The following is a 57,200-nucleotide window of genomic DNA, read 5'->3' on the forward strand; positions in this document are numbered from 1 at the left end:
TTCGACTGGATTGGCACCGATCGCGAGTACGCCGGCCTGCCGTTGCCGGGCATTGCCGGCGACGCGCAGATCGACAATGCGGCGGGCGTCATTGCACTGGTCGAAGCGCTGCAGGCACGGCTGCCAGTGCCGGAGTCTGCCCTGCGCAGTGCCTTGCCGCAGCTGCGGGTGCCGGGCCGCCTGACCCAGCGCGGCGATCTGCTGCTGGACGTCGCACATAACGCCGAGGCTGCACAGGTGCTGGCGCAGGCGATCGAACGACTGTACGACGAGACGGGTGTCGTACTCGTGCTGGGGATGCTCGACGACAAGCCGCATGCTGCATTTGTTGCGGCTCTAGCCACTCGACTCAATGCCGTGGTGTTCGTGGACCTGCCGCCGCCGCGTGGGTTGAAGGCCGAGGACCTGCAGGCGCGCGTCCAAGCCAGCCTGACGGCGGACATGCCGCAGCGATGCTGCGACAATATGCGCGATGCCTTGAACCAGGCCCGGAGTTTCGCTGGCGGGGCGGGGCACATCGTTGTCACCGGATCATTTCTGACCGTGGCTGAAGCCTTGAGCACTGTGGATGGATGAAACCCTGCGGCGGCGCCTGGTTGGCGCTGCGTTCCTGCTGATCGTGGCATTCGTGTTGGCGTCACTGCTGCCGCGCCGCCCGGAAGGGCCCGCTGCCGTGGATGCCGATGTGGTCACGATCAATCTGCGCGAACCCGAGGTTATTTACGATCAGGCGACCGTGATTGGCACGCCAGCGGAAGACACTGCTGCGCCGACGACCGACGAGACCGAATCCGATGACGCTGCGCCCGAGTTGGCCGATCCAAGCACCGTAGCGGTCGCGCCCGGCCCATCCGCACCACAGCCCACCGCGCGACCGACGCCCAAGCCGAGTCCGAAGCCGACCGCGTTGCCGACGCCTGCGCCCAAACCAACGCCCAAGCCAACTCCCAAGCCGGTACCCAGTCCGGTGCCCTCGGCGCCTCCGATGCAAACGCCGTCTGCGGCGGCAACGCCACAGCAGTGGTGGGTGCAGCTCGGCTCATTCTCGGATATCGAGAACGCGCGCCAGGTGGAGACGAAGCTCAAAACCCTGGGGCAGGCGGTTGTGATTGCCCCGATCGCGACCACTAAAGGCACGCTGTACCGTGTGCGCAGCGGCCCGTTTTCCAGCTCTGGCGCTGCCGAGACGGCCCATCGCGCGGTTGTCACGGCAGGCTACAAGGACGCTCGTATCATCACGCCCTGAGGGGTGTGCGCGTATCGAACATCACAGCGTGATGGAACAGATCGCAACAACCTATGCGGCGCGTTGTCATGCAGTGGTAAAATGCCGCCGCTCGCCGCGGACGATTTCACCCATGCACAGGCTCTCCGGATTTGCCCCATGACCTGGGTTGATTACAGCATTGCGCTGGCCTTTGTTGTCTCGGTGCTGGTCGGCATCTGGCGCGGCTTCACGCGAGAAATTCTCAGTCTGGCGACGTGGATTGTCGCTGTCGGCGTGACCTGGCTGTTCGGACAGTCCGTCGCCGAGTACCTGAAACCCTGGCTCGCCGATGGGGCGCTGCGTGATGCCGCAGGCGCTGCACTGACCTTTATCGCGACCTTGTTTGTCGGCGCCATCCTGACCCATTTCATTGTCATTGCCGTGCGCGACAGCCGCTTTTCACCGGCGGATCGCACCATGGGTGGTGGTCTCGGCATTGTGCGCGGGGTCATCCTGGTTTCGCTGTTTGTCGTTGTGTCCGGACGCATGGGCGCGTCGCAGGACCCATGGTGGCAGCAGTCGATGCTGATTCAGCAGTTCACGCCGCTCGCCCGCGGATTCGAAACCATCATCCCGCCGCGTTGGCTGGAGTGGATCGAACCCGGCGCAACACCGACCAACCCCACTTAACTCCAGGCCAAGCTCATGTGCGGAATCGCCGGCATCGTCTCCCAGAGCACAGTCGTCAACTCGGACCTGTTCGACGCGCTTACCATGCTGCAGCACCGCGGCCAGGACGCGGCGGGCATCATTACCAATGAAGGCCACCATCTCTACCTGCGCAAGGAGAATGGACTGGTCCGCGACGTGTTCAACTCCGATGACCACATGGTCAAGCTGCGCGGCAACATGGGTGTGGCGCACGTGCGCTATCCGACCGCCGGCTGCTCGACTTCGGCGGAGGCGCAGCCGTTCTACACCAATACGCCGTTCGGCATCTCGCTGTCTCACAACGGCAACCTGACCAATTCTGAGGAGCTCAAGCAGGAGCTGTTCCTGCAGGACCGTCGGCATCTGAATACCGAGTCCGATTCCGAAGTGCTGCTGAACGTGTTCGCGCATGAGCTTCTGCAGCGCGGCGTACTGCGGCTGACGCCGGAGGACATCTTTTCGGCAGTGTCCGGCGTGCATCTGCGCTGCCGCGGCGCCTATGCCTGCGTTGCAATGATCACCGGGTACGGCATCGTCGGTTTCCGCGATCCCTATGGCATCCGTCCCGCGGTCTATGGCGTGCGTGAAACGGCCAACGGCCTCGATCACATGATCGCGTCTGAATCCGTTGCACTGGACGCACTGGGATTCGAACTGCTGGGCGACATCGCGCCGGGCGAGGCCGTGCTGATTACGCTTGACGGCAAGCTGCACAAGCGCCAGTGCGCGGCCAATCCGATCTACTCGCCGTGCATCTTCGAGCACGTCTACCTGGCGCGTCCCGACTCGGTGATCGACGACATCTACGTGTACAAGGCACGCCTGCGCATGGGCGTGAAGCTTGCCGAAAAGATCCTGCGTGAATGGCCGGATCACGACATCGATGTCGTCATTCCGATTCCCGACACTTCGCGCGTTGCGGGTGCCGAGCTCGCCGCGCGTCTGAACGTGCATTACCGCGAAGGCTTCATCAAGAACCGCTATATCGGTCGCACCTTCATCATGCCGGGACAGGCACAGCGCAAGAAATCCGTGCGCCAGAAGCTCAACCCGGTCGGCGTCGAATTCCGCGGGAAGAACGTGTTGCTGGTGGACGATTCCATTGTCCGTGGCACGACGTCGCAGGAGATTGTCGAGATGGCTCGCGAAGCCGGCGCGCGCAAGGTCTACTTTGCCTCGGCGGCACCGCCGGTGCGCTTCCCCAATGTTTACGGCATCGACATGCCCACCAGCACCGAACTGGTCGCGCATGGCCGTACGGTCGAGCAACTGGAAAAGCTGCTGGGTGCCGATCGCCTGATCTACCAGGATCTCGGCGATCTGATCGACGCGGTGCGCCAGGGCAATCCGGCGATCACCCGGTTTGATTGCTCGGTGTTCACCGGTGAATACATCACCCAGGACATCACACCGGAGTATCTGAATCAGCTCGAACTGTTCCGGTCTGACTCGGCAAAGGCGGCGCGCAGCCGCTCGCGTACGATGATCGAGCTGCCCAACGCCTCCTGATCGGTCGCGTTGCGCCCGGGCGCGGCAGGCTTGAGCGCAGTGCGGTTTCGACGTATCGTTGCACGGCGCCGATTTGAACCAGCTTGCGGGCGCGTAATAAATGCAGCTAAACGGTGTGAAAGCCCGTTGAGCATGCACATGCTGGCGGGCTTTTGACGTTATAGGCGGGAGTTTCACGTGAACGAGTTGTTCGACCCGGACTGGGGCTTTTCCACACTGGGCATCCGCGCGGCCGAGCCGCGCACCGAAAATGGCGAGCATTCGGCCAGCGTCTCGCTGACATCCAGCTACGTCTTCGGTAGCGCCGCCGAGGCTGCCGCGGTATTCCAGGGCAAGGCCCCCGGATACATCTATTCGCGTTTCACCAATCCGACGGTCGAGGCCTTCGAACGCCGGCTGGCCGCGATGGAGGGCGGTGAATCCTGCGTCGCCACCGCCAGCGGCATGGCGGCGATCCTGACGCTGTGCCTGTCGGTCCTGAACATGGGCGATCACATCGTCGCCTCGCGCGGACTGTTCGGTTCAACGATCAATCTGTTCAACAACATTCTTGAGCGCTTTGGCCTCAGCGTCAGCTACGTCGACATGACCGATGTCGCCGCCTGGGACGCTGCGATGCAGGACAACACGCGTCTGCTGTTTGTCGAAACGCCGTCGAATCCGCTGGTCGAGCTGGCGGACATCGCCGCGATCGCCGAAGTGGCGCATCGGCGCGGCGCGCTGCTATGCGTCGACAACTGCTTCCTGACTCCGGTGCTGCAGCAGCCGCTGAAGCTTGGCGCGGACTTCGTGATCCATTCGGCAACCAAGTATCTGGACGGACAGGGACGCTGCGTCGGCGGCGCCATCGTCGGCGACGCCCAGCGTGTCGGCAAGGATGTGTTTGGTTTCATGCGCACTGCCGGACCCTGCATGAGTCCGTTCAATGCCTGGGTGTTCCTCAAAGGGCTGGAAACCTTGTCGGTGCGGATGAAAGCGCATTGCGAAAATTCCCGCGCACTGGCTGAGTGGCTGGAGGAACAGCCGGCTATCACGCGCGTTTTCTATCCGGGACTCAGCAGCCATCCGCAGCACGTGCTGGCACAGCGACAGCAGAGCGGCTATGGCGCCATCGTCAGTTTTGAACTGGACGGCGGTCGCGATGCGGCCTGGAAGCTGATCGACAGCACGCGGATGATCTCGATCACCGCGAACCTCGGCGATACGCGTACAACCATCACGCACCCGGCAACAACCACGCACGGCCGCATCACCGCGGAGGCACGCGCTGCCGCGGGCATTACCGAAGGGCTGGTCCGGATTGCTGTTGGCCTGGAGGACATCGCCGACATCCAGGCCGATCTCGCACGCGGTCTGGTCTAGGCGACTTGCGTGAGTGACTGGCGCGCTGCGGCTTTTGCCGCGCTGATCGAGCCTGATCCCGCGCGCAAGTGCCAGCGGGTTGCCGACCTCACGGTTGATGCCGGGCCCGCGCCATCGCTCGCATTTGAATGGACACGGGTGCCGGGTCGACCCGAGCAGCCGCTGCTGGTGAGTCCGCGTGATGTGCCGACCCGGGGCCTCGGCAGCGTCGCGGGCCGCGCCGCACTGGCGCATGCGGTGGCACATATCGAATTCAACGCAATCAATCTGGCGCTGGACGCCGCCTGCCGTTTCGACGGCCTGCCGCTGCCGTTCTACCGTGACTGGATCAGCGTCGCACAGGACGAGGCGCGGCACTTCCAGATGGTGCAACAGCGGCTCGATGCGCTGGGCAGCCATTACGGCGCGTTGACCGCGCACAACGGATTGTGGGAAGCGGCAGAGAAGACGGCACATGACGTCTTGGTACGCATGGCGCTGGTGCCGCGCGTGCTAGAGGCGCGCGGACTCGATGTCACTCCGGGCATGATCGGCCGACTGCGTGAGGTCGGCGATCTGGATACTGTCGCCGTGCTCGATGTCATCCTCGCGGAAGAACTGCGCCATGTGGCGATAGGCACGCACTGGTTCCGCTATCTGTGCGAACAGCGCGGCTTGTCCTCGACGGAGACGTTCAAGGGGCTGCTTGCCGAACACAACATCCACCTGCGCCCGCCGTTGAATCTGCCTGCGCGTTACGCCGCGGGTTTCGTCGAAGGTGAACTCGGGTAGTGCGCCCGCGGCGTCAGGTGCGTGTTTGTCGTATTCGGGGTTAGCCGATGACGATCAGAACATCGGATCGATGCGCATGCCCTCACGTTTGTGCAGCGCCACTTCGGTTGCGCGGGCCACTTCGCCAGGACGGCGCATGGCCGGGCCAGCGGCTTCGACCAGCACGTACTGCCGGCCCTGGTAGTGCATGAAGGTCTGCCCTGGCGCTGGCTCCATGGCAACGCCCAGCAGGTAGTGCCCGGGAATATGCACCCCGATGATGGGCGCATCGGTCAGGTTCTGCAGGATCGCTGCCAATAGCGCGGACTTGGTATCGCAATCGCCGTAGCCTTGCTCCAGCGCCCGCGGCGGTGGGTAAAAGCCGAGAATCTTGCGACCATCTTCCTGCGACGAGGGTTGCTGGTAGCGCAATCCGGTCTGAACCAGCGCAACGGCAGCCTCGAGCGTCCATTGTGTGTCCTGTCCGCGCTCCCGTGCCAGTTGGCGCAACGCTGCGGCAACCGGTTGCACCCGCGTGCGGTTGCGTTGCACGACCTTGGGCACGTCGACGTACAGATGCATCGAGCGCTTCTCGTCAAAGCGCATGCGCAGCGCGTGCTCGCTGTAATAACGATCGATCTGGTCTGACAGCTGCGCCTGAGCACACTGCGCGTCGGACTTGCAGCGCTGGGCCAGCGCATCGATTTCCGCGCGTGAGATACCGAATTCGCGAACCGATTTGCGCCCGGCATCGGCATCGAGCGAGAAGTCGATGCTGAGGGCTTCGCCGCCGAAACTGTTGAACTGCGCCGTGACCCGCGGTGAGGCGGCGGCAAATGTCGATGCACTCTCGTGCTGTACGGCATAGTGCGCAGTCCGCGTCGCCGGCATCATTGCGTTGTCTTCATCGACGCCGCCGGATGCAGTGACCAGCGGTGTGCGCGCCAGCAGGAACAACATGAAAGCGAAGCGGGCTGCTATGCGACAGCGGCTGCCGGTCCGGAGAGGCCGGGGTGTGGTGTCAGTGCGAGTGGTCGAAGTCGTGTTCATGGCGGTCTGCCCGGAACAGAGGCAATCCGCGTACGACATGGCTGACGCAATGTAAGGGTTTGTCCGTCAGCAGGCTGACCGACGACCCGATCGGCCGGCTCTGAAATCTACGCTCCTGAGGGCTCAAACCCGACGGCCGCCAGTACGACTTATCCACAGACGCTGAGATAAAAATACCCCGCAACATCCGTGACTTCAGGCCACCTGTTGCGAACCAGGGTGATGGGTGGGCGGCGGCCGGGGTCCTGTCGCCGGCTGGGCTCGGGCTTGCACCGTATCCGTCAGTCCCTGCGCAACGAATTCGCTACAAACGGTCGGGGCAAACGGATCAACGGTTTTTCAGGTTGACGACACCCTGCATGCACGGCGCGAAGATCGGCGCCAATGCGCGTCACAATCCGTCAAAAAGTGACGTAACTTGGCAAGACGACGGATCACTGGCGGACGCCTTTCTGGCGACCTCACTCGTGGCGCAGGGCGTCAATCGGATTCAGGCTGGCCGCCTTGCGTGCGGGAAAGTAGCCGAACACGATGCCCACGATCGCGGCGAACAGAAATGCGACCAGGACGATGCCAAGGTTGAGGACAAACGGCACACCCAGCAACGCGGCCAATGCCACGGAGGCCGCGAGGGCGATGACGATCCCGAGGATGCCTCCAAGCGATGACAGCACGACCGCCTCGACCAGAAACTGCAGCAATACATCGCGCTCCAGTGCGCCGATAGCCAGACGGATGCCGATCTCACGCGTGCGCTCCGTCACTGACACCAGCATGATGTTCATGATGCCGATGCCGCCCACCAGAAGGCTGACTGCGGCAACGGCCCCGAGCAGTCCGGTCAATACGCGCGTGGTGCCGGAGAGCATGTCGGCGATTTCCTTCATGTCCATCACGCTGAAGTCGTCTTCCTCGCCGGACGACAGGTGCCGGCGTTCGCGCATCAGCCGGCGCACGTCCTGCTGGATGCGTGCGCTCGCGCTGCCGTCGCGCATGCCGATCTGAATGATCGCGACATTGTCGTTGCCGGAAATGCGGCGCTGGAACGTGCGCAGCGGCAGTACCACGAGATCGTCCTGATCCGTGCCCATGCTCGACTGGCCTTTGGATTCGAGCACGCCGATGACTTCGCATGACAGCGTTGCAACCCGGAGGCGTTGTCCGATCGGGCTCGCGCTGCCGAACAACTTGCTGCGCACGGTTTGCCCGATGACGCAGACGGTCACTCCGGAGCGAGCCTCACCGGCACTGAACAGGCGCCCCTCGGCGGTCGACCACTGGCGCAGCGGAAAGTACTGCTCGGTGCTGCCGGTCACCATGCTGGTCCAGTTCTCATTGCCGGCAACGACCTTCGCTGCAGTGGTCGCCGTTGGTGCAACGCCGGCAATGCCGCTGATGTCACGCGCAATTGCGTCGGCATCGTCGACCTTGAACGCTGCCGCGCCGGACAGCTGTCCCGGACCAATGCGCTTGCCAGGCGTGACCATCAACAGGTTGCTGCCGAGACTGGAGATCTGCAGGGTGACCTTCGCCGTCGCACCGTTGCCCAGCGTCACCATGATAATGACCGCGGCGACACCGATGACGATGCCCAGCACTGTCAGGAACGAGCGCAGCACATTGCGACGGATTGCACGTGCCGCCAGCGAGAACGCATTCCACAGCATCAGGTCGTGACTCCGCTGGGGCGATCCGACGCGACATGACCGTCGACGAAGCGCACGGTGCGCTGCGCATAGTCGGCGATGTCGTTTTCGTGAGTCACCATGACAATGGTGATGCCCTGGTCGCGATTGAATCCGGTCAACAGATCCATGATTTCCTGGCTGCGGGCGCTATCCAGATTGCCGGTGGGTTCATCGGCCAGCAGCACGGACGGCTGGGTCACGATTGCACGCGCAATCGCCACGCGTTGCTGCTGGCCGCCGGACAACTCGCCCGGTGTGTGGTGTTCCCAGCCTTTCAGGCCAACGCTGTGCAGCGCACGGCGCGCCAGCGCACGGCGCTCCTCCGCGGGCGTGCCCCGATAGATCAGAGGCAGTTCGACGTTTTCCTGCGCCGAGGTGCGTGCCAGCAGATTGAAACCCTGGAACACGAAGCCCAGATAATTGCGTCGCAGCAACGCGCGCTGGCGCCGGCTCAGGTCGCCGACGTCGACCCCACGGAACAGATACTGCCCGGCACTGGGGGTGTCGAGACAGCCGAGTATGTTCATGCAGGTGCTCTTGCCGGACCCGCTCGGTCCCATCACTGCGACGAACTCGCCGGTGTCGATGCTCAGATCGACCCGGTCCAGTGCGCGCACTTCGGCGCTGCCGCTGCCGTAGGTCTTGCAGACCTGGTGCAGCCGGATCAAGGCAGGCGATGTGACGTCCGTAGTCACGGTGTCGCCGCAGTTTCGGTGATGACTTCGGCGTCAGCAGGCAAGGCGTCATTGAGCAGAACCGAGTCGACGCCATCCGAGGCGCCAATCTGTACCGACACTGCTGCGGGAACGCCATCGCGCAGCACCCAGACCCGACGCGGCCCGCTGTCGTCCGGCGTCGTCGGTGTTGTGCTGGCCTGCGGTGGCCGAGGAATGAGACCTCCAACCAGACCGCGCGAGCTGCCGGCAGTGGCCTGTGCTGCCGGAGCAAAGCGCAGCGCCGCGTTCGGCACCAGCAGCGCGTCGCTGACCTGCTGCGTGACCACCGTAACCGTCGCGGTCATGCCTGGGCGCAGTGCCAGATCGGAATTGTCGACATCGAGAATCGCCTTGTAGGTCACCACGCCTTCGACCGTTTCCGAGCCATAACGCAGCTGCGTAATCCGCGCTGGAAAGCTACGGTCGGGATACGCATCCACGGTGAACGTGGCCTGCTGGCCCTCGCGCACCTGACCGACATCGGCTTCGTCGATATCGGCCTCCATTTGCATCTGCGTCAGATCTTCCGCCAGGACGAACAGCACCGGTGACTGGAATGACGCCGCAACGGTCTGTCCGGGGTCGACCGCGCGCTGCAGCACGACGCCGTCGATCGGCGAGCGTATGACGGCCTTCGCCAGTTCGGTGCGGATTGCATTCAGCGCGGCGTCGGTCTGCTGCACTGTCGCAGCGGCGCTCGCCAGATTCGCCTGCGCCCGATCCGAAGCGGCCTGCGCCGCATCAACGGCCTGCTGCGATACGTAGGCGTCGCCAGCGGCCTCTCTCAAGGCATGTAACCGCCGCAAGTCGGTGTCGGCCTCGCGCTGGCTGGCGCGCGCCTGCAGTACGTTGGCCTTTGCCGCAGTCAGTCCGGCCTCGGACTGCCGGACTTGCGCCTCCAGCTTGCTCGGATCCAGTCGCGCGAGAATCTGCCCGACCTTGACGTGATCGTTGTAGTCGACCTCGACCGTGGCAACCGTCCCTGAGACCTCGATGCCGACGTCAACCGTATGCGTCGGTGCCAGCGTGCCTGTGGCGGCGACGGTCACCGTCAGATCACCGCGCCGGATCTTGGCCATGGTGTAGGGCGACACCTCGGGTGAACGCAGCGTCGACCATGCGATCGCGCCAATCGCCAACAGTACGCCGACCAGCAACAGCCATAGCAACCAGCGCCGCCATCGGCGGTCGTGGGGTGCAGTCTTGCCGATGCCGAGCGTTGCCGCGATATCTTCCGGGCGCGCTCTACCATCCATCGTCATGCGGAATCCTCTATATGGCTTTCAATCTCTGACGCGGTATTCGTGTCGGCAGTTCAGCGCGATGCAACACACTGAGGATGATCGCCGGAATCGGAGCGAACTCGACAGATGAGTGTGTAACGCTGTGTGAAACCGGGACGTGAGGCGCGTCAGCTCGGAGTTCAGACTAAGGCCTGAGCATTGCGGGAGCATTGATCGCGATCAAGCACCGGTGGATGTGCTGCGCAGCAGCGGCGGCGTTCATACGTGCATGCGACGCAGATGGCCATGCTCGGCGACCAGATACTCCATGAGGTCGGCATGCCAGTCCGCCAGTACGATGCGCTCCACTTCGCGCCCATCCACCGAGAGCCGGTGATCCGCCGGGCGATGGGTGTGCCCATGAATGATCCGGCTCACCCCGTAGTGGCGGAACGCAGCTTCGACGGCGAGCGGATTGACGTCCATGATCTCGACCGATTTGGTCTGCTTGGCGTCGGCGCTCTGGCCGCGCAAGCCACCGGCGATACGCAGACGGCGCGACTGCGGCAGCTTCAGAAACACCCATTGCGCAAATCGATTGCGTGAAAAGCGACGCCAGCGCTGGTAGGCGTGGTCGTCTGTGCACCATAGATCACCGTGCGACAGCAGCGTCGGGACACCGTCGACATCGACGACGGTCGGGTCTGTCAGCAACTGCACACCGCTAGCGCGCTCGAAGGCTCGGCCATACAAGAAGTCGCGATTGCCGTGCATGGCGTAGATCGCGACACCTGCGCTGTTCAATGCGCGCAGGGCGTCGATCACCGGGGCGTGATCGCGCAGACCGACATCGTCGCCGATCCAGTATTCGAAGATATCGCCCAGCAGGTAAACCGCGTGGGTTGCGCGCGCCGGGCCGTCGAGTAAACGAATCAGGCCGTCGCGTAGCGGCGACGGCCCGTTCGGAAGATGCAGATCGGAGACGAACAGCGTGCGCTGCGTCATGTTCGTCTCCGCAAGGCCTTAGCGCTTGAGCACAACCTTGAGTGCATCCAGGCACAGCTGCACGTGCCGCTCGGTGCAGCTCTGGCCCATCAGTCCGATACGCCAGACTTTGCCGGCGAATTCACCGAGGCCTGCGCCGATCTCCAACCCGAACTCGTTGAGCAGACGACTGCGCAGGGCGGCCTCGTCATCGACGCCTTCGGGAATCATCACGGCGTTGAGTTCCGGGATGCGCTCGTCAGCCGGTACCAGCATCTTCAGCCCCATCGCTTCGAGTCCGGCGACCAGCTGCAGATGTACGCGGCGGTGCCGCGCCCACACATTTTCAAGGCCTTCTTCCTCGATCATGCGCAGCGCTTCGTGCAGGCCATACAGCGCATTTACCGGCGCGGTGTGGTGATAGGCACGCTTGGTGCCGCCGCTCCAGTAGCCGGTGATCAGGTTCACATCCATGAACCAGCTTTGCACCGGCGTCTTGCGCTGCTTGGCGACGTCGAGCGCGCGCGCCGAAAACGTCACCGGCGACAGGCCGGGCGGGGCGGACAGACACTTCTGTGTACCGCTATAGACTGCGTCGAGCTGCCAGCCGTCGACTTCCAGCGGCACGCCGGCCAGCGAAGTCACGGCATCAACGATAGTCATCACCCCGTGCTCGCGCGCGATTCGCGCCAGCGTCTCGGCATCCGAGAGCGCACCGGTAGAGGTTTCCGCGTGCACGAAGGCCAGGGCCTTGGCTTCGGGATGAGCCTCCAGCGCCGCCTTGACCTTGGCCGGATCAACGGCACGACCCCAGGGGTCGTTCACAACGACAACCTTGGCGCCATAGCGCTGCGCAACCTGCTTCATGCGTCCGCCGAACACGCCGTTCTCGCAGACGATCACGGTATCGCCGGGTTCCAGCAGATTGACGAAACACACTTCCATGCCGACCGAGCCCGGTCCGGACACTGGCATCGTCAGCTCATTCTGCGTGCGGAACACGCGACGCAGCTGCTGCTTGATCGTATCCATCAGCGCGACGAAGACCGGATCCAGATGGCCGATCGTCGGCTGTGCCATTGCGGCCAGCACGCGCGGATGCACGTCTGACGGGCCCGGGCCCATCAGCACGCGCTTCGGCATCGTGAAGGTCGCCGCAGCGTCGACCGCTGCAGCAGCCATGAATTGGTTCTGCTGCGTCACTGCGCGGTCTCCACCAGCGTCGCCTTTTCGATCACCACCTGGGTCACCGGCACGTCCTGACCAAACGGAGGAATCGGGCCGGTCGGGGTTTCAGCGATCTTGTCGACCACATCCATGCCTTCGACGACCTTGCCGAACACGGCGTAACCCATGCCACGCTGAGGTGCGTAGTTCAGGAAATCGTTGTCGGCGTGGTTGATGAAGAACTGCGAGGTCGCCGAATGCGGATCGTTGGTGCGCGCCATGGCAATGGTGCCGCGCTCGTTCTTCAGACCGTTCTTGGCTTCGTTTTCGATCGGCGCACGCGTCTTGCGCTGGGCATAGGTCATGTCATAGCCGCCGCCCTGGATCATGAAGCCGCGGATCACGCGATGGAACACCAGACCGTCGTAATGGCCATCCTTGACGTACTGAACGAAATTGGCGGTCGACTTCGGTGCCTTCTCGGCATCGAGTTCCAGCGTGATATCGCCCATCGAGGTCTTCATCAGCACGCGCACAGGCGCAGCGGCATTGGCAGTGGTCATCATCAGTCCTAGCAGGAGGGTGGAAAACAGTTTCTTGTACATGGTCATTGCGGGGTCTTTGCGACAGTCTTGGCGGCGGTAATCGAGAGAACTCAGATCAGGCGGCGAGGGCGGCGTGGTCCTGTGCATCGTCGACGTCGGCCAGCGCATCTTCGAGCAACTCCATGGTGCCGGCGCCGTAATGCACGCCCTCGGACAAGGTCCGTCGGAATGCACGACCGCCGGGCTGGCCACGGAACAAGCCGAGAATGTGCCGGGTGATGTGATGCATCAGCGCGCCGGCCGCGAGCTCTCGCTCGACGTAGGGCATCAGACGCCGCACGACCTCGTGGCGGCTCGGCACCGGCGTGGCGTCGCCAAACAGCTGTAGATCGACCTCAGCCAGCAGATAAGGGTTGTCGTAGACCTCGCGTCCGATCATCACGCCGTCGACATGCTTCAGATGTTCGGCGCTTTGCTCCAGCGTCTTGATGCCGCCGTTGATGACGATGGTCAATGCCGGGAAGTCCTGCTTCAGTCGGTAGACCAGATCGTACTGCAGTGGTGGAATCTCGCGGTTTTCCTTCGGCGACAGTCCCTTCAGCCAGGCTTTGCGCGCATGCACGATGAACACTTCGCAGCCGGCCGCGGCAACGGTTTCAACGAAGTGATGCATGAATTTGTAGTCTTCGGAATCGTCGACGCCGATGCGATGCTTGACCGTCACCGGCAGCTTTGTCGCCGACTTCATCGCGCGTACCGAAGCCGCCACGTGATCCGGCTCGCGCATCAGGCAGGCACCGAAGCGACCTTCCTGGACGCGGTCCGACGGACAGCCGCAGTTCAGATTGATCTCGTCGTAACCCCACTGCTCGCCGAGCTCGGTGCTGGTGATCAGCTCGTCGATATCGGAGCCGCCCAGCTGCAACGCCACCGGGTGCTCGATCGGATTGAAGCGCAACAGACGCTTGCGCGATCCGTGCACCAGCGCCGGCGTCGTGATCATTTCCGTGTACAGCCGCGTGTGGCGCGAGATCTGGCGCAGGAAAAACCGGCAATGCAGGTCAGTCCACTCCATCATCGGAGCCACGCTGAATCGCCACGGCGAGACGGCAGTTTCGAGGGGCGTTTCTGGAATTTGAATGGCACTCATCCTTCAATTTTGACATAGGCACGCCCGGAAGCGACGACCGACGCTCCGGTGCCCGCGGCCGCTTGGGCCAATTCGCGGCCTCGAAAAGCCCACCTGGCTCCGTGACCGGCAGCCATTTCCTCCGAATCAAAGGTGCAGACAGGGTACACCAGGGGGCATGCAATTAGCCGACGATGCGTTGTATATACCAGTACACCCCCAGCAGCAGGATGGGCAGCGCCAGCGCCGGACCGCGCAATCTCGGCACCTGAGCCAGCAGCCACCAGAGTGGCAACACGAACAGCAGCTGCCCGATTTCGACCCCCAGATTGAAACCGAACAGCGGTAGCGCTGGCACCGGTTCGCCACGGCTGAGCTGGGCCAGCACGCCGGCGAAACCGAATCCGTGGAACAGACCGAACAAAGTGGTCTGCAGACTCTCCGGTCTGGATTTTGGCGCGGCGGCGACGCCAGCGGTCAGCAGCACCGTCGCAGGCACCAGCGCGAACGGCAAGGTGCCGGCGAGCCAGCCCGCAGCTGCGAGTAGCAGCGCGATCGCGCCGGCATGGAGTGCCGCGCGTGGATGGCCGCTGACCAGACGTTCGACCGCGGTGCAGACAATGGTCAGTGCAATGAAGGCCTCGACCATGGCCGACGACGGCTGCACCCAGCCCAGCGTTGCCAGACCCAGCGTCAGGCTGTGCCCCAGCGTGAAGCCGGTGATGCGCCAGGCCAGCTGGCGTAGCGTTGCCGCCCCCAGCAGCACGACCACCAGATACGCCAGATGATCCCAGCCGGACAGAATGTGCTGACCGCCGAGCACGACATAGCCGGAAACCGACGGGGGACCCACATCGGGATCGGCCGACCACTGCGCCCGCGGTTGTGCAGCGCTCAATGCGTAGGGGCCAAGCACGTGTGCGCCCGCATGCAGCTGCATCAGGTGCAAGTGTCCGGGAATGCGATCGAGTAGAAACTGCGAGTCCAGCGTGTCCGCGCGGGTGTCGCACTGCCATGCCAGCGACACGTGCACGGCATCGCCACCGATGCGGGCTGACTGTGACGTCAGCGCGCAAGGGCGGCCGGCCGCGCCGGGGGCGAGTCCGTCCCGCGCCGCTGACGCAATGGCGTCGGCCGTGGCGGGATCGTGCGGATCCAGGCCCAGCGGATTGAGCTCGCGCAGCGGCAGACGCAGTTCGGCCTGCAGGACGGTGTCCTGCACCGTCCAGTCCGAATAGGAGACCGAGCGGTTATGCGCCGCCGCCAGCGCCGGCAGCGCACACAACAGCAGCGCGACCCCGCCGCGCCCGAGGCTCCGCCGGGGCCACGTCTCAGTCCCGCTGCGCATCGGCGGCCATGCGGATCGGAATCTCCGTACGCAGGCTCTGCAGCAGGCGCGCCAGAGCCTGATCGGCCTCGCGACGCGACAGCGCGCCGCGTACCGCTTCGGCGACGTCCTCGTAGCGGGGTCGGTCAATGCGGCGCTCAAGCACCATCGCGTAACAGGTCGCACCTGCAGCGTTGACGGGGCCAATCAGCTGATCGACGGACGCGGTGGTCAGCGCCTGCGCCAGGCTGCCGCCGACCCGCTGCGCCAGTTGCGGCGGCGCCAACGGGGCTGCCGGCAGATCTAGTCTCCGCATCGACGGCGGCGACACGCCGCTGCGCAACGCGGCGCTGATGTCATCCTGGGACGGCGGCGCCTGTCCCGGCTTGAGCTGCAACACCACCACACGCAGTCGCGCCGCACCGGCAAAGTCCTCCGGGTGCTGTTCGAACAACGCGCGTGCCTCGGCTTCATCCGGCGGCCGGCCCTGGGTGCCGGCTTCAACCAGGGCTGCGATCACAGTCTTTCGCAGGCCGGGGTCGTTGCGCACGAAGTCGCTGTCCAGCGCGTGCTGCAACAGCAGTTCCTCGTCGATCAAATGCTCGAGCACGCGCTCGCGATCGTCCGGCTCCAGCACGCGCCCGCGATCGGACTCCACCGCTGCGACGGCGCGCAGCCAGTCCGCGCGTGCGATCGGGCGTTCGCCAACCAGCGCGACGGCATCCACCGGCAATCCACCGGGGCGCCAACCGTCGTGCAGCAGAACTGCTGCGGCGATACCGCCGCCGACAAGGACCGCGAGCCAGGCCTGGGGGACTGAGTCGTGCATGACACGGGTCATGAATTCGGCTCTCGATGACAAAGTTGATAGAGTGTAAACCAGTGACTTTGGCAGTCACTTGGGGCGAGAGTCGGAACACAGAATCGTGCGGTTTGACGCGCGGCGGAGGAGCGATGAACAGAGTTTTGCGGTGGGGCGTGGGGACCGTTGTGATTGCTTCGGGACTGGTGGCCCTAGCGCTCTGGGATCGCCAGGTTGCGCCGGAAACACCCGGCATCGTGGCGACCGCACGCGTCGCGACCGACAGTCTGGACGCACGGAACCGCCAGAACGGCGGCATCGAAAATGGCGGCGACGACGACCAGATCCTGTTCGGCGACCTGCATGTGCATACGACTTTCTCGATGGATGCGTTTGTCTGGGCGCTGCCGCTGATGCAGGGCCCCGGCGCGCGGCCGCCGGCCGATGCCTGCGACTACGCGCGCTACTGCGCGTCGCTGGATTTCTATGCGCATACCGATCACGCCGAGAGCCTGACGCCACGCCACTGGTCCATGATCAAGGACACCGTCCGCGCCTGTAACGAAGCGGCCGGTCCGGCCGACAATCCGGACGTCGTCGCGTTCCTGGGCTGGGAATGGACGCAGATGGGCAACACGCCGGAGACGCACTACGGCCACAAGAACGTGATCCTGCGCGATACCGCCGAAGACGCCGTGCCGACGCGCCCGATCGTTGCGGGCGGGGTACCGTTTCGGGCCATGCGCCATGATCCGCAGCCACCGATCGAGCGCGCGCTGGGACCGTATGTGGCGGACTTCGCCAACCGCAAACGCCAGTTCCTGCAGCAGGACAAGCGCAAGGAACTGGTCGAAGTGCCCGTATGCCCGGAAGGCGTGAACACCCGCGATCTGCCGACCCAGTGCATCGAGGTGGCCAACGAACCCAAGGATCTGTTCCGCAAGCTCGACGAATGGGGCTATCCGGCGCTGGTGATTCCGCACGGCACCGCCTGGGGCTACTACACGCCGCCCGGCTCCAACTGGACCAAACAGCTGACACGAGAGCAGCACGATCCCAAGCGGCAGACCCTGATCGAGGTGTATTCCGGGCACGGTAACTCGGAGTCCTACCGCGACTGGCGCGCGATCGCCTATGACGCCGAAGGCGGCATGGTCTGCCCCGACGCGACGGACGACTATCTGCCGTGCTGCAAGCGCGCCGGACAGATCATCCGCTCGCGCTGCGATGACCCGGCGTCCGCGGACTGCGCCGCCAAGGTCACCGAGGTCGAGCAGGCCTATCTGAAAGCGGGACGCGGCGGGCAGTTGACCGTCGCCGACGTCAAGCCCGAAGACTGGCTCAACTGCGGTCAATGCACCGACTGCTTCCTGCCGCCGCTGAATCACCGCCCGGGCAATTCGGTGCAGGCAATCATGGCGCTGAACAATCCGGCGGAACGGGATGACGATGGCCGCGATCTGCGCTTCCGCTTCGGCTTCATCGGCTCCAGCGACAATCACGCCGCCGAGCCGGGTACCGGCTTCAAGCAGGCTGGCCGTCACAGCAGCACCGAGTCGCGCGGCGCGGCGAACCAGATCGTGCAGCAGCGTTTTGTCGATCGCGCCAAGCCCACCGGCAATCCACAACAACCGCGACATTTCGAGCTCGGCGATCCGAACTCGCCCTTCAACTTCCTGCAGGTCAACGAGACCGAGCGACTGTCCTCGTTCCTGTACACCGGCGGACTCGCTGCAGTGCATACCCATGGGCGCAGCCGCGAGCAGATCTGGGATGCGCTGCAGCGCAAGGAGGTCTACGGCACTTCGGGACCGCGCATGCTGCTGTGGTTCGATCTGATCGACAACGCCGGCCAGCGCCATCCGATGGGCTCGGAACTCGAAGGCAGCGACGTACCGCATTTCCGTGTGCGCGCACTCGGCGCGTTCGAGCAGAAGCCGGGATGTCCCGCCTGGACCGAGGCGGCGATCGGTGTGGAGCGGGTCGAACAGCTGTGCGGCGGCGAATGCTTCAATCCGGGCGACACGCGCACCCCGATCGAGCGCATCGAAGTCGTGCGCATCCGGCGCCAGACCGATCTGCATGACGATCCCGGCCCGCTGATCGAGGATCCCTGGAAAGTCATGCGTTGCAGCGACGAGGGGAATGGCTGCAGTGTCGAATTCGACGATCCGGACTATCCCGGCACCGACATTTCGGGGCAAAAACCCAGAGAAACCTTGTACTACGTCCGTGCAATCCATCGTGCCGAGCCCACCATCAACGGCGCGCAGCTGCGCTGCGACTACGACGAGCAGGGTCGTTGCGTCGCGGTGAAGCCCTGTTACGGCGACGCGCGCACGCCGCTGGACGACCAGTGTCTGGCCGAAGTCGAACACCGTGCCTGGTCCAGCCCGATTTTCCTGATGCCGCCTGGCTGAGTGTCCGTCGAGTCTGTGGCCCGGTATCCTTGCTGACTCACATTCAGCTTGGCCACCGGGACCACAGACTCATGACTGATACGCCGCTGCAGATTGTTGTTTTTGGCGCCACCAGTTTCGTCGGCCAGATCCTGAGCCGCTATCTGTTCAACCGCTACGGCAACAACGGTGAGCTGCGCTGGGCCATTGCCGGTCGTTCGCACGCCAAGCTGGCGCAATTGCGCTCTTCGCTGGGTGCCGGAGCGGAATCGCTGCCGATCATCGTCGCCGACGCCGCCGACGAATCTGCGCTGGAAGCGATGTGCGCCAGCACGCGCGTGGTTGTTTCCACGGTTGGCCCCTATGCGCTGTACGGCTCGCCACTGGTCGGCGTCTGCGCGCACAGCGGCACCGACTATTGCGATCTGACCGGCGAGGTGCAATGGATCCGGCGCATGATCGATGCCCATGAAGCCACCGCCCGCGCCAGCGGCGCGCGCATCGTGCATTGCTGCGGCTTCGACTCGGTGCCCTCCGACATGGGCGTGCATTTTCTGCAACGCGAATCGATGCGAGTGCATGGCCAGCCGTGCACACGGGTGAAACTTCGGATCAAGGCGATGCGTGGCGGCGCCTCCGGTGGCACCGTCGCCAGTCTGATGAACGTGGTCCGCGAGATTTCCGCCGACCCGGAAGTCCGCAAGCTGATGGTCGATCCTTTCGCGGTCTGTCCGGACCGGGGCAAGGGACGCCCGAAGCAGCCTGAGGTCCGTTTCTCCGAATTCGATCCAGATTGCGGCAGCTGGCTCGGTCCATTTGTGATGGCGGGGATCAACACCCGCATCGTCCACCGCAGCAACGCGCTGTCCGGTGACGCCTATGGCCATGACTTTGTCTACGACGAGGCGATGATGACCGGCCCGGGCTCCAAGGGACGCATGGCGGCGGCCGGTATCGCGCTGGGTTTGGGCGGATTCGTCGCAGCTGCCATGTTGCCGCCGGCACGCTGGGTGCTGGAACGTTATGTCGTGCCGAAGCCTGGTGAGGGCCCGAGTCCCGAGGCGCAGGCCAATGGGTTCTACGATTTCCGTTTCTACGGTCACACCGCCGATGGCCAGACCGTCAAGGTCAAGGTCACCGGCGACCGCGATCCGGGCTATGGCTCGACCGCCAAGATCCTCGGCGAAGCGGCGGCATGCCTGGCTCGGGACATCTCCAAGCAGGACTGTGTGGGCGGAATCTGGACCCCGGCGACAGCCATGGGTGATCGTCTGATTGAGCGTTTGCGCGCGCATGCAGGGCTCACCTTCACGGTGCTCGACTGAGTCCACAGCAACGCCGCACGAAACCTAAAACGGGAAGCATTGAATGGCCGCAGGCACACTGCTGACGCTGCTGGACGACATCGCGACCTTGCTCGACGATGTCAGTGTGATGACCAAGGTCGCGGCCAAGAAAACCGCGGGGGTTCTGGGCGACGATCTGGCGCTGAACGCGCAACAGGTTGCCGGGGTCAAGGCCGATCGCGAACTGCCGGTGGTCTGGGCGGTAGCCAAGGGATCACTGCGCAACAAGTTGATCCTCGTGCCCAGTGCGCTGCTGATCAGTGCCGTCGCACCGTGGGCGATCACGCCGTTGCTGATGCTGGGTGGCGCATTCCTGTGTTTCGAGGGCTTCGAGAAAATCGCGCATCGCTGGCTGCATCCGCAGGATGAGGCTCAAAACGAGCACAACGAACATCTGCGGGCCCTGGCCGATCCGCAGATCGATCTGGTTGCCTACGAACGCGACAAGATCCGCGGGGCAGTGCGCACAGATTTCATTCTCTCGGCGGAGATCGTCGTCATCACGCTGGGCACCGTTGCGGACGCCGCGTTTGGCTCACGTGTGGCGGTGCTGTCGGGGGTCGCGGTCATCATGACGATTGGCGTCTACGGACTGGTCGCCGGCATCGTCAAGCTCGACGACGCCGGGCTGTATCTGAGCCAGCGTGCGGGCCAGCTGACGCAACGTATCGGTCGCGCGCTGCTGGGGCTGGCGCCGAGACTGATGCAGGCACTGTCGGTGGCCGGAACGGCCGCGATGTTCCTGGTGGGCGGCGGCATCCTCGCGCATGGCGTGCCGCTGCTGCATCACGCCGTGGAGGCGCTCACGCACAGCTTGCACGGCATCCCGACCGTCGGTGGCATGCTCGCCGCGGTGGCGCCGACCTTGTTGAATGCACTGCTGGGCGTCGCCGCCGGGGCGCTGGTGACACTGCTGGTGCTGGGTGGGGAACGCCTGCGCGCTGCCCGCCGCACTTCGGCCTCGGCGGACACGTAGATTCTCTCCAGCCCGCCGTCAGCTGGTGGGCGGGCTGGAGATGATCAGACCTGCGAGAGCGTGCGCAGCACTCAGGGCTTCAACACGCTAACTTGCGCGGGTGTGCCATCCAGCGGCAGTTCGATCAGGGTGCCGTCCTGCGCCAGCACCACGCCCTTGCTGCGGATCTCGGCCACGCCTCGCAGAAACGCCATTTCGGCAATCCGGTTCGGTGGCGGCGGGGTCAGGTGATACATCAGCAACAGCGGCACGCCGGCTTCGTTGGCGACTTCTGCGGCTTCAACCGGGCTGGTGTGATAGCTCGGAATGTCCGCCATGACCTTGGCATAGCGGGTGCGGCCCAGATCGGCGGCGGCCGCCTGAATCTGTCCCACCATCTGCTGGTTCTGCGCTTCATGTGCCAGCAGGTCGGCGCCCTTGGCGGCGCGGATCAGGTTGGCGTCCTTGATGGTGTCACCGCTGATCACCAGTGAGCGACCTTTGTAGTCGAAGCGATAGCCGACCGCCGGAGAGATCGGCGTGTGCGTGACCGGAAACACGCTGACCTTGAGGTCGCCGTCGACGAATGCCTCGGTCATGCTGCCGTCCGCAGACAGGCTCAAGGTATGCGCCTGCATCAAGCCATCGTCCGGCGACAGCATCTCGGCGCCGTGGTGTGCCACGCGATAGCCGCGATCCAGTGCGTAGGCCTGCTGGAATCCGTCAACCACCTGCTCGACGCCGGTCGGTCCGTAGACCTGCAGCGGCGCGCCACGGCCGGCAACCCAGGTCTGCAGGTTGAATTCGCCCAGTTCGCCGATGTGATCGGAATGAAAGTGGGTCAGGAACACGCCGCCGATACGATCGCCCGGAATACGCAGCAGCGCCAGCCGGTTCCAGGAGCCGGGGCCGGTATCGACGACATAGAACTTGCCGCCGGCGATCACCGTTAGACACGGGCGGGCGCGATCCGGATCCGGAAACGGCGATGAACTGCCGCAGACCAGCAGGCGCAAGGCGTCGTCAGCGAACAGCGGCTGCCGGTCTGTGGTCGACAGACGCGAACGGATGACCTTGTCGATCAGAACGTCCTGCACTGGCGGGATCTGCAACACGCCGATGCTGAGCACAATCAGCAACGCCAATGCGAAAAACGCCTTGATACCCGTCTGCATAACATTCTCTCGGATTCTTGATATTGACACAGTGTAAACAATAGTCATCTAATGGCGTCAAGCACGAAGTGGGGGAACTTCGACATGCGCCTACAAAAATTCATCGACGCGCTGAGCCGCCTGCAGCACCGTCACGCGCCATTATTGTTTCTTGCGCTCGGCGCTGCGCTGTTTGCCGCAGATATCCTGCACCGCTCGACACCGCCGCTGGTCGCGCCGGATGCCGCCGCAGGGCAGGGTGCAACGCGCTGGCTTGAGGATGAAGTGCTGTACCGGGAAGCCCTTGCGCGTGGACTCGATGACGGCGACCTGATTGTACGGCGACGCCTGGCGCAGAAGATGCGCCTGCTGCTGGAGACTGGGGTCGATGTCGCCGAGCCGGATGCGAACACACTCCAACACTGGATCGACACGCACGCCGAGCGCTATGGCGGCGTTACGCAGCTGTCGATGGACCATGTTTTCCTGTCCCGCGCACGACATGACACTGAGCTCGAGCAGGACGCAGAGCGTGTTGCTGCACGCCTGCGTGCAGACAACGACGTGGGTGACTTTGCCGCGCTCAGCGATCCGCACCCGGCGTCGACCCGTATCGACAACGCCAGCAGTCACGATACCGAGCGTCTGTTCGGCAAGGCGCTGGCGCAGCAGCTTGCGCAGCTGCCGGAGGGTGGCTGGCAAGGACCGCTGTCGTCGCCGTTGGGCCTGCATCTCGTCCGTATCCGCTCACGCCAGCTGCAGACGCCGGACTACGCTGCGGTTCAGGCGCGCGCGCAGCGCGACTATCTGATCGAACAACGTCGTTTGCACACGCAGGACGCGCTGAAAGCCCTGATGACGCGGTATGGCGTCGCTGACGCCGGTGCGTCGTCATGATCGAGTCGTCACGGCGCCGAAAATTCCCTCATGGCTTCGTTGCGGCCGGACTGTTGCTGACTCTGCTCAGCACTGCGGCTGCGGGCCATGCGATGAACAGCGCCCAGTGGCGTCTGGTTCAACGCGACACGCAGACCTGGGACAGCCGCTTGCGCCTGCCGGAGGACTTCGAAGGACGCCTGCTGTCGCTGCATCCGCAGTGGCCGGCGGACTGCGAGCGCCGCGGTGAACCACATCTGCAGCCTGCCGATGAAGGTACGCTGATGTCATGGACGCTGGACTGCCCGCAAGGACTGCAGGGTGCCCTGGGCCTGAGCGGCTTCAGCGTGCAGCTGCCGGACGCGATCCTGCTGGTCGAACCCTTGCATGGCGCGCCGCGCTACGCAGTGCTGTCGGCGACGCGCCCACAGTGGCGCATGGACACACCGCCCGAAGCACCGCCGGTGCCGCACTATCTGGGGCTCGGCGTCGAGCACATCCTGCTCGGCCCCGATCATCTGCTGTTCGTGCTGGGGCTTTGGGCGCTGTGGCGCCGCGGCGGGCGCAGTGTGCGTGCGCTGGTCGGCACCCTGACCGCGTTTACCGCGGCGCACTCGATCACGCTGGCCGGAGCTGCCCTCGGTCATTGGTCGCTGCCGTCGGGGGCCGTCGAAGCCAGCATCGCAGCGTCGATCCTGCTGCTGGCAATTGATCTGGCGTTCCACCCGCCGACCGCAGGCGCAGCTGCACCCAGCGGCGTGTCACGCCATCTGTCCGTGTTTGCGTTCGGCTTCGGCTTGCTGCACGGCTTCGGCTTCGCCGGCGCGCTGGCGCAGATCGGTCTGCCCGAGCATGCGCAGGTCTGGGCGCTGGCCGCATTCAATCTCGGCGTCGAGGCGGGCCAGCTGCTGTTCGTGCTGGCGTTGATGCTGCTGGCGCACGCGCTGCGCCCGTTGCAGCGCTGGGCGCCGGTGGCGCTGTGTCTCTACGGCAGCGTCGCCGCGTACTGGTTGATCCAGCGCAGTGCGACGGTTTTTACATAAGAACGATTCGGGGGAGCGGTATGAGTGTTCGTATACAGATTGCCACACCGCTGGCTGCACTGATGCTGGCAGCCTGCGGTGCGTCGACGACGCCGGAGAATCTGCCCACAGCGCCGGGGCAGCCGGGAAGCGTTGCCGGGGATTGCGGACCCCTGGTCGCCGGGCAGAAGCAGGCGCTGTTCGGCGATCTGCACGTGCATACCAGCGATTCCTTCGATACCTACTTCTTCAACTCCATCAACGGTCCACGCGACGCGATCCGCTTCGCCAAGGGCGAGCCTGCGGGCTATCCGGCAGGCGATGACGATCCGAATACGCCCGACCACTACGAGCAGCTCGACCGCCCGCTGGACTTCGTCGCCATCACCGACCACGCCGAATTTCTCGGCGCGTTCAAGACTCTGTGCGAACTGAACGGTACCGTGCCGGCCGGCACCAATCCCGCCTGCGAGATCATCGGCAATAGCATCCGCGGTGACATTCGCGCCTTTGTCGAAGGCCGCACGACGCCGTTCCAGATCGCGCTGCAGGCACTGCTGGCGGAGAGCCCGACCGATCGCCCGGCCTGGGCCGAGCAGCAGCGCATCACCGACGAGGAATACCAGCCGTGCACCTTCAGCACCCTGCATGGTTACGAGTACAGCTCCAACAAGCGCGGCCAGATGCTGCACCGGAATGTGATCTTCCGTGGTGACGCCGATCAGGTGCCGGACGTCGTCTACGGATCGGCTACCGCGCTGACCGGCATTGACGACCGCAATGCCAATGACGAGTGGATGCTGTTCGATCATCTGCAGGACAACTGCGGCGGCATGCCGGACTGTCGCGTGCTGACGATTCCGCACAGCGCCAATCTGTCGGACGGTCGCTTCTTCATGCCACGCGATTTCGCTACCGGGCTGCCGCCGGGCCGCGATGGCGTCGCACTGACGCAGGCCGACGCAGAACTGCGTCGAGGCTATGACCGCGTGCTGGAGATCTATCAGCACAAGGGCGCGTCCGAATGCGCCGCCGGTCTTGAAGGCAACTACCTTGAAGGCGAGGAGACGCACTGCGACTTCGAGCTGACCAAGAACGTCTGCGCAGGGCAGCCCGACGATCCGCCCGGCTGCGCGCGTTATTGCACCGGAGACCCGGCACACGACCCGAGCTTCTGCTCACTGCGGCAGGCGCCGACCTACCTGACGCGGATCTGCGAAACCGTCGGTCCGGACGGCGCCTCAGGCCCCGCCGACAACTGCACTGCACCGCTGGACTATTTCCGCAACGCCATGGCGGAGGGGTTCACGCTGCGCGCGCTCCTCGGCGTCAATCCGTATCGGCAAGGCATCATCGCCTCGACCGACACCCATAACGGCACGCCCGGCATGGTGCGCGAACGTCGCTATCCGGGACACGGTGGCGTGCTCGAGGACGAGCCCAAGGATCACCTCGGTCAGTGGGACTGCGACAACAGCAACCGCGCGATCAATCCGGAAGACCCGGCCGATCCCGACAACTGCACCAACCGCGTGTTTCTCGATCGCGCACGCGGCTTCGGCTCCGGCGGACTGGCCGGAGTCTGGACCGCGGAAAACACGCGCGAGCAGATCTGGGATGCGGTCTATCGCGGCGAAACATTCGGCACATCCGGACCGCGCATCCGCATCCGCATGCAATCGAGCTGGACGCCGCCGCCGGACGACATCTGCGCACGGCTGGCCCAGGGTGGCGACAGCGTCACCTCCACCGATGGCGCCATCATGGGCGGCGATCTGCCGCAGCCTCCGGCAGGGGCCACCGCACCGTACCTCACCGTGTGGGCGATACAAGATCCCGGTGGCGACCAACCCGGACTACCGCTTCAGGGCCTGGACGTCATCAAGGGCACGCTCAACGCCAGTGGCGAACCCAAGGTGCACGTCTACGAAAACGTGGCAAAGACGCCGCATCCGGTCGAGCAACCGGCCGCTGACTGTTCGGTGGCACCGGGCAATCATCCTGAGCAGTTCTGCGTGACCTGGCAGGATCCGGATTTCCACGCTGACCGCGACGCTTACTGGTATGCCCGCGTGCGCGAGATTCCGAGTTGCCGCTGGAGCACTTATCTCTGCGTCAGCTCCGGGGTCGACTGTGCCGCTCTGAGCCCGGCCAACGGCATCTTTCCGGACGACACCGGCTGGCATGGCTATGAAGGCTGCTGCCGCATTGAGGGCGAGCCGGGCTCGTTCCACGGCAGCAACATCTTCTCCACGCTCGAAGAACGTGCATGGGCGTCGCCGGTGTGGTTCGAACATCCCTGAGCTGCGTTTCCGCGCGGCGCACACCACAAACCTTTTCATTCATTTTTATCGAGCGATTCATGATCAATAATTTCACCGACAAGCTGTGCGTGATCACCGGCGGCTCCAGCGGCATCGGCCTGGCCATCGCCGAGGCCCTGGCCGGTGAGCGCGCGCGCCTGCTGTTGGTTGCGCGCGACAGCGCCGCACTGCAGACCGCGGCCGAACATCTGCGCAAGCTTGGCGCTGCCGAAGTGCAGACGCTCAGTGCCGATGTCAGCCGCGACGACGACATGGCGCGGCTGGGTCCGGCGATTGCTCAGATGGGCGAGGCTGCCGATCTGCTGGTGCAGAGTGCTGGCATCGTCAGCGGTGGACTGGTGCATGAGGTGCCGCTGGACGAATGGCGCCGCCTGCACGACATCAATGTGCTGGGCGTGGTGCGCGGGATCGATGCGGTGCTGCCCGCCATGCTCGCGCGTGCGCAGCGCAGCGGCGAGGGCGGACACATCGTCAACATCGCTTCGGCCGCCGGTCTGCTGGGTTTCCCGGGGCTGGCCGCCTACGGCGCCACAAAGGCTGCGGTGGTCGGTCTGACCGAAAGCCTGCGCGGCGAAATCGCCAGCAGCGGAATCGGCGTCACCGCTGTGTGCCCCGGTTTCGTCCGCACGCCGATTGCCAGCAAGCTGCAACTGTTCGGCCGCATGAACAATCCACGCACGCAGCGCGGCGTGCAGCAGTGGTTCGAACGCAACAAGCTCGATGCCAATGTGGTCGCGCGGCGTACGCTCAACGCGATTCGCAAAAACCGCCGGCTGGTTGTTGTCGGTCGCGACGCCGAATCCGGCTACTGGACCAAGCGCGTCGCACCCGGCGTGCTCGAGCGCTTTCTGTCAAAAATGACGGCGTCGATGGGCCGGCGTGCGGCATCACCAAACTGACGCGTGCTGGAGCTTGGGGTAAGCCCGCGGCAAACCCCAAGACCCCGCATCCGCTCAAACGGATTGCGTCAGCCGGTCCACCATCCACAAACGATCCTGACCCCAGGTCGTGAAGTCACCGAGACGGAAGCTGGGCACGCCCCAGAGGCCGGCCGCGAACAGGGCCTCGCGATTCGCTTCGGCGCGCGTGGTGTCGATGCCCTGCGCCAGCGTCTGCTGCGCGGCCGTCCAATCGAGTCCGCTGCGTTCGATCACGCTGCGCAACACGTCGTCGCGGCGGGCATCCAGACCTTCGGCCCAGACGCTCTGGCCGGCAATGGCGCAGTAGCGCAGCTGGGTGTCGGCATCGGCGGTGTAGGGGAAGACCGTCAGCAGACGCAGCACGCCGTCGCCGACCGGATCGTGGATGCGGCCGAACGGAATCTGCTGGACATCGGCGCAGCGCTTGACGTCACGCACGATGTACAGACGCTTGTTGCGCGGCACCGGCAGTCCGCGCATGACCATCGGCAGCACCGGACGCACCTGCAGCGTTTGCAGCTGACCACGCGCGCGTCGGCGCAACAATTCAACGGCCGCCAGATACGAGTAGGGGCTGCGGAAGCTGAACCAGAATTCCAGTGGGGTGCCGATCGGCGCCGGCGGCTCGGGCAGTTGCTGCGGATCGAGCGGCGACAGTGGCGCGGCATTGCGCAATGCACCTGCAGCGATCAGGCGTGTATAGAGAATGTCGAGCCGGTCCAGCGCCCAGAACCACTCGCCGTGGTACTGCCACATCGCCGGAAGATAGTGTCCCAGCTTGCGTCGACGCTCTGCGTTGGCTTTGAGCAGCGCGGCCAGCGAATCACGATGCAGTGCGGGGCCTGTCAAACCTGCGTTCGACGCGATCGCAGTCATCGCATCGAGTTCGGCTTGGAGAAATGCCTCGGCGTTGCTGCCTGCAGCCGCCAGATGCGCCGCGACCGCATCGTGCCGTGTCGGTGGCACCGCAACCGGCGCCGGTAGCCCATGACACGGCGCGATGCGGCGGGCGTCCAGCGACGCGAACGCACGCTGCTTGTCCTGTTCAGGATAGGCACTGACATCCGGGGCGGGCACCAGCCGGATCTGCAAAGGAACCTGCAGGCGCGGCAGCAGCGTGCGCGCCATCGACGCACACAGCTGCGAATGCGCGTCACCAACCTCGTAGTACAGCTCCAGCGTCTTGCCGGCCCGCAGGCGCGCGATCGGGTCACGCGAGCTGGCAATACGCTCTGCGACTCGGGACTGCAGGCTCGGCCGTAGGCCGGCACGGGGCAGGGTCTTCATTTCCGGCATGGGGTCGGGCATCGCGGGTGTCCTGCGGCAGTCATGGTCGGTCTGGAGCTTAAGACGTGCGGGGATTGAGATTCACCGCGACGCAGTATAATTTACAGCATGTAAACTTTAAACGGGCGTGCGACAGCGTCTGCATAACCATATCGGCACTGCGTGGCCGATCGCGTGCATCACGGAGCCTGCATGAGCAAACCTTACATCCTCTACGGCTGGCACCTGTCGTTCTTCAGTGGCAAGACGCGCGCCTATCTGCGCTACAAGAACGTGCCGTTCGAAGATCGCGAAGTCGATGCGCTGACCCTGATGCGCAGAATTCCGCAGAAGACCGGCGCCACGGTGATGCCGGTCGTGGTCACGCCCGAAGGCGAGTGGCTGCAGGACACCAAGCACATCTGCGACGTGCTGGAGCAACGTTTTCGCGACCATCCGGTCCTGCCGCCGACGCCGCGTCAGGCATTCGCCGCGCAGCTGCTGGAGCTGTGGGCGGACGAATGGTGGATTCCGCCGGCCATGCATTACCGCTGGGTCTATCCGGAAAACTATGCGCTGTTCGAGCGCGATGCCGGACGCGCATTACTGCCGGGCTTTCCCGGCTTCCTGCAGAAACGCCTTGCTGCCTATGTCGCCGGCACCCTGCGCGGCTATCTGCCGTCGGTCGGGGTGGTGCCGGATCAGTACGCCGTGATGGAGCGCTGGACTGAGAACATGCTCGACGTGCTCGAGGCACACTTCGCGCGCCTGCCGTATCTGTTCGGTGCGCGTCCGTCGATCGCCGATTTTGCGCTGCTGGGGCCGATGTACGGACACCTGAACCGGGACCCGATGCCGAAGCGCACCCTGATCGATCCGCGACCGCAGCTGCAGGCCTGGGTCGAGCGCATGAATGCGCCGCCGCCCGAACCTGCGGGCGACTTTCTTGCAGATGACGCGATCCCCGACACCCTGCAGCAGGTGTTCGATGCGGTGTTCAGCGAGTTCTATCCGATGCTCGAAGGCATCCGGGACGAAGTACGGAAGTTCGCGCCGAAGCTGTCGCCGCAACGGTCACGGCTGCCGCGCACGCTGGGGCCGATCACGTTTCCGATGGGTGAGGGACGGTTTCAGCGCCGGGCGATGCCGTATACCTTGTGGATGAAGCAGCGCATCCTCGACGATTATCGCAGCCGCGCGCCAGAGCATCGCACGGCTATCGAAAGCTGGCTGCAGCAACAGGGCGCGGCCTCGGTGACGGGCTTCGATCCCGGTCCCCGGCTGCGTCGCAAGGGTCTGCACGTCTGCCTGGATACACACGGATAAGACCCATGTCCCAGACCACGCCGCCGTATCGGATGTACCTGTCGGACGTGTCGTACTTCAGCGGCAAGCTGGAGGGCGCGCTGCGTGCCAAGCGCATCGACTACGCGCGTGTCTGCATCACGCCGGACATCCTGTTGCGCGAGGTGCTGCCGAACACCGGCTGGATGAAAGTACCGGCGCTGCGGCGCGACGATGGCCTGTGGCTCAACGACACCACGCCGCTGCTGCGTTGGCTCGACGAAGCGCACCCGCAACGACGGTTGATTCCGGAAGATCCGTATCGCGCATTTCTGTCCACGCTGATCGAGGACTACTGCGACGAATGGCAATGGCGGCCGGCAATGTTCTGGCGCTGGGCGTGGCCGGACAATGCGCGCTATCTGGGCTCGCGCCTGGGCGCCGAATTGTCGAAGGGGACACCGCACCCGGCCTGGGCCATGGGGCTGTACTTCCGCAAGCGCCAGCAACGTATTTTCCTGCGCGGAGACGGTGTTCGCCGCAGCAACTTCGATGCGATCGCCGCGCTGTACCCGCAGGCGCTGGGCTGGCTGGAATCACTGCTGGCGAATCGCCGCTACTTGCTCGGCGACCGACCGAGCCTGGTCGATATCGCGTGGTTCGGCCCGATGTTCCGCCATTATGCGCAGGACCCCAGACCGGCAGTATTGATGGCCGAACACGCGCCCAATGTCTGGGCCTGGGTCACGCGTCTGTGGCGCAGCGGCGCGGAAGACTGGTCAGCGTCCGAGCTGGAGGATTTCTCGGATCGCGCCTGGAATCCGATGCTGGCCGATCTGGGCGCCGCCTACCTGCCGTACCTGCATGACAACGCAGCCGCAGTGGCCGGTGCTCGCGACCGGTTCTCCGGCCGCTACGGCGGCATCGACTATCCCGATTTGCCTGCGGTGCAGTATCGCGCGCGCTGTCTGAAAACCTTGCAGCATGCCTATGCCGCACTGCCTGATGAAGTGCGTGCGCGCGTCGACACGCGCCTGCAGGGCACAGGCATCAGCAAGGCCTTGCAGCCGCCAAGTGCGGCACAGAACCTCGCATTGATCGACTCTGCCGTGGCCAGCGCTTCAGCGCCGATCAGCCTGACGCAGCGCCTGCGCTATTACGCCGCCGGCACACCGTGGGACCGCGCGCCGTAGCATCGGGTGATCAGAACACGTAGGCGACGAAGGCCGATACGTTGTCGCGGTCACTCAGGCGATGTCGAGTACCGCCGCCGGCGAACATCTGATAGGTCAGCCCCACAGTCCAGTCGGACTCGAACTCGGCGGTCAGATTGGCGATCAGCACACGGCGACCGTCGATGAAGTTGTAGACCGGAGCCGGCGAGGTGCCGCCGATGTCGTGCAGCCAGATGAACGTGGGATAGAGCGTGACGCCAGGGACATCAAGATAGGTCATGCGCACCAGGCTGCGGTAGCCGTACGACAGGTCGTCTGCGAAGCCCCGCGTCATCTGCGTCGGGTTGATGTGTCGAGTGTCCGGCTGGCCATCGGCACTGCCGGAGCCGTCTGCGCCTGCCGACGGATGGGTGCGATCCCCGGCGCCTTCGAAATACAGCTTGCCGCGCGCCGGCATGTCATGAACCTTGAGTCCAGCAACCTCGAACACAAACAGGATCTGATCGGCGCCGACCGGGTTGTCGGCAAAGGTGCGCAATGCGGTCATCGTCACCTGCGACACCTGCTGCCGTTCGTAACCGGGAACATAGTCGCCGGCCGCGACGCTGACGCCGCGGTACTGCGACAGGTAATCCGGCACTGCGTTGTTCTCGCCCGGCAGGATGAAGGTGGCGCCGCTTGGAAGCTGCGCCTGCAGCGCGGTCTGCAGACTCTGCAGCGGTTGCGCCAGGTTTGCCGGCAATTGCGACAGCAGCGCCGGATCACTGACGGTACCCAGGCCGATCGGAATGTCCTCGGCCGGAAACGCCGGACCCAGCAGCGTGAACAATACATCGGACTGCAGCACCTGCAGCGGCTGGTTCGGCCGGTACGCCCATTCGCCGGACAGCGCCCAATCGCCCACGTTGGTATTGAAGCTCACACCGTAGAGGTCGATGTCTTCCGGATATTCGAGGAACAACTGCAGCGTATCGACGGGCAGGGGCTCCAGGCCGACCGGATTGAATGCAGCGTTAAAACCCTGGCAGGCTGCGAATGCGCCGGCGAAACCGGGCACCGTGGCATTCCGCGTACAGCTGGCATTGGCCGCGTAGCCGCTAAGCAGCGGATAGCGGCTGTGATAGCGCAGTGCGTGAAACGCCAGCTCGGTACCGTGATTGAGCCAGTCCGCCAGATAGTTCAGGCGAAAGCCGTACTGGCCGCTGTCTCGCGGTGCGCCAACTTCGTCGTCAGAGATATAGACCGTACGCGTGGCCTGCGACACCAACGACGCCAGCCCGGCCGGCCGAAACTGACGGTCCGGATCTTCGTTGAAATTGCCGAAACCAAGGATCGCGTATTCACCGCCGCCGGCGATGTCACTGAACGACAGCAGGCTGCCACTGGCGGGGAGCCGCGCACCGCGCCACTGCAGCTGGTACAGCGCTTCCAGCGCGAGCGAATCGGTCAGGGTGAGGCTTGCCACCGCCAGCGGTACCGCGAGCTGCAGCTGACTCGGCTCGGAGCCCGGCATGCCCAGCACCGGCGCATCGATCGGGCTGATTTCGGACAAGGTATTGAACTGCACCAGATTCGCTTCACCCCAGTTGAGCACCTGATTGCCCAGCTTCAGCAGCAGTTCGCGCTCACCCAGCTGAATGCTGCCGGAAACAAATATGTTGCCGAGCCGATAGCCCGACGCGAACAGCGCTTCAGGCTCGCCGCCGCGCGGCGTGCGCGCGGGCTGGAAGCGCTGGTCGTCGTGCGTTTCGTCAAAGTTGGCATTGACCAGATCGTGGAATAGCAGCGCCGATGCCTGGAATTGCCAACTGTCCCAGACCAGTTCGAGCTTGGGGCGAACCTGCAGGATGCCGGCGGTCGGATCCCAGCGATCGTAGTTGAGATTGCCGTTGTCCTCGTTGACACCGGAGAACGCACCGACGGCATCGACCAGCCGCTGATTGGGCGCCGGGTCGCCGGCCTGCGACTGGCAGTCATCAGGTGCGCACAGATCCTGTTGTCCGGGCACTGCCAGCTTCGCAATCACGCGATTGTCGCGGCCTTCGACGCGCACCGCGGCGCCTGCAGAAATACGCGTGTTCAGTGCTCCGGCGACCGGGCCGACGTCGAACTCAATTGCCAATGCCGGCGCACTCAACAGGCTGCACAGGACTACGAAACACCATCTCCCCATCGCGCTCTCCACCATCGTGCGCCGGTCTGTTGGCCGGTTGTTGTGATCTTTGTTATCACCGTCAAGACGGATGTCTGCCTTGACGAGAGTTTTACAGTGTGTAAAGTTTACACAACGAACAAAACGGCGCAAGGCACTCGGCGCACGTGGAGGAGACCATGAAATACCAGGCAACGGCGCTGGCAGGCTTGCTGGCGTTGGGCTTGGCGGTTGCTCACGCAGCTGTCAGCCCCGAAGAAGCGTCAAAGCTGGGGAACGAACTGACCCCGGTCGGTGCGCAGGCCAGCGGAAATTCCGACGGCAGCATTCCGGCGTGGGAAGGCAGCCGCCGTTTTCGTCCGGAGCAGTTGCGACTGACCTACACCGAGCTGCAATCGCTGCGTGAGCGCAAACCACAGTCGATGGTTTCCGTCATCTCGCCGAACGGCGCAGATGTAAAACCCAGTTTCGTCATCACCCGCGACAATCTGACGCAGTACGCCGACCATCTCAGCGCAGGACACAAGGCGCTGTTCGAGCGTTACCCGGACTATCAGATGCGCGTTTATCCGGGCATCCGCGCCGCATTCCTGCCGGATGCGGTCAACGCCGCAACCTTGAAAAATGCGACCGCCGCCTCGCTGCAGGGTACCGACAAGGTCGTAGGCGCGCGCCTGGGCGTGCCGTTTCCGATTCCCAAGAGTGGTGCGGAAGTTATCTGGAACCACAAGCTCAAGTATCGCGGTTCCGCGGTACGGCGCTTCAACAATGAAGTGATCGTGGCGCAGGACGGCAGCTTCACGCTCGCGCGCATCGTTGAAGACGTGAAGATGAAGTACGGCGATCCCAAATCGCCGAGTCCGATCGAGGAAGGCTTGATCCTGTACTACCTGCAGGAGGTGCTGTCGCCCAAGCGCATTGCTGGCCAGCTGTTGCTGGTACACGAAACCACCGATCAGACTGAAGGCGGCCGCAACGCCTGGTTGTTCAACCCGGGGCTCGGCCGTACGCGGCGTGCGCCCAATGTCGGCTATGACAACCCCAAGGCCTCGGCCGACGGTCTGATGTTCAATGACCAGACCGACATGTTCAACGGCGCACTGGACCGCTACAACTGGAAGCTGGTTGGCAAGCGCGAGATGTACATTCCGTACAACTCGGCCCGCATCATCTCGCCGGAAGCGACTTACGAACGTCTCGTGCGCAAGGGGCACATCAATCCGGAACTGGCGCGCTTCGAACTGCATCGTGTCTGGGTGGTCGAGGCCACACTGAAGGACGGCCTGCGCCACAGCTTCCGCAAGCGCGTGTTCTATGTCGATGAAGACAGCTGGAGCACAGCAATGGTCGACTGCTACGACGACCGCAACCAGCTCTGGCGCTTTCAGGAAGCGCACCTGACGACGTTCCCGTTCGTGCCGGCGACGACCGGCAGTCCGGAGGTTCACTACGACCTGCAGAGCGGACGCTACTTCGTGACGGCGAGCTTCGCCGGTGATGACTATCCGGATTTCAGTCTGGATTTCGAAGACAGCTATTTCAGGCCGCAGACCCTGGCCAGCCGCAAGCTGCGCAAATAACTGGAAGCCCGTCGGAGTGCGCTGGCGGTGCACCCCTTCGACAACATCGGGCACGCCGTCTGGCGAGCCCGTGCGGACTCGGAGCGCCGATGAGGCGCTAGCGCGGCTCAAACAAGGCGCGCAGCTGATCCGGCGTCAACGCGCGGATGCGGCGGATATTGGCAACTGGAATGCTCTCGGGATCGGGATGACTGTCAACGGCGGCTTCGACGCTGTCCTCGCGCAACAGATGCAGCAGCGGCACCGGTGAGCGGTTGGTGAAGTTCTCCGCGTCGTCAGGCTCGGTGCCGGCGAACTGGTACTGAGGATGGAAGCTGGCAACCTGATAGTCGCCACTCCACTCGAACTGCTCCAGCAGTGCGTCGACCTTGTCGAGAAAGTCGTTGTAGTCGAGAAAGTCCTCCAGCATCCGAGGAATCGCGATGAGGGTGGTTTCCAGTTCGGTAACCGGCGTCTCGTCCAGGCGCGCCAGCTCCAGCTGCAACTCGGTCAGAAGTTCCAGCTCGTCAGTGCACTCGCTGACATGGATCCGCACCTGTCCGGCACGAAATGGGCGTGCCGCAAACGGGCACAGATTGAGTCCGATCACGACCGTTTCGAGCCAGCGACGGACAGCGGTTTCGACGGAAGTGGTGTCGTTCAATGGATGCGCACGGAGTGGAGCAGGGGGCCGAAATGCTTCGCGGAAGAACCGGGGGCAGCCTTGATCGGATCAGGCTCTAAGATAACGCAATCCGCGCCGTTCACCGGCATCGACATCGCGCCGGGCTGGCTTCGCGACTGCCGCTAGGCCTTCACGGACGACAGCACCCCGGTCTCCTTCAGCCACAGCTCCGAACGGCGAAAACCCTCGTCCAGTTTGACCTTGGGGGCAAATCCGAGCAGGCGCCGCGCTTTGTTGCCGTTGAAACCACCCTTGCGTGAAAACATCAGCATCGCATCCGGCGTCGCCTCGTTGGCGCGGCCGAGCCGCCGGTTCAGATGCCATAGGGCCCGTGTCAGTTGCAGCGCAATCGGCAACGGCAAGCTTGGCGGATAACCCTTGCGTCCCGCCCAATGCCAGTGGCGCGCGAAGAACTCACGGCAGCTGATCTTCTCGCCGCCCCAGAGGATGAAGATCTGTCCCGCGCCTTCGGTCAGGCCTGCCGCGAGCATGGTGCCATCGAGCAGATCGTCGATGTAGACCGGCGTGAAGAGGCCTTGACCGCCATTGGGCAGGATCAGCTGTCCAGCCTGTGCCATCTTCAACGGTTCGCTGATCCAGGCCCGCGAACCTGGGCCATACACATCACCAGGGCGGATGATGGTGCAACTGATCTCGCCCGCAGCGTGTGCCGCCAGCACCACATGTTCACTGGCGCCTTTGGCAACGCCGTATCGGTATTCATCCCCGATGACAACCGGCGTCTTCTCGTCAGCGCCATCCGGATAATCCCAGCCCAGTGCCGCAATCGACGAGTACTGGACGAACCGATGTGCACCACCGGCAATTGCTGCATCCAGCGCATTGCGCACACCCTGAACCGAAACGTCCCGATACGTGGGCCAGTCCGCCGCCAGTGAAACCACTGCGGCGGTATTGATGAACAGCTCACAGCCGCCGGCATGTCCGGACCAGGTGGCCGGTGCGGTCAGATCACCGGCCACCACATTCCATTCGCGATCGGCCCGCAAATCCATGCCGCGTACCTCGCAGCCAAGCGCGCGGTAGCGCGTCATCAGTGCGCGGCCGATGAAGCCGTTGGCACCGGTGACGAAAACAGACTTGGGAATCCGCGGTGTCTGTCCGTCCGCGCCAATGGGATTCAGTGCGGAGTTCATAGGGTCTCGGTTACTGCAACGAGGTGATTGGGCCTCATGCAGTGTAGTCGGGCAGGTGCGGGCGAATGTATCGCGCCGGCTCCAGACCGCGTTCCTTGATCAGCTGATCGATCAGTAGCGTGATGCCATTGGCGTCGAGCATGCCGACGTAGTTGCCCTCGGCATCAAAGTTCACATTGCTGCCTTCGACGTACATCAGTGTGTCGGTCGGTTCCGTATTGTCCTTGGGCGTGACAAACGTATGCACCGAGCTGCCGGGCTCATACAAATAGCAACCGGCAGTTTGTGGCTGATCAGGATATTCAAGGTAGTGCCAGCTGCCCGACAGCGTCCACAAATGCACCGAGCCGGTGTGATAGTGCGTCGGCAACACCACGCCCGGATGGAATACGACGCGCAATACCCAGATACCGCGATGCGTATCCAGCATCAGCGGTTGCACATCAACGCCGGGCAGGGCGTTTTCGTAGATGGGCAGCTCGCGGGTATTCAGCGTGAGCAGTTCGCGGTGATCGGTCACCAGCATTGGCAGCGGCATCAGCAGTCTCCTTCAGTTCTTGCGGGCAGTCAGGCCCTGTACTTGTCGTACGGAGCGCTTGGGTATGCGCCTCCGATGTTTGCAGGATAGAGGCGAACGACCAAACGCACTTGACATATCGCGAATATAAAATTGATATATCACGCAACACTCCAGGCCGGCCCTGCATGAAATATCTCTGCCGTAGCGGCGCGCTGCTCGGATTTTCCGATCTGGCAGACAGCTTCGGGCAGTCTCCGCTCGCGCTGCTGGAACACGTGGGCCTTCCGCCGGCGACACTGCGTGATCCCGAACTGTATATCCCGTATACGACGCTGGCTGACCTGCTCACGCTGGCCGCACAGCGATGCAATGCGCCGGATTTCGGCATCCTGCTCGGCAGTCAACAAGGACTCGAAGCGGTCGGCGCGCTCGGTACCTGGCTGTGTCTGCAGGTTCGAGTCGGCGACGCGCTCACACTGATCAACCGTCATCTGAGCTTTCATGCGCGCGGCGTCACCATTGATGTCGACACCCAGGCCCCGCACGTTGCATTGGAGATGCGCCTCGACATCGTGAACCAGACCGACTGCGATCAGCTGCTCGGGCTCAGCATGGCGTTATTGGTGCGCAGTATTGCGCAGCTGCATGGCACCGAACTCAAACCTGCTGATGTCGCACTGGCCCTGCCGGCACCGCGCCGAACCGCGAACTGGCGGCGCATCTTCGGCCACGTCCCGACGTTCGGCGCGCCGGTCAGTCGGGTTGTCTATCCGCGACGGCTGCTCGATCTGCCGGTGCGCATCGATTCGGCGCAGCGCGAACGCCTCAATGCACAATGGCGCGGCAACTTCGAGCAACGCATGCCATCGCTCGACCTGCGTTTACAGGTCGAGCGGGCAATTACCGCCTTGCTCCCGACCGGCGACTGCAGCCTTGAGCGCGTTTCGCAATTGGTTGACCTGCAACCGCGCACGCTGCAGCTGCGTCTTCAGCAAGCATCAACGAGTTTCGGGCAACTGCTGAAGGCGCAGCGCGAAAAGCTGGCGCGCGAGCACCTCTCGCGCAGCGATATCGACTTGACCACGCTCGCGATGAATCTGGGCTATGGCGAGCTGGCCGTGTTCAGCCGTGCGTTCAAGCTGTGGACTGGCCAGTCACCCCGCGCGTGGCGCAAGGCGGGAGACAGCGGCTGAGTCTGCGTTGATTGCGCCTGCGTTGACACAGTCAACTCCGAATTCAATCCGACGCCTCAAGTTTCGCTTTGAGATTGCTGAGTGCCAACAGCGACATCTTGCGCATGCGCGGCCGTAGCAACGGCGCCATGAGGCGATTGAATCCGCGGGTTTCATAGGTCAGCGTTCGCGTGAAGGACACACCACATTCTGACGGTTTGAATACGTAATCGATCTGCAGCCAACCGCCGCTCATTTTGCCCTCGACCCGCCAATGGCGGGGAGGATCCGCCGCGATGACCCGATAACGGGTCTGGCGCTTGAGCGTGAAGGGGAGCGGCGACAGCGGCTGCAGCTCGATGACCTCGTCGAAGGTATCACCGGTCGCCAGTGTGCTGCTGGAGGACTTTGCGGATTTCGAATTCGGATGCCACTCGTGCCAGAGCCACGGCTGCGTCACGTAGGCATAGATCCGCTCCGGTGCGCAGGCTATTTCAATGGTATTGCGGATTTGGTCTTTCATTGGGCTATGCCTTGAGTCTCGGTACGTATCCGCAGCACGGGTTTGCGCTTCTGCGGTTACGACAACACGCGCAGCAGCCCATACGCCATACCCGCCAGCGCAACCGCAGCGACACCGACGATGACGTAGGCCCCGCGCGTGATTCCGGCAATGGTCTGCTTGATCTGCGCCCGATCATTCACGTTCGGAAATTCGGTGGAAGGCACCGGCACACCGAGAAAATCGCACAGCGGCGCCCAACCCTGATCAACCGAAAAGATCAGCAGCTTGTCTGCGGGAACGGCAGCTTTCACCTCGGCGATGTGCTGGTGATACCGCTCGATTGCTCTGTTGCGGTCACGCATCGTGCCCTGGTGCGATCGCTGCCAGATCAGCTTCCGACTCATGTCGCCGAACTTGCGACCGAACGGCGTGGTCAGCTCGAGCACCTTGAACTGCCACATGCTCTCGGTGAAGTAGATGGTGTCCATGGTGCTTTCATACCAGGCGTCCGCTCCACGAGGATGCACTGTCAGAACGACCTTGGCGTCCGGATAGGCAGCCACCAGCTCCCGCCATACACAACACGCCGGATTGTCGACCGTGGCGGTGTACTTGGAGAACACCTCATTCCATTCGTACTGCGTGCCCGGCTTGCCGTTTGCGACCTTGCGCCAGAAATCCAGATGCGTCTTGTTGTCCTTGTTCCCGATCACCTCGAACATGTGATAGCAGGGGAAACCCAGCTGGTTCAGGGCCGTACACAGGGACAATGTTCCGGTACGTCCATAGCCGGCGCCGACGACTTTGAGACTCATGATTTCTCCTCTGTTCGTTCAAAGAATCGATAGTGCAGCTCGGATTTTCTGGTTCAAATCGATCTGCCGACCAGTCAAACCCCGTCAGATAAATCGCCGTAGTTGGTTGTACGTGCAATTGCACAGCCAGACCTGTTGAAATGGTCCACTCTTGAATCCGCCAGATGAGTCGATTAGCTCACGAACCTTGGCCCAAGACCAATCCCCGTAAATGCGAATGTCTGCAAATGCGATCAGCAGGTACATGCCATCGCAATAGCGTGTCCTTTTCTTTTCATACCTTTCCACGGCGCCTGCTGCTACTCGACGCATCGGCGCGTCCATGTCTTCAACTTCCGGAGTGGCCATGATCTCGCCGTTCTTGAGCCTGCTAATCGGTCCTGAACCGAAGGTCACGCCATAACGCTGAAGTGCCTCGTCCCGGAGTGATTCGTTGTGGCTATACATGTATGCAATCTGGACTCGAATGATCTTTTCCACAAAGCCCGTGAGGTAAATGATCCCGTCTTCCTCCGCACCCGGAACGGTAGTCTCGATACCCACGTTTAATCCAGGTACTTTCAAACTCAACGCAAACCGCGAAAGCGGGAGGTACTCCTCAATCAATTTCTTGCCTCTGTGTGTCAATGAGGGCTTCTGATCCTGCTCGGCTGACAATGCTTCTATGTCTTGGTCTATACGCGCAGCAAAATCGTAGGCGGGTTCACGCATGTCACTCACACCTCACTTGCCGAGTTTCCGATCATCAATCGATTGAAGCCCAAGGTAGACATCCGCATGCTGCCGGATTGCTTGGTGGGTTTCAGTACCTCTGTTAGCGTGCTTAATGCTCCGGGAGCAGAGTGGCACGCGGCGCTGCATTCTTGCTCATCAGATCCATAATTGGCAGATAATCCGCTCAATCATTCCGCAGCAGAGAACAATGTGGATCAGCTCAATCTCATCCGGATTTTCGTGGCGGTTGCGGATTCAGGTGGTTTTTCCAGCGCCGCACGCAAGCTGAACATTTCACCGCCAGCGGTCACGCGTGCGATCAATGAACTGGAATCCCAGCTGGGCGTGCAGTTGCTGGCGCGGACCACGCGGTTCGTGCGTGTGACGGAAGCCGGCAGCCGGTATGCCGAGGACTGCAGACGCATCCTCGGTGAGCTGGCAGAGGCCAATGAATCCGTTGCCGGATTGCACAGCGCTCCGCGAGGACATCTGGCGCTGACGGCGCCGGTGCTGTTTGGCGCCAAGTTCGTCACGCCCATCGTGACCGAATATCTGCGCCGCTATCCTCAGGTCACCGCGTCGTGCTGGTTTCTCGATCGAGTGGTCAACGTGATGGAGGAGGGGCTGGATCTCGCGGTGCGCATCGGCCATCTGCCGGACTCCAGCATGCGCGCGATCCAGGTCGGCGAGGTGCGCAGGGTCATCTGCGCGTCTCCGGACTATCTGAGGTCGCAAGGCACGCCTACGACGATGGATGACTTGTCGGCACATACCATCATCTCGGCGACGGGGGTCACGCCAAATCCGGAGTGGCGCTTGTTCAACAACGGAACAATGGAGGCCGTGCGCCTGCAGCCACGATTGACCACGACGACGAATGACGCTGCGATGGCGGCTGCCGTTGATGGTTTTGGCCTGACCCGCTTGCTGTCCTATCAGGTCGCCGAGCGTCTGCGGGATGGCAGTCTAGTTGTGGTGTTGGCAGACCGCGAGCCGCCCGCGTTGCCGGTGCAGCTGGTCCATCACGAAGGCCGTCACGCCTCACGCAAGGCACGCGCATTTCTGGACCTCGCGGTCGAACGGCTGCGCTCGAACCCGGCGTTGAACGGGACGGACGTCCAGCGCTGAGAATTGTTCCGGAATATGGAATAGAGAAGTTCAGCCGGAGTGAATTCTCCAGATAGCGCCTGGCCGCGATGATGACGTCACCGCCAATCAGGGCGTCACTATCAGGAGCATTTCATGTCCCGTATTCCCGCCGTCGATCCCGCGAGCGCCACTGGCGAAGCCAGGCAGCTGCTTGATGCCGTACAGGCGCAGCTCGGCGTCACTCCCAACTTCATCCGCGTTCTGGCCAATTCTCCGTCTGCGTTGAAGGCGTTCCTGGGGATCTATCAGATCGCAGGCGAGGGTCGCCTCGAGGCGCAGACTCGCGAACGCATCGCATTGGCAGTCGCCCAGGAAAACGCCTGCGAATATTGCGTGTCTGCACACACCGCAATCGGTCGCAAGCATGGGCTGAGTAACGAGGAGATGCTCGCCAATCGCGGTGGCGGCTCAACGGATGAGCGTGCGGCAGCGGCAGTGTCTTTTGCCAAGAGCCTGATGGAGAACCGGGGTGATGTCTCAGGGGCGGAAGTCCAGGCGATCCGCAATGCCGGCTACGGCGACGCGGAACTGGTGGAGATCATCGTGCACGTTGCACTCAATGCCCTGACCAACATCCTGGGCAAGGCTGCACAAGTCGATATCGATTTCCCGCACGTTTCCTTGAGCGAGCTGCCGCAGGCAGCGTAAGCACTCGCGCCCGGCGACGACTGCCGTTGCCGGGCGCACGAGCCGAGTGAACCTGGAGAGCGCCATGGGCCGACGATTTGCCGAGATCAGCTTTACCGACAGCGTAAAGGCAGCACAAATCCGTTATGGCACTCGAAAGGCCAACGAGGGGTTCGAGTCTGCGCCGGACCGTCGCGATGCCCTCACCGAGCGGGAGATTCACTTCATTGCCGAGCGCGACAGTTTCTACATGGCCTCCCACGGAATCGGCGCTGATGGTCTTGCGGGCTGGCCCTACGTGCAGCATCGCGGGGGCTACGCGGGCTTTCTCAGAGTCCTCCACGCCAGGCGTCTGGCCTTTGCCGATTATCGCGGCAACAGGCAGTACATCAGCACGGGCAACGTCATGGGCGATGACCGCGTCTCGTTGTTCCTAATGGACTACCCGAAACGCCAGCGGCTGAAAATCTGGGCGCGAGCGACCGTCGTCAATTTTGCAGACGACCCGGATCTATTGGCATCGCTGGAAAACCCCGACTACAAGGCGCGTATCGAGCGTGCTTTTGTGCTCGACGTGGAAGCCGTGGACTGGAATTGCCCACAACACATTACGCCGCGCTTTTCCGAATTCGAGGTGCGCGCCATGATTGCGCCACTACACGCCGAAATCGAGCAGCTGAAGGCGCAGCTGACGATGCAACAAGCCGACTCATCAGGAGCATAAGGTGATTCAACTTTTCGAATTTGCCGCATCCGGCAACTGCCATAAGGTTCGACTGTTACTGAGCCTGCTGGGGCAGCCGTACCAGTCCGTCGTCGTCAATGGCGCGGACGGCGAGCAGAAGTCCGCCGCCTTCCGAAAAATCAATCCGATGGGGCAGGTGCCGGCGCTGCGCGACGATGACAGTGTCATCCGCGACAGCCAAGCCATTCTGTTCTATCTCGCACGTCGTTACGGCGGGGGCGACTGGCTTCCGTCTGATCCGGTGCTAGAAGCAGACGTTGTGGCGTGGCTCTCGACAGCCGCCAACGAAGTGGCGCGGGGCCCCGCTGATCTGCGCATGCACTTCAAGTGGGGTCGCGCGATCGATGTTGCGAAGGCTACCGGCATCTGCCAGAACCTGCTGTCGGTGCTGGAGGAGCGCCTCAGTGATCACGACTGGCTGGTTGGCGTGCGTCCAAGCATCGCGGATATCGCTGTCTTTCCGTATATCGCCCTGGCCCCGGAAGCTCGGGTTGATCTGGGTCCCTATCGCGCGATCACCGACTGGGTGCGACGCATTCAGGCGCTCCCTGGCTACGTCGGCATGCCAGGCATGATCCAGAGCTGATCGCAGCACCTCCGAATCGAGCCTCTGCATGAACGCCCCGGAATCCCGTCCGCCCCTGCCACCGTTTACACGCGACTCGGCGATTCTGAAAGTGCGTCTGGCTGAAGATGCCTGGAACAGCCGCGACCCCGCGCGGGTCGCGCTGGCGTATACACCCGAAAGCCGCTGGCGCAATCGCAGCGAGTTCCTGCAGGGACGCGCGCAGATCATCGAGTTCCTTCAGCGCAAGTGGCAACGGGAGCTGGAATACCGCCTGATCAAGGAGCTCTGGGCGTTCGATTCAGACCGCATCGCCGTGCGCTTTGCCTACGAATGGCACGACGCAGATGGACACTGGTTTCGCGCGTACGGAAACGAAAACTGGCGTTTTGACGGGAATGGTCTGATGGCGGAGCGGCATGCCAGCATCAACGATGTCGTGATATCAGCAGCGCAGCGGCTGTTTCATTGGCGGCAGGGACGCAGGCCGGATGAGCTGCCGGGCCTGACCGAGTTGGGTCTGTAAGAAACGTTTCGGTCTTCCGCCGCCTCGCGAGCTGCGCCGACCTGAGCGCGCTCAACGGGCAGGCGTCTGTGTCGTGCGCTCGACCAGTTCATTGAACAGCTTGATGCCACGCGCCCGCGTGACTGCACCATCGCGCACCAGCTGGCGCATACCCCAGAACGCCATCACGGTCATCCAGGCGTAGGCCTTGGCATCTGCTGTGTTAAGACCCAGTTCTTTGCGGATCAACGGCGTCCAGATCGAGATGATCAGCTCGCGCAGACCCTGGCGGATCTGTTCGAGTTCCGGGGTGGTCGAAGCAGTGCCCGCGATCAGTTGCCACAACGCGTCACCGCGGCCGGGCGGCAGATCCAGGGTCACGGCTTCGGCAGCACGTGCGGCTTCTGCGAGATTGTTGGGGTTGGCCGCCACCGAGGCTGCGGTGCCCTGCATAGTGTCGTTGAAGATGTGCCAAGCGGTATCCGCGAGCAGCTTTTCAAGGCTGGGGAAGTGCTGATAGATCAGCTGACGGCTGGTGCCGCCCTGTTCGGCCAGCGCGCTCATGGTGAGCGCATTCCAGCCGTTGCGTTCGACGATGTCGGCGGCAGTTTCCAACAGCGCCTGACGGCGCACTTCGCGGCTCAGATAGGTGCGTTTGGGCGCGGTGTCGGGCGAACTGCGCTTCTGGCGGGGCGGGGGCGTCGTCTTCGGCATTGCGGTCAAAATTTACAGATCGACAATATTCGCGCCGATTATGCGTGATCCGGACGCGATTGTGTCGGGTCCTGACCTACGCTGCATGCAGGTCTCATGCCGTTTCAGGCCTTGCCGCTCCTGCTTTTCGTTTTTGTCGGAGCGGCTTGCGGAAAATAGGCGCCGAGCGCTTCGAACAGCACCGCGCAGTTGTGCACGACCGTTTCCAGCGGCTCCTTGTAGCCGCCGTAGGCCCAGTACATCACGGTGTTCATCGCCGCGCCGACCAGACCATGGGCAACCAGACGGGGATCGAGCCCGGCACGACGATCTTGCGGATACATCGTTTCGACCAGGGTCTGCACCAGCTGGGCAAATCCACCCGTGGCCCGCCGTGAGAGTCGATCGACTTCATCGCTGACGGTGAAGACGTCGACAAACAGAATGCGCATGTAGCGTGGGTCATCGCGCATCGCGCCAAACAGCGTGGTCAGTCCGGCACGCGCCATGGTGCCGACATCGCGCGGTGCCGGCAGCAGCGCGGCAACCAGGGCATCGCGCAGATGGCTGACCAGATGCTCGTAAACCGCCGCAAACAGTGCTTCGCGGTTTTCGAAGGATTCGTAAAAGTACCGTTCCGTCAGATTGGCATGCGTGCAGATCGCACGCACGGTCGCGGCATGAAACCCGACGGTGCCGAAAACTTCGAGCCCGGCGTCGATCAGCATGCTGCGGCGCTGCGCCTGACGTTCCTCTGCGGCAATGCCGCGGAAGCGGGACGTCTTGCGGCGCGTGATTTTGGTAGCCATTCGCCGATATTGACATGCGTCATTGTCAAACGTAAAGTGACAACGTCGGTTGTCATTAGTGGTGACCGTTACCCATACCGAGGAGACGTCATGGCATTTGACGCGCGCGCAAAACAGGATTCGGATCTTTCGATCATCATCGTCGGCACCGGCTTTTCTGGGCTCGGCATGGCGATTGCGCTGAAAAAGGCGGGCTTCCAGTCGTTCACGCTCCTGGAGCGCGCAGCTTCGGTCGGCGGTACCTGGCGCGACAATCACTATCCGGGCTGTGCCTGCGACGTGCAGTCGCACCTGTATTCGTTTTCGTTTGAACAGAACCCGACCTGGTCGCGGATGTTTGCACGCCAGCCCGAGATCAAGGCCTACCTCGAGAACTGCGCGGACAAGTACGGGCTTTTGCCGCACATTCAGTTCAATGCCGACGTCACCACGGCACGATATGACGAAGCGGCGCAGCGCTGGACCGTGACCACGCGCGACGGTCGCAGCTTTGAAGCGGCCATCGTGGTGTCCGGCATGGGCGGCCTGTCGAATCCGGCGTTCCCTGATCTGCCGGGTATCGGGCAGTTCACCGGCAAGACCTTCCATTCGGCCGAGTGGGATCACGACTACGATCTGCGCGGCAAGCGCGTTGCTGTGATCGGCACCGGCGCTTCCGCGATTCAGTTCGTGCCGCAGATTCAGAAGCAGGTTGCGCATCTGGATCTGTACCAGCGCACGCCGCCATGGATCATGCCGAAACCGGACCGTCCGATCAGCGAGGGTGAGCGCGGTCTGTACCGTCGCTTTCCGGTACTGCAGCGCGCCTACCGCACCGCGCTGTACTGGACGCTGGAGGCCCGTGTGCTGGGCTTCGCGATCAATCCCAAGATCATGAAGCTGCTGGAAGGGCAGGCACGCAAACATATTGCGCGGCAGATTGCCGATCCCGCATTGCGTGCCAAGCTGACGCCGGACTTCACCTTCGGCTGTAAACGCGTGCTGATTTCGGATGATTACTATCCGGCGCTGGCACAACCGAATGTCGATGTCGTCACTGATGGCATTCGTGAAGTGCGCGCCAGCAGCGTGGTGACCACGGATGGTGTCGAGCGTCCTGTGGACTGCATCATCTACGGCACCGGGTTCAAAGCGCAGGACCCGCTGCCACGAGGCGCGATCTTCGGACGCGGTGGTGTCGATATCGTCGATGCCTGGACCCAGGGACCGGAAGCGTACAAGGGCACCACGGTCAGCGGGTTTCCGAACCTGTTCATGCTGATGGGGCCGAACACCGGTCTGGGGCACAGCTCGATGGTGTACATGATCGAGTCACAGATCGCCTATGTCCTCGACGCAGTGCTGCAGATGCGCGCCAAGGGCTGGGCAGCGGTCGACGTCAAGGCAGACCGCCAGACCCGCTACAACGACGGGCTGCAGGCCGCACTGAAAAAGGCGATCTGGACCGCCGGCGGCTGCAAGAGCTGGTATCTGAACGCGCAGGGTCGCAATACCACGCTGTGGCCGAGCTTCACGTTCAAGTTCCGGCAGGCGCTGGCGCACTTTGACGCCGACAACTATCAAGTTGAACATGCGGCCCTGGCCACAGCCGGTTCGTCATCTCGTTAACGCGGCTCGCCGCTCAATATTTCCGGAGGAGTCGATGAAAAACTTCAATGACAAGGTTGCTGCGATCACGGGCGCTGGCTCGGGTATGGGTCGTGAGCTGGCGGTAGAACTGGCCGCGCGCGGCTGCCATCTGGCGTTGTCCGACGTCAACGAGGCCGGCTTGGCCGAGACCGTTAAGCTGGTCGCGGACAGCGGCGTGAAGGTGACACATCAGCGCGTCGACGTAGCCGACAAGGCCGCGGTATTCGCCTGGGCCGATACGGTCGCCAAAGAGCACGGCAAGGTCAATCTGATCTTCAACAATGCCGGCGTCGCGCTGGGTGCTAGCGTTGAAGGCATGCGCTACGAAGATCTTGAATGGCTGCTGAACATCAATTTCTGGGGCGTGGTGCACGGCACCAAGGCGTTCCTGCCGTTGCTGAAGGCGAGCGGCGAAGGTCACATCATCAATACCTCCAGCGTATTCGGGCTGGTCGGGATTCCGTCGCAGTCCGCTTACAACGCAGCCAAATTCGCCGTGCGCGGATTCACCGAATCGCTGCGCATGGAACTGGACATGGAAGGCTGCGGCGTCAGTGCAACCAGCGTGCATCCGGGAGGCATCAAGACCAACATTGCCAAGGCCGCGCGCATGGACCCCAGCATCGCCAACTTGGGCCTGGACAAGGATCATGCTTCGGCCAAGTTCGAGAAAGCCTTCATTACCACGGCCAATCGGGCAGCGCGCATCATCATCCGTGCGGTCGAGAAAAATCAGCGCCGCGTGCTGGTCGGCCCCGACGCGCACGTGATCGACTGGATGGTGCGTCTGATGCCCAGTGGCTATCAGACGCTGGTCAAGCTGTTCAGTCGCGCGTCGATGGGGCCAGACAAGGCCGAGACGCAGGCTGCCTCGCGTCGCGTCTGAGCGCACAACACTTTGATGCCCCGGGACTGCAGTCGCGCAGAGCGGCTGCAGTCCTTGCGCTAACATCGCGGCACTCAGCCGTGAGGGGGGCAGGGATGACCGCGATACTGTGGGGATCGGCGCTTTCGCCGTATTTCCTCAAACTCGACGCCGTGTGTCGCTATGCCGGCCTTGTTGCGGTACACAGGCCAGACGGCGGCAGTACGTTATCCAATCTGCGTCTGCTACTGCGTATCAAGATCGCCCAGCGACGACACACCATCCAGCGCTGGCCACAGACCGATCCACTGGATGAATATCCGCTGGTGCCGTATCTGCTGACCGACGACGGCAAAGTGCACGTCGACAGCAGTGCGATCGCCGCATGGCTGGACGCTTCGCGCCCCACGCCGACACCGCTGATCCCTGACGATCCTGCACTGGCGATGGTGTGTTGCCTGATCGACGAGGCGCTGGACGAGATCGGTCTGTATCTGGTGCATCACCATCGCTGGGTGGTTTCGCGCGGCGACAACACCGCCGGCGCGCGTCTGGCTCGGGAATTCCGCAGTCTGGTGCCGTTTGGCGGTCTGATGGCACAGCGTTTCTCGCGACGGCAGACCCGCCGTCTGCCGTACCTGTTTTCGCTGGCGCCGGTGAAAGTGCAGTGGCCCGATGACGGTTTGCCGGTTCCGCCTGGCTCCGAGGACTATCCGGCAACCCATGCGCGACTGGAGCTGGCTTGGGACGCGCTGGTGGATGCCGCAACGCAGGCGCTATCCCGGCAGCGTTATCTGCTGGGTGAGCGTTTCACCCTGGCCGACGCCGCGCTCTACGGCCAGCTTCAGATGAACATGACCGATCCTTCCTCAGAGCGTCGTCTGCGCGAGCGCTCTCCGGCACTGCGCCGCTGGCTCGCAGCGATCGAGGCCGGCGAGCACGTTGGCAGCGACGGGACACTCCGCCTGCACGATGATCTGCGTCCGCTGCTGCAGTGGATTCAGGACAGCTTTATCCCCGTGATGCAGGCCAACGCTGCGGCCTATCAACGCGAGCGTGCCAAGGGACGCAAGCTCTGGAACGAGGCAGCTTTCGAGCGCAGTGAAGCCGAATACAAGCTGCAGTGGTGGGGCGCGCCAGCGCGTACCGTGGTCAAGACATTTCAGGTCCGGGTATGGCGTGACCTGTGTGAGCGGGCGCGTGCATTGAGCGCCGAACAGGCCGATCAGGTTCGCAGAGTGTTCGGTGCATTGCCACATGAATGGATCGAGCCGGAGAGCAAACGCACGACTTGATCCAGCAGAGATGATGACCTCCGGGAGGAACTGAAATATTTCCACACACTCCGTTTCGGAACCGTGCAGGTCTATCTGTCACGATGTCACCCAGGCTCCACAGTGTTGAGCTAACAGGAGAGGATGAACATGAACCGATCCATGCGAACCCGATTCACACTCACCATCGTTGCGGCGGCTTTGATCCAGGGCGCATCCGGCGTTGCGTTGGCACAGGGCGGCGGGCAGAACGGCCCGAGACAACAGGATCAAAGGGAGCAGCACCAGCAGCAAGGCCATGATCAGAAGCATGGCGCTACCGCCGCCCCCGGCAAGGATCACCGTCAGGACCAATCACCGCGGGAAAATCCGGAGCGCATGCGCGAATTCGAGCGGCAGCAAGCCCCCGGCAACAGCGCAAATGCGCATGCCTACGCCCTGGAGCAACAGGATCGCACGCGCCTGAAACATCACTATCAGCGCGTTCTGGGTCGTGTGGATCGTGCTCATCGCCCGCACTTCGAACCGGGCCACGCCATTCCGCTGATCTATCGCGCCTACATCACGCCCGCACCGTTATCGCTGCGCCGGCACCTGCCACCGCCGCCACCGGGATACGTGATCGGCTACTACCAGGGCTATACCGTGGTGTATGACCCGACGACCTTCGTGATCATCACGATCGTCGATCTGCTGCTGTTGCCGTAGGTCTGACGCACGGTCCCGGGCCCCAGGGCCTGGGACCGTGTAGCAGCGGGTGCTATCGGTCCTGCGGCTTGCGTAGGCGTTGTTGCCAGAACGCGGCGTTGCGAATGCCCAGGGCATCGGGATCGAACACGGGGTCGATCCCCGCATTCTTTTGGCGTTCGTAATCTTTCAGTGCCAGCAACGCCGGGCGCTGCAGGATCAGGATCGCAACGATATTCAACCATGCCATCAGGCCAACGCCGACATCACCCAGCGCCCAGGCTGCGCCGGCACTGCGCACGGTGCCATAAGTGACCGTCGCCAGAATGCCGATGCGCAGGACCAGCACCATCCACGGGCGATGCACCGCGCGGTTGATGTAGCTGATGTTGGTTTCCGCCATGTAGTAATAGGCGACGATGGTGGTGAACGCGAAGAACAGCAACGCCAGCGCGACGAAGCCGGCGCCGTAGCCGGGCAATACGGATTCCACTGCGTTCTGGGCGAATCCCGGGCCGGGTTCGACGCCGGGCAGGGCTTCGACGATCATCGCGCCGCCTTTGCCAATGACGTTGTACATCCCGGTGGACAGGATCATGAACGCGGTCGCCGAGCACACCAGCAAGGTGTCGACATAGACCGAAAATGCCTGCACATAGCCCTGCTTGGCCGGATGGGAAACTTCCGCCGCCGCGGCCGGGTGCGGGCCGGTACCCTGACCGGCTTCGTTCGAGTAGATGCCGCGCTTGACACCCCATTCGACCGCCAGACCCAGCACGGCGCCGAATGCCGCTTGGGTGCCGAACGCACTGCCGAAGATCAGGGCAACGACTCCCGGCAGCTTGTCGATGTTGAGGAACATGATCGTCAGGGCAACCAGGATGTAGGCCAGGGCCATGAACGGCACCACGAACTGTGCAAAGTGTGCGATGCGATGGACGCCGCCGAAGATGATGATGCCCAGTCCCACCACAATGGCCGCTGCAGTGACGGCAGGTGGAATGCCCCAGGCCGTCGCCATGCCGGTGGCAATGCTGTTGGCCTGCACCCCGGGTAGCAGGAAGCCCGTCGCCAGCACCGTGGCCACGGCGAAAATCCATGCGTACCACTTCTGACCCATGGCCTTTTCGATGTAATACGCGGGGCCGCCGCGATACTGGCCTTTGTCGTCGACTTCCTTGTAGATCTGCGCCAGCGTCGATTCAACATAGGCAGTGGACGCTCCGAGGAATGCCACCATCCACATCCAGAACACCGCTCCTGGACCTCCGAAGGCGATGGCGGTCGCGACGCCGGCAATGTTGCCGGTACCGACGCGGCCGGACAGCGACATCGCCAGGGCCTGGAATGCGGAGACACCCGCCTTGGATTCCTCGCCGCTGCGCATCAGGCGCAGCATCTCGGCGAAACCGCGCACCTGCATGAAGCGTGTTCGGATCGAAAAATACAGGCCTGCGCCGAGGCACAGTGCAATCAGCGGTTTGCTCCAGATCCAGTCGTTCAGCAGGCCGATAAAGGCATCCACAGAGGTGTGCTCCCGTTAGTTTTGTCTTTGCGCGCTGAGCGCCCCCTGGCGCCGCGCTGAGGTGAATCCGGAGGCGATGTATAGCATGCATGCGGCGCATCGCCCGGATTGCCGCGGCCATTGCCATGCAATATTCGGGTCAGGCCGTGTTCGCCAGCACGCCGTTGGGCAGAATTTCCCCGAACCCCTCACAATTCGCATCCCTGCGCCGAACCCGGAGCGGGTTCAGCTCTCAGGTGATCGTGTGGAAGATAGTCCCAGCAGCGAGTTTTCGAGTCTGCCGTTGCATCCGGCCCTGCTGCAGGCCGTGGCATCTCTGAACTACGAACGAATGACCCCGATCCAGGCGCTGAGCCTGCCGCCGATGCTGGCGCAGCGCGACGTGATCGGTCAGGCGCGCACCGGCAGCGGCAAGACCGCAGCCTACGGACTGGGACTGCTGTCGCGCATTGATCCGGAGCTGAACAAGGTGCAGGCCCTGGTGTTGTGCCCGACGCGCGAGCTGGCAGACCAAATTGCCAAGGAGATCCGGCGCCTGGCGCGCTGCCTGCCGAACATCAAGCTGACCATTCTCAGCGGCGGCATCGACAAGCGCCCGCAGCTGGCCTCGCTGGAACATGATCCGCATATCGTCGTCGGCATGGCGGGGCGCGTACAGGAGCATCTGGCGCTGGGGACCCTGAAGCTGGATCACCTCAAGGTTCTGGTGCTGGACGAAGCCGATCGCATGCTGGACTCCGACTTCGAAGAGGCTACCCGTGAGATCGTGTTGCAGGCGCCGAAGACCCGGCAGACGCTTTTCTTCTCGGCCACATTCCCCGAAAGCGTGCGCGCGCTGAGCCACAAGCTGCAGAAGCAGCCGCTTGAAGTCACGGTGGATACCGCCGCCGCCGCGCCCGAAGTGCAGCAGCATTTCTACAGCGTCGACCCGGAGCGCCGCCTCACTGCGCTGGCCCACCTGCTTAGTGTGCATCGGCCGGAATCCGCGTTGGTGTTCTGCCACACCAAGCGCGATGCGCAGGATGTCGAACGTCAGCTGGCACAACGCGGTTTTTCGGTCCTCGGCCTGCATGGCGATATCGAGCAACGCGAACGCGACGAAGTGCTGGAGCGCTTTGCCAACGGCAGTTGTCGTGTGCTGGTTGCCACCGACGTTGCAGCGCGCGGGCTGGATATCAAGACCCTGGCCGCCGTGATCAGCTACGAGCTGCCGTCCGATGCCGACGTGCATGTGCATCGCGTCGGCCGCACCGGGCGCGCTGGCAGCAGCGGCCTTGCGCTGCATTTGTGTTCGCCGCGGGAAGGTGAGCGACTGGCGGCGATCGAGCAACGGCTGGGGATTCAGATCAAGCTGCAGAAGCTGCCGATGACGGCGCTGTCTCCCGATCGGCCGCTACCCGCAACGGTCGTGACCTTGTGCATCGATGGCGGTCGTCGCGACAAGCTGCGCCCCGGGGATGTGCTTGGTGCCCTGACCGGTGAAGCCGGACTGGTCAAGGAAGCGATCGGCAAGATCAATACCTACGACACGCGCACCTATGTCGCGATCGACAAGAAGCTCGCCAAGCGCGCGCTGCAGCGCCTGCGTGAAGGCAAGATCAAGGGCAAGAACTTCCGCGTGCGTCCGATCGGCTGGGACGGCTGACGCCCAACGCAGCCGTCCGCGGGCAGCGGACTCTAGCCGGCGCGATCTTCAGTGATTGCCGTCGACATCGAGTGACCGTCGATATCCAGATACAACTGGCGCTCGGTCACGGACACGGCAAGCTTGGAGCGCCGCTGCAGGCGTTTCGCAGCCTCACTGAGAAACCCGCGATCGAAGCTGTAGACCGGCACTTCGGCGGCGCGATGGATCTTGCGCCCGGCGTACTGCGCCAGCAGCTGCGCGGGATCGCGATGCGTATACACCGCCGCGCGTCCGGCCAGTTTGCTGCCGCGGTGCACGCGGTCGGCGTCGGGGGCCCCGACTTCAATCCATGCGGTCACACTGCCAGTGAGATCGCGGACCCAGACGGCAGGCTGGTCAACGGCAGCAACGCCTTCGGTCAGCGCGATGCCTTCTTCGAATTCGAGGCAGTAGGCCAACACGCGGGTCAGCATGAATTCAGCGGTTTCCGACGGTTGCTGCGCCACGCGCAGCTCGAAGTCGGCATAGACCGCGCGGTCCATGTCGGCAAGTTGGAGGGTAAAGGTGTACAGCGTTGCGGTCAGAGCCATGGCCGCGAGTATGCGGCATCCAAGCGTCGATCACGCCCGCATTGCTTCATTCACGCCGATTCCCTATAGTCCGCGCGTCATTGGGGAGTAGCCGCCTCCGACGGGTTCGCAGATCGACCCTGGAGAGGAGCCGACGTCAACAGACTTGGTCGCAAGACCATGGTGTCGGCAGCATCCGCCAGGCGAGACCTTTGACTTTTGTGTCCATTGCCAGGCCGGCGAGGGGCGTAAAAGTCATTGGATCCGACTCGCCGGCCTCTGGATTTCAAGTGGAAGCATTCCTCACTTCATTGAGCATGGTTGCGGTTGCCGAAATCGGCGACAAGACGCAGCTGTTGTCGTTTGTCCTCGCGGCACGCTATCGCGGCCAGCACTGGGCCATCATCGCCGGCATTCTGCTCGCAACGATCGGCAACCACGCGCTTGCGGCGTTCTCCGGGGGCTGGCTTGCGGCGCAGATCAGTCCGGACATCCTGCGCTGGATTCTGGGCCTGAGCTTTCTCGCCTTCGCGGCCTGGGCACTGGTGCCGGATACGCTGGACGACGAGGAGACGGCGAAATTCCGCCGCGGTGCCTTCGTTACTACGCTGATTGCGTTCTTCTTCGCTGAGATGGGCGACAAGACCCAGCTGGCGACGATTGCGCTCGGTGCTCAATACACCAGCCTGCTGGCGGTCACGATGGGCACCACGCTGGGCATGATGGTCGCCAACGTGCCGGCGGTCCTGCTCGGCGAAAAGCTCGCGCAGCGCTTCACGCTGAACAAGATGCGCTTCGTTGCTGCCGCGCTGTTTGCTGCGTTCGGCCTGTTGATCCTGTTCAAGATCGATCTGGGACTGGGCATCGCGGGGCTGTGAGATTCGCCGATACACTCCCGGGCGATGCGCTGAACCGCTGAGCAAAGAATCGAATCTGGGGGAGCCATGAAAAAAACGCTGTGCGAATTCATCGGGGTACAGCGATGAGCGCCGAACCGTATCGGGTTTTTGGCGGCAACGCATCGCCGTATTCACGCAAGCTGCGGGCGATTCTGCGCTATCGACGCCTGCCGCATGTCTGGGTCCTCGGCACCGCGGATTCAGTTCCGGAAATTGCCCAGGTGAAACCGCGTCTGATACCGGTACTGCGTCTGCCCGATACCGGCGAATATCGCGTCGACTCGACGCCGCTGGCGTATCTGCTGGAGCAGCGCCATCCGGACGCGCGTTCGATCATTCCTCCGGATCCTGCAGATGCCTTCATCTGCCATCTGATCGAAGACTTTGCCGACGAATGGCTGACCAAGCTGATGTTCCACTTCCGCTGGATCGAGGACGAGACCGCGGCCTGGGCATCGCATTGGATCATCTGGGACGCGATGCCGGCGCTCACCGGCGCGCAGCACGACCAGGCCGCGAAGTATTTTCACGATCGCCAGCGTAGTCGCATGGGCATGGTCGGCTGCACGCCAGACAACGCGCCGGTGATCGAGTCCGGATACGCAATGCTGCTGGATGCGCTGGCCGGGCGCATCGGCGGCACACGCTTCCTGTTCGGTAGCCGGCCTTCGCTGGCCGACTTCGCGTTGTACGGCCAGCTGGCGCAGCTGACGATCGATCCGCTGCCGCTGCGCATCTGCCGCGAGCGCGCGCCGTCGGTGGAGGCGTGGGTCATCGGCCTGGACGATGGCGGCGGCATCGAAGGGCAGTGGAATGCTGACGACGCGGCGCCACTGCGCGAGGCTGTGCTGAGCATGATCGGCTCGGACTATCTACCGTTTCTGCATGCCAATGCCGCTGCGGTCCGCGACGGCCGCGATCAGGTTCAACTGGAGATCCGCGGCCTGCGTTACACCCAGCCGCCGTTTGCCTACCAGACCGAGTGCTACGCGGAGATCCTGCGGCGCTGGACGGCGTTACCGCAGACCGCGCAGGACAAGCTGTCCGAAGTGCTGATGCGCAGCGGCTGTCTGGAGTATTTGCAGGGCATGGCCTGAATCGCGCTCGGCCTACGACAGCTCAGCGCAGCGCTTCGAGCTCTTCCCAGCGTGCGTACAGCGCTGCCAGATTCTCGGCCAGAGTCGCGAGCCGGTTCTCGACCGCTGTGATCACTTCGCGCGGTTGCTGATAGAAGTCGGCCGCTGCCATTTGTTCGGACAGCGCAGTCTGCTCTGCTTCAAGCGTTTCGATCTTCTTCGGCAACGCGTCGAGCTCGCGGCGCTGCTTGGTGTTCATGGCCGTGCCGAACACGATAGGGGGCGCAGCAGGTTGTGTTGCAGGTGTCGCTTTGGGCGCTGCTGCAGCGGCGGGCGTCTCCCTGCGTGGTGCGGCGCGGCGTTGGCGCAGCCAGTCGTCGTAGCCGCCGACGTAGTCGCCGACCTTGCCGTTGCCTTCGAACACCAGGCTGCGGGTGACGACATTGTTCAGGAACTCCCGATCATGGCTGACCAGCAGCACGGTGCCCTGATACTCGATCAGCCGCTCCTCGAGCAGATCGAGGGTTTCCATGTCCAGATCGTTGGTCGGTTCGTCCAGTACCAACAGGTTTGACGGCTTGCAGAACAGCTGCGCCAGCAGCAGACGGCTGCGTTCGCCGCCGGACAGCACGCGCACCGGCACCCGGGCGCGGTCCGGCGTGAACAGGAAATCCTGCAGATATCCGATCACGTGTTTGCGCGCGTTGCCGATCTCGACGAATTCCTTGCCGCCGCCGACGGCGTCAACCGCGGTCTGATCCAGATTCAGCAGTGCACCGCGCAGCTGGTCGAAGTAGGCGATCTCGAGCTTGCTGCCTTGACGCACGTCGCCGCTGTCCGGCTGCAGGCGGCCCAGGATGATGTTGAGCAGGGTGGTTTTGCCGGCGCCGTTGGGGCCGATGATGCCGAGCTTGTCGCCGCGCAGAATCACCGTCGACAAATCGCGGATCAGCGTGCGTCCCTGATACGCCTGAGCGACGTTCTTGAGTTCTGCGACCAGCTTGCCGGAGCGTTCCGCTTCCTGCACCGCGATTTGCACCTGGCCTTCGCGATTGCGTCGCTGGCTGAACTGTTCGCGCAGTGCCAACAGCGCCTTGACCCGGCCGGCATTGCGTGTGCGGCGCGCTTCGACGCCTTTGCGGATCCAGACTTCTTCCTGCGCCAGTTTCTTGTCGAACAGCGCGCGCTGGCGATCTTCGGCGTGCAGCGCTTCTTCCTTGCCCTTGAGATACGCCTCCCAGCCGCCGGGCCAGGAGCTCAGCTGGCCGCGATCCAGATCGCAGACGCGAGTGGCCAGGCGCCGCACGAACGCGCGGTCATGGCTGATGAAGATCAGCGCGCCAGCGTAACTGGCGAGCAGTTCTTCCATCTCGGCGATGCTGTCGATGTCGAGATGGTTGGTCGGCTCATCGAGCAACAGCACATCCGGATCGCCGACCAGCGCCTGCGCCAGCAGCACGCGGCGTTTGAGCCCGCCGGACAGATCGGCGAACTGGCCGTCGGGCGGCAGCCGCAGTCGGGTGATCATGGCCTGGACGCGACTTTCGAGCGCCCAGCCGTCGGCCGCGTCGATGCGTGCGTGCAACGCATCCAGCTGCTTCATGTCAGGGTGTTCCTGGCACGACAGCGCGTGATATTGCGAGACCACGGCGCCCAGCTCACCGACGCCGGCAGCGACAACGTCATAGACCGAACCGGCTTCCGCAGTGGGAACATCCTGCTGCATGCGTGCCAGCTTGAGGCCGGACGCACGCACGATCTCGCCGCTGTCGATGGCCAGTTCTCC

The 57,200-nt window shown here is 63.3% G+C and carries 53 protein-coding genes and 1 riboswitch (2 of these 54 only partly in view); of the genes, 29 read left to right on the plus strand and 24 right to left on the minus strand.

The window, feature by feature from the left end:
* From folC to E4T66_RS08500, 6 genes are all read left to right on the plus strand, one after another.
* On the plus strand, positions 1–576 hold the 3' portion of the coding sequence (folC, locus tag E4T66_RS08475) for a bifunctional tetrahydrofolate synthase/dihydrofolate synthase (RefSeq protein ID WP_248679549.1). 723 nt of this gene lie to the left of the window's left edge; only the last 576 of its 1,299 coding nucleotides appear in the window; its start codon lies beyond the left edge, outside the window; the stop codon is at positions 574–576.
* Positions 569–1,246, plus strand: coding sequence for an SPOR domain-containing protein (locus E4T66_RS08480; protein WP_136848571.1), 678 nt, complete (start codon positions 569–571; stop codon positions 1,244–1,246). Before folC ends, E4T66_RS08480 begins: the two co-directional genes overlap by 8 nt.
* A gap of 138 nt (positions 1,247–1,384) precedes the next feature.
* On the plus strand, positions 1,385–1,897 hold the full coding sequence (locus tag E4T66_RS08485; protein ID WP_169577546.1) for a CvpA family protein: 513 nt from the start codon (positions 1,385–1,387) through the stop codon (positions 1,895–1,897).
* A gap of 15 nt (positions 1,898–1,912) precedes the next feature.
* Complete coding sequence (gene purF / locus E4T66_RS08490; RefSeq protein ID WP_136848573.1) at positions 1,913–3,427, plus strand: amidophosphoribosyltransferase; 1,515 nt, start codon at positions 1,913–1,915, stop codon at positions 3,425–3,427.
* Positions 3,428–3,604: 177 nt separating this feature from the next.
* Positions 3,605–4,789, plus strand: a complete 1,185-nt coding sequence (locus E4T66_RS08495; protein WP_136848574.1) for an O-succinylhomoserine sulfhydrylase — start codon at positions 3,605–3,607, stop codon at positions 4,787–4,789.
* A 9-nt stretch (positions 4,790–4,798) separates the two neighbouring features.
* Positions 4,799–5,560: a ferritin-like domain-containing protein gene (locus E4T66_RS08500; protein WP_136848575.1), complete on the plus strand. Its 762-nt coding sequence runs from the start codon at positions 4,799–4,801 to the stop codon at positions 5,558–5,560.
* A 54-nt stretch (positions 5,561–5,614) separates the two neighbouring features.
* Here E4T66_RS08500 and E4T66_RS08505 read toward each other — a convergent pair whose 3' ends face one another.
* From E4T66_RS08505 to E4T66_RS08550, 10 genes are all read right to left on the minus strand, one after another.
* Complete coding sequence (locus E4T66_RS08505; RefSeq protein ID WP_136848576.1) at positions 5,615–6,499, minus strand: transglutaminase-like domain-containing protein; 885 nt, start codon at positions 6,497–6,499, stop codon at positions 5,615–5,617.
* A 551-nt stretch (positions 6,500–7,050) separates the two neighbouring features.
* A complete protein-coding gene (locus E4T66_RS08510) occupies positions 7,051–8,256 on the minus strand; it encodes an ABC transporter permease (RefSeq protein WP_136848577.1) in 1,206 nt (401 codons plus the stop codon).
* Positions 8,256–8,972, minus strand: coding sequence for an ABC transporter ATP-binding protein (locus E4T66_RS08515; RefSeq protein ID WP_136848578.1), 717 nt, complete (start codon positions 8,970–8,972; stop codon positions 8,256–8,258). The genes E4T66_RS08510 and E4T66_RS08515 overlap by 1 nt, the downstream gene beginning before the upstream one ends.
* A complete protein-coding gene (locus E4T66_RS08520; RefSeq protein WP_136848579.1) occupies positions 8,969–10,255 on the minus strand; it encodes an efflux RND transporter periplasmic adaptor subunit in 1,287 nt (428 codons plus the stop codon). Before E4T66_RS08520 ends, E4T66_RS08515 begins: the two co-directional genes overlap by 4 nt.
* A 240-nt stretch (positions 10,256–10,495) precedes the next feature.
* Entirely contained in the window at positions 10,496–11,221 is a 726-nt protein-coding gene (locus E4T66_RS08525; protein WP_136848580.1) for a UDP-2,3-diacylglucosamine diphosphatase, read from the minus strand.
* 18 nt (positions 11,222–11,239) lie between these two features.
* Entirely contained in the window at positions 11,240–12,382 is a 1,143-nt protein-coding gene (locus E4T66_RS08530; protein ID WP_367396754.1) for a pyridoxal-phosphate-dependent aminotransferase family protein, read from the minus strand.
* 17 nt (positions 12,383–12,399) lie between these two features.
* Entirely contained in the window at positions 12,400–12,930 is a 531-nt protein-coding gene (locus E4T66_RS08535; RefSeq protein WP_367396749.1) for a peptidylprolyl isomerase, read from the minus strand.
* Between the two features lie 97 nt (positions 12,931–13,027).
* Positions 13,028–14,062: a tRNA dihydrouridine(20/20a) synthase DusA gene (gene dusA, locus E4T66_RS08540; protein WP_136848581.1), complete on the minus strand. Its 1,035-nt coding sequence runs from the start codon at positions 14,060–14,062 to the stop codon at positions 13,028–13,030.
* Positions 14,063–14,225: 163 nt separating this feature from the next.
* On the minus strand, positions 14,226–15,389 hold the full coding sequence (locus E4T66_RS08545) for a HupE/UreJ family protein (RefSeq protein ID WP_136848582.1): 1,164 nt from the start codon (positions 15,387–15,389) through the stop codon (positions 14,226–14,228).
* Positions 15,373–16,209: a SurA N-terminal domain-containing protein gene (locus tag E4T66_RS08550; protein WP_211242824.1), complete on the minus strand. Its 837-nt coding sequence runs from the start codon at positions 16,207–16,209 to the stop codon at positions 15,373–15,375. The genes E4T66_RS08545 and E4T66_RS08550 overlap by 17 nt, the downstream gene beginning before the upstream one ends.
* 113 nt (positions 16,210–16,322) lie before the next feature.
* On the opposite strand from E4T66_RS08550, the gene E4T66_RS08555 reads away from it, so the two are divergent.
* From E4T66_RS08555 to E4T66_RS08565, 3 genes are all read left to right on the plus strand, one after another.
* Positions 16,323–18,590 carry a DUF3604 domain-containing protein gene (locus E4T66_RS08555; RefSeq protein WP_169577547.1) on the plus strand — a complete coding sequence of 756 codons (2,268 nt, stop codon included), beginning with the start codon at positions 16,323–16,325 and terminating at the stop codon, positions 18,588–18,590.
* 71 nt (positions 18,591–18,661) lie between these two features.
* Positions 18,662–19,894 carry a saccharopine dehydrogenase family protein gene (locus E4T66_RS08560; protein ID WP_136848585.1) on the plus strand — a complete coding sequence of 411 codons (1,233 nt, stop codon included), beginning with the start codon at positions 18,662–18,664 and terminating at the stop codon, positions 19,892–19,894.
* A gap of 43 nt (positions 19,895–19,937) precedes the next feature.
* Positions 19,938–20,891: a DUF808 domain-containing protein gene (locus tag E4T66_RS08565; protein ID WP_136848586.1), complete on the plus strand. Its 954-nt coding sequence runs from the start codon at positions 19,938–19,940 to the stop codon at positions 20,889–20,891.
* Between the two features lie 71 nt (positions 20,892–20,962).
* Here E4T66_RS08565 and E4T66_RS08570 read toward each other — a convergent pair whose 3' ends face one another.
* Positions 20,963–22,045: an MBL fold metallo-hydrolase gene (locus E4T66_RS08570; protein ID WP_169577548.1), complete on the minus strand. Its 1,083-nt coding sequence runs from the start codon at positions 22,043–22,045 to the stop codon at positions 20,963–20,965.
* A gap of 84 nt (positions 22,046–22,129) precedes the next feature.
* On the opposite strand from E4T66_RS08570, the gene E4T66_RS08575 reads away from it, so the two are divergent.
* Genes E4T66_RS08575 through E4T66_RS08590 form a run of 4 tightly spaced genes read left to right on the plus strand, consistent with a single transcriptional unit; the run spans position 22,130 to position 27,145 of the window.
* Positions 22,130–22,921 (plus strand): peptidyl-prolyl cis-trans isomerase, encoded by a 792-nt coding sequence (locus E4T66_RS08575; RefSeq protein WP_169577549.1) that lies wholly within the window; start codon positions 22,130–22,132, stop codon positions 22,919–22,921.
* A complete protein-coding gene (locus E4T66_RS08580) occupies positions 22,918–23,943 on the plus strand; it encodes a HupE/UreJ family protein (RefSeq protein WP_136848589.1) in 1,026 nt (341 codons plus the stop codon). Before E4T66_RS08575 ends, E4T66_RS08580 begins: the two co-directional genes overlap by 4 nt.
* Before the next feature lie 20 nt (positions 23,944–23,963).
* Complete coding sequence (locus tag E4T66_RS08585) at positions 23,964–26,225, plus strand: DUF3604 domain-containing protein (RefSeq protein WP_136848590.1); 2,262 nt, start codon at positions 23,964–23,966, stop codon at positions 26,223–26,225.
* Positions 26,226–26,284: 59 nt separating this feature from the next.
* Positions 26,285–27,145, plus strand: a complete 861-nt coding sequence (locus tag E4T66_RS08590; RefSeq protein ID WP_169577550.1) for an SDR family NAD(P)-dependent oxidoreductase — start codon at positions 26,285–26,287, stop codon at positions 27,143–27,145.
* Between the two features lie 54 nt (positions 27,146–27,199).
* Here E4T66_RS08590 and E4T66_RS08595 read toward each other — a convergent pair whose 3' ends face one another.
* Positions 27,200–28,474, minus strand: a complete 1,275-nt coding sequence (locus E4T66_RS08595; RefSeq protein ID WP_136848592.1) for a DsbA family protein — start codon at positions 28,472–28,474, stop codon at positions 27,200–27,202.
* Between the two features lie 171 nt (positions 28,475–28,645).
* On the opposite strand from E4T66_RS08595, the gene E4T66_RS08600 reads away from it, so the two are divergent.
* Both E4T66_RS08600 and E4T66_RS08605 read left to right on the plus strand, forming a co-directional pair.
* Entirely contained in the window at positions 28,646–29,758 is a 1,113-nt protein-coding gene (locus tag E4T66_RS08600; RefSeq protein WP_136848593.1) for a glutathione S-transferase family protein, read from the plus strand.
* A 5-nt stretch (positions 29,759–29,763) separates the two neighbouring features.
* Complete coding sequence (locus E4T66_RS08605) at positions 29,764–30,909, plus strand: glutathione S-transferase family protein (RefSeq protein ID WP_136848594.1); 1,146 nt, start codon at positions 29,764–29,766, stop codon at positions 30,907–30,909.
* Between the two features lie 10 nt (positions 30,910–30,919).
* Here E4T66_RS08605 and E4T66_RS08610 read toward each other — a convergent pair whose 3' ends face one another.
* Positions 30,920–33,064, minus strand: a complete 2,145-nt coding sequence (locus E4T66_RS08610) for a DUF1302 domain-containing protein (protein ID WP_169577551.1) — start codon at positions 33,062–33,064, stop codon at positions 30,920–30,922.
* Positions 33,065–33,222: 158 nt separating this feature from the next.
* On the opposite strand from E4T66_RS08610, the gene E4T66_RS08615 reads away from it, so the two are divergent.
* Positions 33,223–34,623, plus strand: a complete 1,401-nt coding sequence (locus E4T66_RS08615; RefSeq protein WP_136848596.1) for a DUF1329 domain-containing protein — start codon at positions 33,223–33,225, stop codon at positions 34,621–34,623.
* 97 nt (positions 34,624–34,720) lie between these two features.
* On the opposite strand, the gene E4T66_RS08620 is transcribed toward E4T66_RS08615, so the two are convergent.
* From E4T66_RS08620 to E4T66_RS08630, 3 genes are all read right to left on the minus strand, one after another.
* Positions 34,721–35,266 carry a DUF1415 domain-containing protein gene (locus E4T66_RS08620; RefSeq protein ID WP_136848597.1) on the minus strand — a complete coding sequence of 182 codons (546 nt, stop codon included), beginning with the start codon at positions 35,264–35,266 and terminating at the stop codon, positions 34,721–34,723.
* A gap of 143 nt (positions 35,267–35,409) precedes the next feature.
* Positions 35,410–36,444, minus strand: a complete 1,035-nt coding sequence (locus E4T66_RS08625) for an NAD-dependent epimerase/dehydratase family protein (protein WP_136848598.1) — start codon at positions 36,442–36,444, stop codon at positions 35,410–35,412.
* Positions 36,445–36,478: 34 nt separating this feature from the next.
* Entirely contained in the window at positions 36,479–36,982 is a 504-nt protein-coding gene (locus tag E4T66_RS08630; RefSeq protein ID WP_136848599.1) for a 2,4'-dihydroxyacetophenone dioxygenase family protein, read from the minus strand.
* A 167-nt stretch (positions 36,983–37,149) separates the two neighbouring features.
* On the opposite strand from E4T66_RS08630, the gene E4T66_RS08635 reads away from it, so the two are divergent.
* The gene (locus E4T66_RS08635; RefSeq protein ID WP_136848600.1) at positions 37,150–38,157 is read left to right on the plus strand and encodes an AraC family transcriptional regulator; all 1,008 of its coding nucleotides are present in this window, start codon (positions 37,150–37,152) and stop codon (positions 38,155–38,157) included.
* Positions 38,158–38,200: 43 nt separating this feature from the next.
* Here E4T66_RS08635 and E4T66_RS08640 read toward each other — a convergent pair whose 3' ends face one another.
* The 3 genes from E4T66_RS08640 to E4T66_RS08650 form a co-directional block, all read right to left on the minus strand.
* Positions 38,201–38,659, minus strand: coding sequence for an SRPBCC family protein (locus E4T66_RS08640; RefSeq protein ID WP_136848601.1), 459 nt, complete (start codon positions 38,657–38,659; stop codon positions 38,201–38,203).
* A 56-nt stretch (positions 38,660–38,715) separates the two neighbouring features.
* Complete coding sequence (locus tag E4T66_RS08645) at positions 38,716–39,456, minus strand: sulfotransferase family protein (RefSeq protein ID WP_136848602.1); 741 nt, start codon at positions 39,454–39,456, stop codon at positions 38,716–38,718.
* 84 nt (positions 39,457–39,540) lie between these two features.
* Positions 39,541–40,167, minus strand: coding sequence for a hypothetical protein (locus tag E4T66_RS08650; protein ID WP_136848603.1), 627 nt, complete (start codon positions 40,165–40,167; stop codon positions 39,541–39,543).
* A 213-nt stretch (positions 40,168–40,380) separates the two neighbouring features.
* On the opposite strand from E4T66_RS08650, the gene E4T66_RS08655 reads away from it, so the two are divergent.
* The 5 genes from E4T66_RS08655 (at position 40,381) to E4T66_RS08675 (ending at position 43,782) form a co-directional block, all read left to right on the plus strand.
* Positions 40,381–41,298, plus strand: coding sequence for a LysR family transcriptional regulator (locus E4T66_RS08655; protein ID WP_136848604.1), 918 nt, complete (start codon positions 40,381–40,383; stop codon positions 41,296–41,298).
* Positions 41,299–41,412: 114 nt separating this feature from the next.
* Entirely contained in the window at positions 41,413–41,967 is a 555-nt protein-coding gene (locus tag E4T66_RS08660; RefSeq protein ID WP_136848605.1) for a carboxymuconolactone decarboxylase family protein, read from the plus strand.
* Positions 41,968–42,031: 64 nt separating this feature from the next.
* Positions 42,032–42,670, plus strand: a complete 639-nt coding sequence (locus tag E4T66_RS08665; RefSeq protein WP_136848606.1) for a pyridoxamine 5'-phosphate oxidase family protein — start codon at positions 42,032–42,034, stop codon at positions 42,668–42,670.
* A 1-nt stretch (position 42,671) separates the two neighbouring features.
* Complete coding sequence (locus E4T66_RS08670; RefSeq protein WP_136848607.1) at positions 42,672–43,277, plus strand: glutathione S-transferase family protein; 606 nt, start codon at positions 42,672–42,674, stop codon at positions 43,275–43,277.
* Between the two features lie 28 nt (positions 43,278–43,305).
* Complete coding sequence (locus E4T66_RS08675) at positions 43,306–43,782, plus strand: nuclear transport factor 2 family protein (protein ID WP_136848608.1); 477 nt, start codon at positions 43,306–43,308, stop codon at positions 43,780–43,782.
* 51 nt (positions 43,783–43,833) lie between these two features.
* On the opposite strand, the gene E4T66_RS08680 is transcribed toward E4T66_RS08675, so the two are convergent.
* Complete coding sequence (locus E4T66_RS08680; RefSeq protein ID WP_136848609.1) at positions 43,834–44,475, minus strand: TetR/AcrR family transcriptional regulator; 642 nt, start codon at positions 44,473–44,475, stop codon at positions 43,834–43,836.
* A gap of 104 nt (positions 44,476–44,579) precedes the next feature.
* On the minus strand, positions 44,580–45,263 hold the full coding sequence (locus tag E4T66_RS08685; protein WP_136848610.1) for a TetR/AcrR family transcriptional regulator: 684 nt from the start codon (positions 45,261–45,263) through the stop codon (positions 44,580–44,582).
* Positions 45,264–45,353: 90 nt separating this feature from the next.
* Here E4T66_RS08685 and E4T66_RS08690 point away from each other — a divergent pair, with 90 nt between their 5' ends.
* From E4T66_RS08690 to E4T66_RS08705, 4 genes are all read left to right on the plus strand, one after another.
* Positions 45,354–46,871 carry a flavin-containing monooxygenase gene (locus E4T66_RS08690; protein WP_136848611.1) on the plus strand — a complete coding sequence of 506 codons (1,518 nt, stop codon included), beginning with the start codon at positions 45,354–45,356 and terminating at the stop codon, positions 46,869–46,871.
* A gap of 34 nt (positions 46,872–46,905) precedes the next feature.
* A complete protein-coding gene (locus E4T66_RS08695) occupies positions 46,906–47,778 on the plus strand; it encodes an SDR family NAD(P)-dependent oxidoreductase (RefSeq protein WP_136848612.1) in 873 nt (290 codons plus the stop codon).
* Between the two features lie 95 nt (positions 47,779–47,873).
* On the plus strand, positions 47,874–49,052 hold the full coding sequence (locus tag E4T66_RS08700; RefSeq protein WP_136848613.1) for a glutathione S-transferase family protein: 1,179 nt from the start codon (positions 47,874–47,876) through the stop codon (positions 49,050–49,052).
* A 129-nt stretch (positions 49,053–49,181) separates the two neighbouring features.
* Positions 49,182–49,739, plus strand: coding sequence for a hypothetical protein (locus E4T66_RS08705; protein ID WP_136848614.1), 558 nt, complete (start codon positions 49,182–49,184; stop codon positions 49,737–49,739).
* Positions 49,740–49,791: 52 nt separating this feature from the next.
* Here the strand turns inward: E4T66_RS08705 and E4T66_RS08710 are convergent, their stop codons facing one another.
* Entirely contained in the window at positions 49,792–51,243 is a 1,452-nt protein-coding gene (locus E4T66_RS08710; RefSeq protein WP_136848615.1) for an alanine/glycine:cation symporter family protein, read from the minus strand.
* A 244-nt stretch (positions 51,244–51,487) separates the two neighbouring features.
* Between E4T66_RS08710 and dbpA the strand changes: the two genes are divergently transcribed.
* A complete protein-coding gene (gene dbpA, locus E4T66_RS08715) occupies positions 51,488–52,888 on the plus strand; it encodes an ATP-dependent RNA helicase DbpA (protein ID WP_248679551.1) in 1,401 nt (466 codons plus the stop codon).
* 32 nt (positions 52,889–52,920) lie between these two features.
* On the opposite strand, the gene E4T66_RS08720 is transcribed toward dbpA, so the two are convergent.
* Positions 52,921–53,460: a YaeQ family protein gene (locus E4T66_RS08720; RefSeq protein WP_136848616.1), complete on the minus strand. Its 540-nt coding sequence runs from the start codon at positions 53,458–53,460 to the stop codon at positions 52,921–52,923.
* A 70-nt stretch (positions 53,461–53,530) separates the two neighbouring features.
* A riboswitch (yybP-ykoY riboswitch) is annotated at positions 53,531–53,719 on the plus strand.
* A 10-nt stretch (positions 53,720–53,729) separates the two neighbouring features.
* Between E4T66_RS08720 and E4T66_RS08725 the strand changes: the two genes are divergently transcribed.
* Both E4T66_RS08725 and E4T66_RS08730 read left to right on the plus strand, forming a co-directional pair.
* Positions 53,730–54,317 (plus strand): TMEM165/GDT1 family protein, encoded by a 588-nt coding sequence (locus tag E4T66_RS08725; RefSeq protein ID WP_136848617.1) that lies wholly within the window; start codon positions 53,730–53,732, stop codon positions 54,315–54,317.
* 104 nt (positions 54,318–54,421) lie between these two features.
* The gene (locus E4T66_RS08730) at positions 54,422–55,435 is read left to right on the plus strand and encodes a glutathione S-transferase family protein (protein ID WP_136848618.1); all 1,014 of its coding nucleotides are present in this window, start codon (positions 54,422–54,424) and stop codon (positions 55,433–55,435) included.
* A 22-nt stretch (positions 55,436–55,457) separates the two neighbouring features.
* Here E4T66_RS08730 and E4T66_RS08735 read toward each other — a convergent pair whose 3' ends face one another.
* Positions 55,458–57,200: the 3' portion of an ATP-binding cassette domain-containing protein gene (locus tag E4T66_RS08735; protein ID WP_136848619.1), read on the minus strand. 147 nt of this gene lie beyond the right edge of the window; 1,743 of the gene's 1,890 nt are visible here — the last part of the coding sequence; its start codon lies beyond the right edge, outside the window; the stop codon is at positions 55,458–55,460.

It is taken from the genome of Sinimarinibacterium arenosum (assembly GCF_005047655.1).
Classification (GTDB): Bacteria; Pseudomonadota; Gammaproteobacteria; order Nevskiales; family Nevskiaceae; genus Solimonas.

Coding starts and splice junctions, on each gene's coding strand:
- E4T66_RS08480 (WP_136848571.1), top strand. CDS start 569: ATGGATGAAACCCTGCGGCGGCGCCTGGTTGGCGCTGCGTTCCTGCTG.
- E4T66_RS08485 (WP_169577546.1), top strand. CDS start 1,385: ATGACCTGGGTTGATTACAGCATTGCGCTGGCCTTTGTTGTCTCGGTG.
- purF (WP_136848573.1), top strand. CDS start 1,913: ATGTGCGGAATCGCCGGCATCGTCTCCCAGAGCACAGTCGTCAACTCG.
- E4T66_RS08505 (WP_136848576.1), bottom strand. CDS start 6,499: ATGTTGTTCCTGCTGGCGCGCACACCGCTGGTCACTGCATCCGGCGGC.
- E4T66_RS08510 (WP_136848577.1), bottom strand. CDS start 8,256: ATGCTGTGGAATGCGTTCTCGCTGGCGGCACGTGCAATCCGTCGCAAT.
- E4T66_RS08520 (WP_136848579.1), bottom strand. CDS start 10,255: ATGACGATGGATGGTAGAGCGCGCCCGGAAGATATCGCGGCAACGCTC.
- E4T66_RS08525 (WP_136848580.1), bottom strand. CDS start 11,221: ATGACGCAGCGCACGCTGTTCGTCTCCGATCTGCATCTTCCGAACGGG.
- E4T66_RS08530 (WP_367396754.1), bottom strand. CDS start 12,382: ATGGCTGCTGCAGCGGTCGACGCTGCGGCGACCTTCACGATGCCGAAG.
- E4T66_RS08535 (WP_367396749.1), bottom strand. CDS start 12,930: ATGACCACTGCCAATGCCGCTGCGCCTGTGCGCGTGCTGATGAAGACC.
- dusA (WP_136848581.1), bottom strand. CDS start 14,062: ATGAGTGCCATTCAAATTCCAGAAACGCCCCTCGAAACTGCCGTCTCG.
- E4T66_RS08545 (WP_136848582.1), bottom strand. CDS start 15,389: ATGCGCAGCGGGACTGAGACGTGGCCCCGGCGGAGCCTCGGGCGCGGC.
- E4T66_RS08550 (WP_211242824.1), bottom strand. CDS start 16,209: ATGACCCGTGTCATGCACGACTCAGTCCCCCAGGCCTGGCTCGCGGTC.
- E4T66_RS08555 (WP_169577547.1), top strand. CDS start 16,323: ATGAACAGAGTTTTGCGGTGGGGCGTGGGGACCGTTGTGATTGCTTCG.
- E4T66_RS08560 (WP_136848585.1), top strand. CDS start 18,662: ATGACTGATACGCCGCTGCAGATTGTTGTTTTTGGCGCCACCAGTTTC.
- E4T66_RS08565 (WP_136848586.1), top strand. CDS start 19,938: ATGGCCGCAGGCACACTGCTGACGCTGCTGGACGACATCGCGACCTTG.
- E4T66_RS08570 (WP_169577548.1), bottom strand. CDS start 22,045: ATGCAGACGGGTATCAAGGCGTTTTTCGCATTGGCGTTGCTGATTGTG.
- E4T66_RS08575 (WP_169577549.1), top strand. CDS start 22,130: ATGCGCCTACAAAAATTCATCGACGCGCTGAGCCGCCTGCAGCACCGT.
- E4T66_RS08580 (WP_136848589.1), top strand. CDS start 22,918: ATGATCGAGTCGTCACGGCGCCGAAAATTCCCTCATGGCTTCGTTGCG.
- E4T66_RS08585 (WP_136848590.1), top strand. CDS start 23,964: ATGAGTGTTCGTATACAGATTGCCACACCGCTGGCTGCACTGATGCTG.
- E4T66_RS08590 (WP_169577550.1), top strand. CDS start 26,285: ATGATCAATAATTTCACCGACAAGCTGTGCGTGATCACCGGCGGCTCC.
- E4T66_RS08595 (WP_136848592.1), bottom strand. CDS start 28,474: ATGCCCGACCCCATGCCGGAAATGAAGACCCTGCCCCGTGCCGGCCTA.
- E4T66_RS08600 (WP_136848593.1), top strand. CDS start 28,646: ATGAGCAAACCTTACATCCTCTACGGCTGGCACCTGTCGTTCTTCAGT.
- E4T66_RS08605 (WP_136848594.1), top strand. CDS start 29,764: ATGTCCCAGACCACGCCGCCGTATCGGATGTACCTGTCGGACGTGTCG.
- E4T66_RS08610 (WP_169577551.1), bottom strand. CDS start 33,064: ATGGGGAGATGGTGTTTCGTAGTCCTGTGCAGCCTGTTGAGTGCGCCG.
- E4T66_RS08615 (WP_136848596.1), top strand. CDS start 33,223: ATGAAATACCAGGCAACGGCGCTGGCAGGCTTGCTGGCGTTGGGCTTG.
- E4T66_RS08625 (WP_136848598.1), bottom strand. CDS start 36,444: ATGAACTCCGCACTGAATCCCATTGGCGCGGACGGACAGACACCGCGG.
- E4T66_RS08630 (WP_136848599.1), bottom strand. CDS start 36,982: ATGCCGCTGCCAATGCTGGTGACCGATCACCGCGAACTGCTCACGCTG.
- E4T66_RS08635 (WP_136848600.1), top strand. CDS start 37,150: ATGAAATATCTCTGCCGTAGCGGCGCGCTGCTCGGATTTTCCGATCTG.
- E4T66_RS08640 (WP_136848601.1), bottom strand. CDS start 38,659: ATGAAAGACCAAATCCGCAATACCATTGAAATAGCCTGCGCACCGGAG.
- E4T66_RS08645 (WP_136848602.1), bottom strand. CDS start 39,456: ATGAGTCTCAAAGTCGTCGGCGCCGGCTATGGACGTACCGGAACATTG.
- E4T66_RS08650 (WP_136848603.1), bottom strand. CDS start 40,167: ATGCGTGAACCCGCCTACGATTTTGCTGCGCGTATAGACCAAGACATA.
- E4T66_RS08660 (WP_136848605.1), top strand. CDS start 41,413: ATGTCCCGTATTCCCGCCGTCGATCCCGCGAGCGCCACTGGCGAAGCC.
- E4T66_RS08665 (WP_136848606.1), top strand. CDS start 42,032: ATGGGCCGACGATTTGCCGAGATCAGCTTTACCGACAGCGTAAAGGCA.
- E4T66_RS08675 (WP_136848608.1), top strand. CDS start 43,306: ATGAACGCCCCGGAATCCCGTCCGCCCCTGCCACCGTTTACACGCGAC.
- E4T66_RS08680 (WP_136848609.1), bottom strand. CDS start 44,475: ATGCCGAAGACGACGCCCCCGCCCCGCCAGAAGCGCAGTTCGCCCGAC.
- E4T66_RS08685 (WP_136848610.1), bottom strand. CDS start 45,263: ATGGCTACCAAAATCACGCGCCGCAAGACGTCCCGCTTCCGCGGCATT.
- E4T66_RS08690 (WP_136848611.1), top strand. CDS start 45,354: ATGGCATTTGACGCGCGCGCAAAACAGGATTCGGATCTTTCGATCATC.
- E4T66_RS08695 (WP_136848612.1), top strand. CDS start 46,906: ATGAAAAACTTCAATGACAAGGTTGCTGCGATCACGGGCGCTGGCTCG.
- E4T66_RS08700 (WP_136848613.1), top strand. CDS start 47,874: ATGACCGCGATACTGTGGGGATCGGCGCTTTCGCCGTATTTCCTCAAA.
- E4T66_RS08705 (WP_136848614.1), top strand. CDS start 49,182: ATGAACCGATCCATGCGAACCCGATTCACACTCACCATCGTTGCGGCG.
- E4T66_RS08720 (WP_136848616.1), bottom strand. CDS start 53,460: ATGGCTCTGACCGCAACGCTGTACACCTTTACCCTCCAACTTGCCGAC.
- E4T66_RS08730 (WP_136848618.1), top strand. CDS start 54,422: ATGAGCGCCGAACCGTATCGGGTTTTTGGCGGCAACGCATCGCCGTAT.